52 protein-coding genes are annotated in these 55,459 nt (G+C 72.1%); 19 read left to right on the top strand and 33 right to left on the bottom strand.

The features are described 5' to 3' along the window. Positions 1 to 211: 211 nt before the first annotated feature. The 3 genes from ACIRQF_RS13285 to ACIRQF_RS13295 form a co-directional block, all read right to left on the bottom strand. Positions 212 to 664 carry a VOC family protein gene (locus ACIRQF_RS13285; RefSeq protein ID WP_404091872.1) on the bottom strand — a complete coding sequence of 151 codons (453 nt, stop codon included), beginning with the start codon at positions 662 to 664 and terminating at the stop codon, positions 212 to 214. Positions 665 to 692: 28 nt separating this feature from the next. Next, positions 693 to 1,106, bottom strand: coding sequence for a helix-turn-helix transcriptional regulator (locus ACIRQF_RS13290; RefSeq protein ID WP_404092827.1), 414 nt, complete (start codon positions 1,104 to 1,106; stop codon positions 693 to 695). Between the two features lie 198 nt (positions 1,107 to 1,304). After that, positions 1,305 to 2,885, bottom strand: coding sequence for an MDR family MFS transporter (locus ACIRQF_RS13295; RefSeq protein ID WP_382477198.1), 1,581 nt, complete (start codon positions 2,883 to 2,885; stop codon positions 1,305 to 1,307). A 106-nt stretch (positions 2,886 to 2,991) separates the two neighbouring features. Between ACIRQF_RS13295 and ACIRQF_RS13300 the strand changes: the two genes are divergently transcribed. Beyond that, a complete protein-coding gene (locus ACIRQF_RS13300) occupies positions 2,992 to 3,555 on the top strand; it encodes a TetR/AcrR family transcriptional regulator (protein ID WP_376626539.1) in 564 nt (187 codons plus the stop codon). Positions 3,556 to 3,605: 50 nt separating this feature from the next. On the opposite strand, the gene ACIRQF_RS13305 is transcribed toward ACIRQF_RS13300, so the two are convergent. Further along, positions 3,606 to 4,301: a M23 family metallopeptidase gene (locus ACIRQF_RS13305; protein WP_382477193.1), complete on the bottom strand. Its 696-nt coding sequence runs from the start codon at positions 4,299 to 4,301 to the stop codon at positions 3,606 to 3,608. 484 nt (positions 4,302 to 4,785) lie between these two features. Between ACIRQF_RS13305 and ACIRQF_RS13310 the strand changes: the two genes are divergently transcribed. Beyond that, positions 4,786 to 7,719 (top strand): NACHT domain-containing protein, encoded by a 2,934-nt coding sequence (locus ACIRQF_RS13310; protein ID WP_404091877.1) that lies wholly within the window; start codon positions 4,786 to 4,788, stop codon positions 7,717 to 7,719. Between the two features lie 95 nt (positions 7,720 to 7,814). On the opposite strand, the gene ACIRQF_RS13315 is transcribed toward ACIRQF_RS13310, so the two are convergent. Next, a complete protein-coding gene (locus tag ACIRQF_RS13315; protein ID WP_376626545.1) occupies positions 7,815 to 10,337 on the bottom strand; it encodes an ATP-dependent Clp protease ATP-binding subunit in 2,523 nt (840 codons plus the stop codon). Positions 10,338 to 10,800: 463 nt separating this feature from the next. On the opposite strand from ACIRQF_RS13315, the gene ACIRQF_RS13320 reads away from it, so the two are divergent. After that, entirely contained in the window at positions 10,801 to 11,445 is a 645-nt protein-coding gene (locus ACIRQF_RS13320; RefSeq protein ID WP_404091880.1) for an SCO3374 family protein, read from the top strand. Here ACIRQF_RS13320 and ACIRQF_RS13325 read toward each other — a convergent pair. The 10 genes from ACIRQF_RS13325 to ACIRQF_RS13370 form a co-directional block, all read right to left on the bottom strand. Continuing rightward, the gene (locus ACIRQF_RS13325; protein ID WP_365345887.1) at positions 11,424 to 11,762 is read right to left on the bottom strand and encodes an Lsr2 family protein; all 339 of its coding nucleotides are present in this window, start codon (positions 11,760 to 11,762) and stop codon (positions 11,424 to 11,426) included. The two genes, ACIRQF_RS13320 and ACIRQF_RS13325, sit on opposite strands and share 22 nt — an antisense overlap. Positions 11,763 to 11,916: 154 nt before the next feature. Beyond that, positions 11,917 to 12,438 (bottom strand): amino-acid N-acetyltransferase, encoded by a 522-nt coding sequence (locus ACIRQF_RS13330; protein WP_376626549.1) that lies wholly within the window; start codon positions 12,436 to 12,438, stop codon positions 11,917 to 11,919. A gap of 9 nt (positions 12,439 to 12,447) precedes the next feature. Continuing rightward, positions 12,448 to 12,891: a BlaI/MecI/CopY family transcriptional regulator gene (locus tag ACIRQF_RS13335; protein WP_376626551.1), complete on the bottom strand. Its 444-nt coding sequence runs from the start codon at positions 12,889 to 12,891 to the stop codon at positions 12,448 to 12,450. Positions 12,892 to 13,014: 123 nt separating this feature from the next. Next, positions 13,015 to 13,194 carry a hypothetical protein gene (locus tag ACIRQF_RS13340; protein WP_376626553.1) on the bottom strand — a complete coding sequence of 60 codons (180 nt, stop codon included), beginning with the start codon at positions 13,192 to 13,194 and terminating at the stop codon, positions 13,015 to 13,017. 14 nt (positions 13,195 to 13,208) lie between these two features. Further along, complete coding sequence (locus tag ACIRQF_RS13345) at positions 13,209 to 13,817, bottom strand: hypothetical protein (protein ID WP_382477251.1); 609 nt, start codon at positions 13,815 to 13,817, stop codon at positions 13,209 to 13,211. 121 nt (positions 13,818 to 13,938) lie between these two features. After that, complete coding sequence (locus tag ACIRQF_RS13350; RefSeq protein WP_376626555.1) at positions 13,939 to 14,745, bottom strand: type III pantothenate kinase; 807 nt, start codon at positions 14,743 to 14,745, stop codon at positions 13,939 to 13,941. Beyond that, positions 14,745 to 15,764, bottom strand: a complete 1,020-nt coding sequence (gene nadC, locus ACIRQF_RS13355; protein ID WP_376626557.1) for a carboxylating nicotinate-nucleotide diphosphorylase — start codon at positions 15,762 to 15,764, stop codon at positions 14,745 to 14,747. The genes ACIRQF_RS13350 and nadC overlap by 1 nt, the downstream gene beginning before the upstream one ends. Next, entirely contained in the window at positions 15,761 to 17,452 is a 1,692-nt protein-coding gene (locus tag ACIRQF_RS13360; protein WP_404091886.1) for an L-aspartate oxidase, read from the bottom strand. Before ACIRQF_RS13360 ends, nadC begins: the two co-directional genes overlap by 4 nt. Beyond that, positions 17,449 to 18,456: a pantoate--beta-alanine ligase gene (gene panC, locus ACIRQF_RS13365; protein ID WP_376626561.1), complete on the bottom strand. Its 1,008-nt coding sequence runs from the start codon at positions 18,454 to 18,456 to the stop codon at positions 17,449 to 17,451. The genes ACIRQF_RS13360 and panC overlap by 4 nt, the downstream gene beginning before the upstream one ends. Further along, positions 18,453 to 19,385 carry a Rossmann-like and DUF2520 domain-containing protein gene (locus ACIRQF_RS13370; RefSeq protein WP_382477187.1) on the bottom strand — a complete coding sequence of 311 codons (933 nt, stop codon included), beginning with the start codon at positions 19,383 to 19,385 and terminating at the stop codon, positions 18,453 to 18,455. Before ACIRQF_RS13370 ends, panC begins: the two co-directional genes overlap by 4 nt. A 179-nt stretch (positions 19,386 to 19,564) precedes the next feature. Between ACIRQF_RS13370 and ACIRQF_RS13375 the strand changes: the two genes are divergently transcribed. Next, positions 19,565 to 20,752, top strand: a complete 1,188-nt coding sequence (locus ACIRQF_RS13375; protein WP_404091889.1) for a threonine aldolase family protein — start codon at positions 19,565 to 19,567, stop codon at positions 20,750 to 20,752. Positions 20,753 to 21,406: 654 nt separating this feature from the next. Here the strand turns inward: ACIRQF_RS13375 and ACIRQF_RS13380 are convergent. After that, the gene (locus ACIRQF_RS13380) at positions 21,407 to 21,625 is read right to left on the bottom strand and encodes a hypothetical protein (protein WP_376626567.1); all 219 of its coding nucleotides are present in this window, start codon (positions 21,623 to 21,625) and stop codon (positions 21,407 to 21,409) included. A gap of 100 nt (positions 21,626 to 21,725) precedes the next feature. Between ACIRQF_RS13380 and ACIRQF_RS13385 the strand changes: the two genes are divergently transcribed. Then, entirely contained in the window at positions 21,726 to 22,814 is a 1,089-nt protein-coding gene (locus ACIRQF_RS13385; protein WP_382477183.1) for a DUF5937 family protein, read from the top strand. 271 nt (positions 22,815 to 23,085) lie between these two features. On the opposite strand, the gene ACIRQF_RS13390 is transcribed toward ACIRQF_RS13385, so the two are convergent. The 3 genes from ACIRQF_RS13390 to ACIRQF_RS13400 are packed head-to-tail and all read right to left on the bottom strand — an operon-like array spanning position 23,086 to position 25,607. Then, on the bottom strand, positions 23,086 to 23,694 hold the full coding sequence (locus ACIRQF_RS13390) for an AAA family ATPase (RefSeq protein WP_389750901.1): 609 nt from the start codon (positions 23,692 to 23,694) through the stop codon (positions 23,086 to 23,088). A 1-nt stretch (position 23,695) separates the two neighbouring features. Beyond that, positions 23,696 to 24,364: a response regulator gene (locus ACIRQF_RS13395; RefSeq protein WP_376626573.1), complete on the bottom strand. Its 669-nt coding sequence runs from the start codon at positions 24,362 to 24,364 to the stop codon at positions 23,696 to 23,698. A gap of 40 nt (positions 24,365 to 24,404) precedes the next feature. Further along, the gene (locus tag ACIRQF_RS13400) at positions 24,405 to 25,607 is read right to left on the bottom strand and encodes a sensor histidine kinase (protein WP_382477179.1); all 1,203 of its coding nucleotides are present in this window, start codon (positions 25,605 to 25,607) and stop codon (positions 24,405 to 24,407) included. Between the two features lie 97 nt (positions 25,608 to 25,704). Here ACIRQF_RS13400 and ACIRQF_RS13405 point away from each other — a divergent pair, with 97 nt between their 5' ends. Both ACIRQF_RS13405 and ACIRQF_RS13410 read left to right on the top strand, forming a co-directional pair. Continuing rightward, a complete protein-coding gene (locus ACIRQF_RS13405; protein ID WP_404091894.1) occupies positions 25,705 to 26,931 on the top strand; it encodes an SAM-dependent methyltransferase in 1,227 nt (408 codons plus the stop codon). Positions 26,932 to 27,010: 79 nt separating this feature from the next. After that, complete coding sequence (locus ACIRQF_RS13410) at positions 27,011 to 28,153, top strand: NADH-quinone oxidoreductase subunit D (RefSeq protein ID WP_376626579.1); 1,143 nt, start codon at positions 27,011 to 27,013, stop codon at positions 28,151 to 28,153. 203 nt (positions 28,154 to 28,356) lie between these two features. Here ACIRQF_RS13410 and ACIRQF_RS13415 read toward each other — a convergent pair whose 3' ends face one another. From ACIRQF_RS13415 to ACIRQF_RS13430, 4 genes are all read right to left on the bottom strand, one after another. Then, entirely contained in the window at positions 28,357 to 29,400 is a 1,044-nt protein-coding gene (locus tag ACIRQF_RS13415; RefSeq protein ID WP_404091897.1) for a hypothetical protein, read from the bottom strand. Positions 29,401 to 29,531: 131 nt separating this feature from the next. Further along, positions 29,532 to 30,521: an ABC transporter substrate-binding protein gene (locus tag ACIRQF_RS13420; RefSeq protein ID WP_404091900.1), complete on the bottom strand. Its 990-nt coding sequence runs from the start codon at positions 30,519 to 30,521 to the stop codon at positions 29,532 to 29,534. A gap of 15 nt (positions 30,522 to 30,536) precedes the next feature. Then, positions 30,537 to 31,202, bottom strand: a complete 666-nt coding sequence (locus ACIRQF_RS13425) for an ABC transporter permease (RefSeq protein ID WP_382477173.1) — start codon at positions 31,200 to 31,202, stop codon at positions 30,537 to 30,539. 1 nt (position 31,203) lies between these two features. Next, positions 31,204 to 31,893: an ABC transporter permease gene (locus tag ACIRQF_RS13430; protein WP_376626586.1), complete on the bottom strand. Its 690-nt coding sequence runs from the start codon at positions 31,891 to 31,893 to the stop codon at positions 31,204 to 31,206. Positions 31,894 to 32,034: 141 nt separating this feature from the next. Here ACIRQF_RS13430 and ACIRQF_RS13435 point away from each other — a divergent pair, with 141 nt between their 5' ends. Continuing rightward, complete coding sequence (locus tag ACIRQF_RS13435) at positions 32,035 to 33,102, top strand: ABC transporter ATP-binding protein (protein WP_404091905.1); 1,068 nt, start codon at positions 32,035 to 32,037, stop codon at positions 33,100 to 33,102. Here ACIRQF_RS13435 and ACIRQF_RS13440 read toward each other — a convergent pair. Beyond that, the gene (locus ACIRQF_RS13440) at positions 33,089 to 34,201 is read right to left on the bottom strand and encodes an alpha/beta hydrolase (RefSeq protein WP_376626588.1); all 1,113 of its coding nucleotides are present in this window, start codon (positions 34,199 to 34,201) and stop codon (positions 33,089 to 33,091) included. The genes ACIRQF_RS13435 and ACIRQF_RS13440 overlap by 14 nt on opposite strands. 172 nt (positions 34,202 to 34,373) lie before the next feature. Between ACIRQF_RS13440 and ACIRQF_RS13445 the strand changes: the two genes are divergently transcribed. From ACIRQF_RS13445 to ACIRQF_RS13470, 6 genes are all read left to right on the top strand, one after another. Beyond that, entirely contained in the window at positions 34,374 to 36,206 is a 1,833-nt protein-coding gene (locus tag ACIRQF_RS13445) for a phosphatidylglycerol lysyltransferase domain-containing protein (protein WP_404091908.1), read from the top strand. A 68-nt stretch (positions 36,207 to 36,274) separates the two neighbouring features. After that, complete coding sequence (gene folP, locus ACIRQF_RS13450) at positions 36,275 to 37,135, top strand: dihydropteroate synthase (protein WP_382477164.1); 861 nt, start codon at positions 36,275 to 36,277, stop codon at positions 37,133 to 37,135. 62 nt (positions 37,136 to 37,197) lie between these two features. Next, positions 37,198 to 37,596, top strand: a complete 399-nt coding sequence (locus tag ACIRQF_RS13455) for a nuclear transport factor 2 family protein (RefSeq protein ID WP_404092831.1) — start codon at positions 37,198 to 37,200, stop codon at positions 37,594 to 37,596. A gap of 121 nt (positions 37,597 to 37,717) precedes the next feature. Continuing rightward, positions 37,718 to 38,077, top strand: coding sequence for a dihydroneopterin aldolase (folB, locus tag ACIRQF_RS13460; protein WP_376626591.1), 360 nt, complete (start codon positions 37,718 to 37,720; stop codon positions 38,075 to 38,077). Next, the gene (gene folK, locus ACIRQF_RS13465; protein ID WP_376626592.1) at positions 38,074 to 38,673 is read left to right on the top strand and encodes a 2-amino-4-hydroxy-6-hydroxymethyldihydropteridine diphosphokinase; all 600 of its coding nucleotides are present in this window, start codon (positions 38,074 to 38,076) and stop codon (positions 38,671 to 38,673) included. The genes folB and folK overlap by 4 nt, the downstream gene beginning before the upstream one ends. A 52-nt stretch (positions 38,674 to 38,725) precedes the next feature. Continuing rightward, positions 38,726 to 39,214 carry a DUF3180 domain-containing protein gene (locus ACIRQF_RS13470; protein WP_382477162.1) on the top strand — a complete coding sequence of 163 codons (489 nt, stop codon included), beginning with the start codon at positions 38,726 to 38,728 and terminating at the stop codon, positions 39,212 to 39,214. A gap of 102 nt (positions 39,215 to 39,316) precedes the next feature. Here ACIRQF_RS13470 and folE read toward each other — a convergent pair whose 3' ends face one another. From folE to dacB, 6 genes are all read right to left on the bottom strand, one after another. Next, positions 39,317 to 39,922 carry a GTP cyclohydrolase I FolE gene (gene folE / locus ACIRQF_RS13475; RefSeq protein WP_376626594.1) on the bottom strand — a complete coding sequence of 202 codons (606 nt, stop codon included), beginning with the start codon at positions 39,920 to 39,922 and terminating at the stop codon, positions 39,317 to 39,319. Between the two features lie 99 nt (positions 39,923 to 40,021). Next, positions 40,022 to 42,046: an ATP-dependent zinc metalloprotease FtsH gene (gene ftsH / locus ACIRQF_RS13480; RefSeq protein ID WP_376626595.1), complete on the bottom strand. Its 2,025-nt coding sequence runs from the start codon at positions 42,044 to 42,046 to the stop codon at positions 40,022 to 40,024. Between the two features lie 189 nt (positions 42,047 to 42,235). Further along, the gene (hpt, locus tag ACIRQF_RS13485; protein ID WP_345530466.1) at positions 42,236 to 42,775 is read right to left on the bottom strand and encodes a hypoxanthine phosphoribosyltransferase; all 540 of its coding nucleotides are present in this window, start codon (positions 42,773 to 42,775) and stop codon (positions 42,236 to 42,238) included. Between the two features lie 42 nt (positions 42,776 to 42,817). Continuing rightward, positions 42,818 to 43,846 (bottom strand): tRNA lysidine(34) synthetase TilS, encoded by a 1,029-nt coding sequence (gene tilS, locus ACIRQF_RS13490; protein ID WP_404091914.1) that lies wholly within the window; start codon positions 43,844 to 43,846, stop codon positions 42,818 to 42,820. Positions 43,847 to 44,043: 197 nt separating this feature from the next. Then, on the bottom strand, positions 44,044 to 45,192 hold the full coding sequence (locus tag ACIRQF_RS13495) for a zinc-dependent metalloprotease (RefSeq protein WP_376626597.1): 1,149 nt from the start codon (positions 45,190 to 45,192) through the stop codon (positions 44,044 to 44,046). 72 nt (positions 45,193 to 45,264) lie between these two features. Next, positions 45,265 to 46,689: a D-alanyl-D-alanine carboxypeptidase/D-alanyl-D-alanine-endopeptidase gene (gene dacB / locus ACIRQF_RS13500; protein ID WP_404091917.1), complete on the bottom strand. Its 1,425-nt coding sequence runs from the start codon at positions 46,687 to 46,689 to the stop codon at positions 45,265 to 45,267. A 105-nt stretch (positions 46,690 to 46,794) separates the two neighbouring features. On the opposite strand from dacB, the gene ACIRQF_RS13505 reads away from it, so the two are divergent. After that, positions 46,795 to 47,286: an inorganic diphosphatase gene (locus tag ACIRQF_RS13505; RefSeq protein WP_376626600.1), complete on the top strand. Its 492-nt coding sequence runs from the start codon at positions 46,795 to 46,797 to the stop codon at positions 47,284 to 47,286. Between the two features lie 144 nt (positions 47,287 to 47,430). Beyond that, a complete protein-coding gene (locus tag ACIRQF_RS13510; protein ID WP_376627599.1) occupies positions 47,431 to 49,089 on the top strand; it encodes a threonine/serine exporter ThrE family protein in 1,659 nt (552 codons plus the stop codon). A 68-nt stretch (positions 49,090 to 49,157) separates the two neighbouring features. Here ACIRQF_RS13510 and ACIRQF_RS13515 read toward each other — a convergent pair whose 3' ends face one another. Beyond that, positions 49,158 to 49,856, bottom strand: coding sequence for a DedA family protein (locus ACIRQF_RS13515; protein ID WP_376626602.1), 699 nt, complete (start codon positions 49,854 to 49,856; stop codon positions 49,158 to 49,160). A gap of 160 nt (positions 49,857 to 50,016) precedes the next feature. Between ACIRQF_RS13515 and ACIRQF_RS13520 the strand changes: the two genes are divergently transcribed. Then, positions 50,017 to 50,385: a YbjQ family protein gene (locus tag ACIRQF_RS13520; protein WP_376626604.1), complete on the top strand. Its 369-nt coding sequence runs from the start codon at positions 50,017 to 50,019 to the stop codon at positions 50,383 to 50,385. Positions 50,386 to 50,569: 184 nt separating this feature from the next. Here the strand turns inward: ACIRQF_RS13520 and ACIRQF_RS13525 are convergent, their stop codons facing one another. Further along, a complete protein-coding gene (locus ACIRQF_RS13525; protein ID WP_404091920.1) occupies positions 50,570 to 51,331 on the bottom strand; it encodes a MerR family transcriptional regulator in 762 nt (253 codons plus the stop codon). A gap of 84 nt (positions 51,332 to 51,415) precedes the next feature. Here ACIRQF_RS13525 and ACIRQF_RS13530 point away from each other — a divergent pair, with 84 nt between their 5' ends. Both ACIRQF_RS13530 and ACIRQF_RS13535 read left to right on the top strand, forming a co-directional pair. After that, a complete protein-coding gene (locus ACIRQF_RS13530) occupies positions 51,416 to 52,714 on the top strand; it encodes an ion channel protein (RefSeq protein ID WP_389750896.1) in 1,299 nt (432 codons plus the stop codon). Between the two features lie 28 nt (positions 52,715 to 52,742). After that, the gene (locus tag ACIRQF_RS13535) at positions 52,743 to 54,158 is read left to right on the top strand and encodes a glutamate decarboxylase (protein WP_382477154.1); all 1,416 of its coding nucleotides are present in this window, start codon (positions 52,743 to 52,745) and stop codon (positions 54,156 to 54,158) included. 8 nt (positions 54,159 to 54,166) lie between these two features. Here the strand turns inward: ACIRQF_RS13535 and ACIRQF_RS13540 are convergent, their stop codons facing one another. Beyond that, positions 54,167 to 55,210: a WD40/YVTN/BNR-like repeat-containing protein gene (locus ACIRQF_RS13540; RefSeq protein ID WP_404091922.1), complete on the bottom strand. Its 1,044-nt coding sequence runs from the start codon at positions 55,208 to 55,210 to the stop codon at positions 54,167 to 54,169. Positions 55,211 to 55,459 lie beyond the last annotated feature (249 nt).

Raw genomic sequence — 55,459 nt, forward strand, 5'->3', positions numbered from 1 at the left:
GGCGTCGTTCGAGCCGTTCGGGCCGGTCGGGCTCCGTTCGCTCGGGCCGGTCGGGCGTCGTCCGGACGTCGGTCGAACCGTTCGGGCCGGTCGGGCGTCGTTCGAGCCGTTCGGGCCGGTCGGGCTCCGTTCGCTCGGGCCGGTCGGGCGTCGTCCGGACGTCGGTCGAACCGTTCGGGCCGGTCGGGCATCGGTCATCGACCTGCCCCGGTCACCGCTTTTCGGGCGGCGTGCCGAAGTCCTTCGAGAAGTCCAGCTCCTCGTTGCGCTGGGTCAGCGAGTACCAGTTGCCGTTGTCGTCGCGGAAGATCGCCTCGATCCCGTACGGGCGCTCCTGCGGCTCCTGGAGGAACTCCACCCCCCTCGCCCTGAACGTCTCGTAGTCCCCCCGGCAGTCGTCGGTGCGGAACGCCCCGGCGCCCAGAACGCCCTTGCTGACCAGCGTCTTGAGGGCGGTCGCGGACTCCTCGTCCATGGCCGGGCCGTCCGGGCTCATCAGCGCGAGCTCGACGTCGGGCTGCTCCTCGGCGCCGACGGTGATCCAGCGCATCGACCCCATGGAGAGGTCACTGCGCACCTCGAAGCCCAGCTTCTCGGTGAAGAACCTTTTGGTGCGCTCCTGGTCGAGCGTCCAGACGGTGGTGATGCCCAGTCCCTTGATCATGCGTCCACCGTAGGCGGGCGTCCTCGCGTCAGGCTTCTCCGGAATTGCGCTGCTCCACGGGACCGTGCGCATCCGCCGGCCCGCGCTGCTCCCGGCCCGGGAACCCGCCCGCGTACAACAGGGCGAAGCAGCCGGGTATGAGTGCGGCCCCGCGGCCGACGTGCCGGGCGCGGTACTCGCTGGGGCTCAGCCCGCTCCGGCGCTTGAAGCGGGTGGAGAAGGTGCCGAGGCTGCTGAAGCCGACCAGGGCGCAGATCTCGGTGACGGTCAGGTCGGCGGTGCGCAGCATCTCCTGGGCCCGCTCGATGCGGCGGCGCGACAGATACTGCCCTGGGGTCTCGCCGTAGGCCGCCTTGAAGGCGCGGACGAAGTGGAACCGCGAATAGCCGGCATGGGCGGCCACCGCGTCCAGGTCGAGCGGCTCGGCCCAGTCGCGGTCCATCGCGTCCTTGGCGAGGCGCAGCCGGCGGAGCAGGGCCAGCCGCGCACCCGTGGGCGTGTTGGTCTCCACGGACGAAAGCCTCGCACGGCGCACTGACAACGGCCCCGCCGTCTCCCTGGGCCACAGCCGACGTCCGTACGGCGACGGCCCCGTCGTCCACAGGGACGGCGGGGCCGCGGGGCCGATCGGCAGGCGAGGTCAGACGGTCTCGGCGACCTTCACGGCGCCGTCGGTGTCACCGGCCTCCTTCTTCGGAAGACCGGTCCCGCGCAGCGCCACCTCCTTCACGAAGAAGGCGAGGACGAAGCCGAGGACGGCGACGACCGAGCCGACCAGGAAGGCCGAGTGGGTGCCGGAGGCGACCGCGTGCTGGTAGGCCTCGCGGAGCGCGGCCGGCAGCTTGGCGAGGCTCGCGGCGTCGAGCTGCGCCGAGCGGGCGGTCGCGGCGCCGCCTCCGCTGGCGGCCATCTCGCTCTGGACCTGGTGGTTGAACAGCGCGCCCATGATCGCGACGCCGAAGGAGGAGCCGAGGGTCCGGAAGAGGGTGGTCGACGAGGAGGCGACGCCCATGTCCTTCATGTCCACGCTGTTCTGCGCGACGAGCATCGTGATCTGCATCAGGAAGCCCATGCCGGCACCGAGCAGCGCCATGTAGACGCCCGAGACGAACCGCGTGGTGTCGGTGTCCATGGTGGAGAGCAGGTACAGGCCGACGACCATGAACGCGCCGCCGATGATCGGGAAGATCTTGTACTTGCCGCTGGTGGTGGTGACGCGGCCGGCGATCATCGAGACCACCATCATCGACATCAGCATCGGCAGGAGCAGCAGGCCGGAGTTGGTCGCCGAGGCGCCCTGCACGGACTGCTGGAACAGCGGCAGGAAGAGCACCGCGCCGAACATCACGAAGCCGGTGAGGAAGCCGATCACGGACATCAGGGTGAAGTTGCGGCTGCGGAAGATGTGCAGCGGCATGATCGGGTCGCTCGCCCGCGTCTCGACGAAGAGGAAGGCCGCGAGGGCCGCGACGCCGCCGATCGCGAGGCCGACGATGGTGGCCGAGCCCCAGGCGTACTCGCTGCCGCCCCAGGTGGTGACGAGGACGATCGCGGTGATGCCGACCGTCAGCAGGGCGGCGCCCCCGAAGTCGATCCGGGTGCCGGCGGCCCGCTGCTTGCGCGGCAGGTGCAGCACGGTGGCGAGCATCGCGAGGGCGACGGCGCCGAGCGGCAGGTTGATGTAGAAGGACCAGCGCCAGCCCCAGTGGTCGGTGATGGTGCCGCCGACCAGCGGTCCGCCGATCATGGCGAGCGCCATGATGCCGGCCATCATGCCCTGGTACTTGCCGCGGTCCCGGGGCGGGATCAGGTCGCCGATGATCGCCATGACGCCGACCATCAGACCGCCGGCGCCGAGGCCCTGCACGGCACGGAAGCCGATGAGCTGACCCATGTCCTGGGCCATGCCGCTGAGCGCCGAGCCGATCAGGAAGATCACGATGGACGTCAGGAAGACGCTCTTCCGGCCGAACATGTCGCCGAGCTTGCCCCAGATCGGGGTGGAGGCGGCGGTGGCCAGGGTGTAGGCGGTGACGACCCAGGAGAGGTGCTCCAGGCCGCCGAGCTCGCCGACGATCGTCGGCATCGCGGTGCCGATGATCATGTTGTCCAGCATCGCGAGCAGCATCGCGATCATGAGGGCGAGGAGGACGACGCGGACGCTGCGCGGCTGGTCGACCGTCTCCTCTGCTGCTGTGGTGTCTTTTGCGGTCGTCGCCATGTTGTCCCCGTCACTTCCTTACTTGCCGCCCGGCTAGTTACTACACTGGGGAAAGTAGACCGGTAACTAGCCGGGCGTCAAGTAAGTTTGGTGGAAGCGAGCGACCATGGCCCAGGCCCGAGGCAACACCCGTCAGCGCATCCAGGACGTTGCCCTCGAACTCTTCGCGGAGCAGGGGTACGAGACGACCTCCCTGCGCGAGATCGCCGAACGCCTCGACGTCACCAAAGCCGCGCTCTACTACCACTTCAAGACGAAGGAAGACATCCTCGTCAGCATCTTCGAGGACCTCACCCGGCCCATGGACGAGCTGATCGAGTGGGCCGGCGAGCAGCCGGCCACCCTGGAGACCCGGCAGGAGATCCTCCGCCGCTACCAGCAGGCGCTGCTCGCCGCGTCCCCGCTCTTCCGCTTCATGCAGGAGAACCAGGCCGCCGTCGGCAAGCTGAGCATCGGCCTCACCTTCAAGCAGCGCATGATCGCGCTGACGGGCCTGCTCCAGGACCCCGGTTTCGCCATGACGGACAAGGTCCGCTCGGTCAGCGCGATCTTCACGCTGCACGCCGGCGCCTTCTTCATGCACCACGTCGAGGGCGACCCCGAGGAGAAGCAGGAAGCCGTCCTCGAGGTCGCCCTCGATCTGATCGGTCAGGCCCACCGGGGCCACTAGGTCCCGGTCGGACATCGGTCGAGCCCACCGGGGCCGCCGGACCGAGTGGGTCAGATGTGCACGCCGTGCGACGCCAGGAAGGTGACCGGGTTCAGGGCGGAGCCGTAGTTCGGGGTGGTGCGGATCTCGAAGTGAAGGTGCGGGCCGGAGGAGTTGCCGGTGTTGCCCGACAGGGCGATCTGCTGGCCGACGGAGACCTTCTGGCCGATGTTGACCTTGATCTTCGAGAGGTGGGCGTACTGGGAGTACTTGCCGTTGGCGTGCTTGATCACGATGGCGTTGCCGTACGCGGGGCCGTCACCGCCGCCGTACGGGCCGGCCTTCACGACGGTGCCGGAGGCGGCCGCCTTGACCGGGGTGCCGACCGGGACGGCGAAGTCCTGGCCGGAGTGCTTGTGGGCCCACATGGCACCACCCTGGTTGAAGCTGGCGCTCAGGGCGTAGGCGCTGACGGGCTTGACCCAGGACGCGGCCTTCTTGGCGGCGACGGGCTTGGCCTTCGCCTTGGCGGCGGCGGCCTTCACCTGCGCGGCCTTGGCCTGGGCGGCGGCCTGCGAGGCGACCTGGGCCTGGACGGTGGCCTGGTGGGCCAGGGCGGCGGCCGCGGTCTTCGTGTTCGCGACGGCGGCCGTGCCCTCGGCGGCGAACGCGGAGCCGGCACCGGCCACCAGCGACGCTCCCAGACCCGCGGCGGCGAGGGCGACGGCGGTGGTACGGATGCTGGGCTTCATGACGCGCTTCGACATACGGGGGAGAACCTCCGGACAGAACGGGACCCGGCGCCAGATCGGTGAACGCCGGGCTTGCTCATCCTTGGTAACCCGGACCCCCATCCCGGCCAAAACACCCCATCTACGACATCACGTCGTAGCGATCTCCGGGGATGTTCGACTCTTGACGACCCTCACGGGTTCCTGCGAAATCGGACAAAGCAACCCGCATCGACCTGTTTAATCCCATGTCGCGAGCCCGCCGGAGCGCCCGAAAGGCAGGCCCTCACCCCCTTCGCCCCCATCCGGGACCGAAGTCCCGAAGGTTCAGTCCCAAACGTCCCGATCCGGACCGAATCCCACCACTATTCCGGCTAGTACCCTCCGAAACCCCTGTGCGCCTTGTCACCACGGCGCCCCCGTCATTGCGACCTGGGTCACGCGTCCGGGCCGTGGGAAGGGCTTCCCGCACTACGCTGACGCCTTCGGGGACACACGCGGGGACAGCGGGGGGACACCTATGGATCCGGCACTCATCGGCGCCCGCCTCGCGGGCAGCGCGATCACACCTCTTCTGAAGAAACTCCTGGTCAGCGAGGGGCCGGGGGCGGGGCTCACCGGCTCGGCCCGCCGCGTCCGCCTCTCCGGCCTCGTCTCCTTCCGCGGCGAGAGGCGCACCCTGACGGAGAAGGACGTCCGCCGCCTCGCCGGCACGCTCGTCGAGCGGGCGGCCACGGGCCCGGGCGAGCCCCCCTTCCCCACGGACGAGACCGAGGCCGTCACGGACGCCCTGGCGGCCACCCTCCTCGCCCTCGGCGACCTCGACATGGACGACGTCCAGGCCGTGGCGCTCGGCCACCAGGCCCTGGCCCGCCGCCTGCGCGCCTGCGCCCCGCCCCCGGACGGCCTGGCCACGCCGTCCGTCCTCTTCCTGGACACGGTCACGCAAGCGGCCTGCCGCCACATCCTGGAGTTCTTCACCCAGCGCTCCACCTTCGTGGCCCGCACGCTCGTCGAGCAGGCCCGCGGCCAGGCCGACCTGCACGCGAAGGCCGACACCCTCCTCTCCCGCGTCCCCCACCCGGACGTCCGGGACGCCGACTTCGAGCGCCGCTACCTCGCCCACCTGGCCAGGAGGCACGGCCGCCTCACCATCTACGGCCTCGACCTGCGCCATTCGCCGGACGAGTGGCCGCTGGACGCGGCGTATCTGTCGCTGGAGGCGACGGGAGCGGACGGCGGCGTGGGGACGCTCGACGAGGACGGGTACCTCCTCGCCCGGCAGCGGGACACCGTACGCGCCGACCTCGCGCTCGCCCGGCACGACCGGATCCTCCTGCGGGGCCTGGCCGGCTCCGGCAAGACGACCCTGGTGCAGTGGCTGACCCTCGCGGCGGCGGCCCACGGGCGCACCGAAGGCATGGACTACCTCCACGGCCGCATCCCCTTCGTCCTCCCCCTGCGCACCCTCACCCGGCACGGTGAGCGGCTCCCGGCCGCCGCGGACTTCCTCTCCGCCGCCGGCTGCCCCCTCACCGCACCGGAGGGCTGGGCCGACCGGGTCCTGGCCGCCGGACGCGGTCTGGTGCTCGTCGACGGCATCGACGAGATCCCCGAGGCCGAGCGCGGCCGGGCCCGCAGGTGGCTGCGCGACCTGCTCGCCGCCTACGGCGACGGCAACCGCTGGCTGGTGACCTCGCGCCCCACGGCCGTGGGCGACGACTGGCTGGCCTCCGACGGCTTCACCGAGCTCACCCTCTCCGCCATGTCCGGCGCCGAGGTCGCCACCTTCGTACGGCGCTGGCACCGGGCCGCGGGACCGGACGCCGCGCCCTACGAGTCACCGCTGCTCGACGCCCTGCGCACCACCGAGGGCGTCGCCCGGCTCGCCACGAACCCCCTGATGTGCGGTCTCATCTGCGCCCTCCACCGCGACCGGCGGGGCTTTCTGCCCCGGGGCCGGATGGCGCTCTACGAAGCGGCCCTGTCGATGCTGCTCAGCCGCCGCGACCGGGAGCGGGACATGGGCACCCCGTCGGGGATCGCGCTGAGCGAGGCACCGCAGATCCAGCTGGTCCAGCGGCTCGCCTACTGGCTCACGCTCAACGGGCGCACCCAGATGGACCGCACCCACGCCGAATCGGTTGTCCGGTCGGCCGTCCCCGCCGTCCAGGAGGCCTCGGCACACGACCCCGCCGCGGTCTTCACCCACCTCCTGCAGCGCAGCGGCCTCCTCCGCGAGCCGACCGCGGACGCCGTCGACTTCGTCCACCGCACCTTCCAGGACTATCTGGCCGCCAAGGCCCTGGTCGAGCAGTGGGACATCGGCGTCCTCGCCGCGCATGCCTCCGACGACCAGTGGGAGGACGTCATCCGCATGGCGGTCGGCCACGCCCGCCCCCGGGAGTGCGCCGACATCCTGGGCGAACTGCTCACCGTCGCCGACGCCGCCGAGGACCGCGAGACGCAACTGCGCGTCCTGGTCCTCGCGGCGACCGCCCTCGAGGACGCCACGGAGGTCTCCCCCGGCGTGCGCCAGGAGATCCTGACCCGCACCGCCGCGGCGATCCCGCCCCGCTCGATCGACGAGGCGCGTCTGCTGGCGAAGGTCGGTCCGGCGGTCCTGCGGCTGCTCGGCGGGCCGGAGGAACTGGACGACGTGGACGCGTACCACTCGGTGATCACGGCCTGCCACATCCGAGGCGACGCCGCCCTCCCCTATCTGGCGCGCTTCGCCGGGCATCCGGCCCTGCGGGTCCGGTCCCAGCTGAGCTACGCCTGGTCCAATTTCGAGGCCCGCACGTACGCGGAGGAGGTCGTCTCGCGGCTCGATCCGAGCGGGCTCCGCTACTACGTCGCGAGCCCCGAGCACGTCGACGAGCTGATCCGGCTGGGGCTGGGTCGTTCCCGGCTCGAAGTCGACGCGAAGCTCCCGGCGGACGCCCTCGCCCGGCTCCTCCACACGTGCGACCCCTGGTCCCTCACCCTTCGGCGCGACGGACAGCGGCCCGACCTGTCGGCCCTGCGGCACGCGACGCGCGTGCGGGCGCTCACCCTGCGGCTGCGCTACGACGCCGTCTGGTCCACGGACGACCTGCCCGAGCGGGCCCCTCTCGGCCACCTCGACCTGCCGGACACCTTGCCGGCCGACGGACTCGCGGGACTGGCCCGGCTCACGACCCTGTCGTCGCTGAACCTGTGGGACGTGCAGCCGGCCGACTTCTCCCCCGACGCCTGGCGCGCGCTCGCCGGCCTCCCGGCCCTGCGCACCCTCGCCGTCGCGGAGGACCATCTCCCGTCGTTCCCCCGGGACGTCGTCCTGGAAGGGGTGCGGACGCTGCGGCTGGAGTGCGTCGGCGAACCGGAGCTCGGGCGGCTGGAACGGAGCTGTCCCTCTCTGGAGCGGCTCGAAGTCGTCGGCGAAACGGGCGGGACCGAGGTCGTCACCGCCTGACGGCGCCCGGCCTCGGGCAGACGGAAAAGGGGCGGCCCCGGAACCCTCGGGTTCCGGGGCCGCCCCTTTCGACAGCTCAGCCGCTCAGCGCGGCGTCACGCGTCCTTGGACAGGTTCGGGCCCGCCCCGCCCGCCGCCTCCACCGGAGGGACGTCCGGCAGAGCCGACTTCTCCTCGCCGCGGAAGGTGAACGTGCGGTTCTCGCCCTCGCCCTCGGTGTCCACGACCACGATGTGGCCGGGGCGCAGCTCGCCGAAGAGGATCTTCTCGGAGAGGGTGTCCTCGACCTCGCGCTGGATCGTCCGGCGCAGCGGCCGGGCGCCCATGACCGGGTCGTAGCCCTTCTTCGCGAGGAGCTCCTTCGCGGACTGGGAGAGCTCGATGCCCATGTCCCGGTCCTTCAGGCGCTCGTCGACGCGGCTGATCATGAGGTCGACGATCTGGAGGATGTCGTCCTGGGTCAGCTGCGGGAAGACGATGATGTCGTCCACACGGTTGAGGAACTCCGGGCGGAAGTGCTGCTTCAGCTCGTCGCTGACCTTCGCCTTCATCCGCTCGTAGTTGGACTTCGTGTCGCCCTGGGCCGCGAAGCCGAGGTTGAAGCCCTTCGAGATGTCCCTGGTCCCGAGGTTGGTCGTCATGATGATGACCGTGTTCTTGAAGTCCACGACCCGGCCCTGGGAGTCGGTCAGGCGACCGTCCTCCAGGATCTGGAGAAGGGAATTGAAGATATCGGGGTGGGCCTTCTCGACCTCGTCGAAGAGGACCACGGAGAACGGCTTGCGGCGCACCTTCTCGGTGAGCTGACCGCCCTCTTCGTAGCCGACGTATCCGGGCGGAGAACCGAACAGACGCGAGACGGTGTGCTTCTCGCTGAACTCCGACATGTCGAGGGAGATCATCGCGTCCTCGTCGCCGAAGAGGAATTCGGCGAGCGCCTTGGACAGCTCCGTCTTACCGACACCGGACGGGCCGGCGAAGATGAACGAACCGCCGGGGCGCTTCGGGTCCTTCAGGCCGGCTCGCGTACGCCGGATGGCGCGCGAGAGGCCGATGACGGCGTCCTTCTGACCGATGACGCGCTTGTGGAGCTCGTCCTCCATGCGGAGCAGACGCGAGGACTCCTCCTCGGTCAGCTTGAAGACCGGGATGCCGGTGGCGGTCGCGAGGACCTCGGCGATCAGCTCGCCGTCGACCTCGGCGACGACGTCCATGTCGCCGGCCTTCCACTCCTTCTCCCGCTTGGTCTTCGCGGCGAGGAGCTGCTTCTCCTTGTCGCGCAGGGAGGCGGCCTTCTCGAAGTCCTGCGAGTCGATCGCGGACTCCTTGTCCCGGCGGACGGCGGCGATCTTCTCGTCGAACTCGCGGAGGTCCGGCGGCGCGGTCATCCGGCGGATGCGCATCCGGGAGCCGGCCTCGTCGATCAGGTCGATCGCCTTGTCCGGGAGGAAGCGGTCCGAGATGTAGCGGTCGGCCAGGGTCGCGGCCTGGACGAGGGCCTCGTCCGTGATGGAGACCCGGTGGTGGGCCTCGTACCGGTCGCGCAGACCCTTGAGGATCTCGATCGTGTGCGGCAGCGACGGCTCGGCGACCTGGATGGGCTGGAAGCGGCGCTCCAGCGCGGCGTCCTTCTCCAGGTACTTCCGGTACTCGTCGAGCGTGGTGGCACCGATGGTCTGGAGCTCACCGCGGGCCAGCATCGGCTTGAGGATGCTCGCGGCGTCGATCGCGCCCTCGGCGGCGCCCGCACCCACCAGGGTGTGGAGCTCGTCGATGAACAGGATGATGTCGCCGCGGGTGCGGATCTCCTTGAGGACCTTCTTCAGGCGCTCCTCGAAGTCACCGCGGTAGCGGGAGCCGGCGACCAGCGCGCCGAGGTCCAGGGTGTAGAGGTGCTTGTCCTTGAGGGTTTCGGGCACCTCGCCCTTGACGATGGCCTGGGCCAGGCCCTCGACGACCGCCGTCTTGCCGACGCCGGGCTCGCCGATGAGGACCGGGTTGTTCTTCGTGCGGCGGGACAGCACCTGCATGACCCGCTCGATCTCCTTCTCGCGCCCGATGACCGGGTCGAGCTTGGACTCGCGGGCCGCCTGGGTGAGGTTGCGGCCGAACTGGTCGAGGACCAGGGACGTCGAGGGGGTGCCCTCGGCAGGACCGCCGGCGGTGGCGGCTTCCTTGCCCTGGTAGCCGGAGAGCAGCTGGATGACCTGCTGCCGCACCCGGTTGAGATCGGCGCCCAGCTTCACGAGGACCTGGGCGGCGACGCCCTCGCCCTCGCGGATCAGGCCGAGCAGGATGTGCTCGGTGCCGATGTAGTTGTGGCCGAGCTGGAGGGCCTCCCGGAGCGACAGCTCCAGGACCTTCTTGGCACGAGGGGTGAAGGGGATGTGCCCGGACGGGGCCTGCTGGCCCTGACCGATGATCTCCTCCACCTGCTGGCGGACCGCCTCGAGCGAAATCCCGAGGCTCTCCAGGGCCTTAGCGGCGACACCCTCACCCTCGTGGATAAGGCCCAGGAGGATGTGCTCGGTGCCGATGTAGTTGTGGTTGAGCATCCGGGCTTCTTCCTGAGCCAGGACGACAACCCGCCGCGCGCGGTCGGTGAACCTCTCGAACATCGTTAATCGCTCCTCAGAGCGGTCAGTCAGTTAGGGGTCGATCCCCTCCCTGTCCTTCCGCAGCTTAGTCCCGCAAGCGGGGACCGCTCATTCCAACTGCCGACATCCGTCCGGATCACCCCCTTACTTCTTGGGGAGACCTGCTGCCGAACAGCCGACAAATGCTCCAACTCGATGGTGCGAGACGATGTTCCCGCAGGCCAAGCTGTTACCCGCACCTCCAGTACGCCGATGGCGAACGTGAGACGCTTCTGCCCGCGAGACGCCCCTCCTCACATGGAATGTCTTACCCGTAAGCACCGACACTCCATGCGGCACACCCCGGTTCCCTCCGCTACGGGCGAACAACCTTGCGCGCTCGAATGCACCCGTACGCCCCCATCATGGACACGGAACGCTCCGGACCGAGGACTCTGCGTCACCGGGCGCGTAACCCGTGGGCCCCCGACGGCGTTCCCCCGGTATGGCCTTCACCGTCCCCCTCCCCCGCTCGCCGCTCGACTGCGGCGGGGCGGTGGCGCGGTGGTACGAGCACGAGCTCGGCTGGGCGACCGCGGCCGGGCCCCCGGTGCAGCTGGTGACGGGCCTGCGCTTCGACGTTCTGGAGCTGCCCGCGGCGGCCGGCCGGGGCGTGCTGCGCCGGATGGGCACCGCCGTCGGTCCGGTGGCCCTCATGGGGCGGCGGATGCGGCTGCTCGTGGCCGCGGGGAGCGCGGAGGAGCTGCCCGGACTCCTGGACTGGCTGGAGTGGGGCGGGATCTCACTGGATCTGGGGATGCTGGGCACCGACGGCCGGATGACCGCCCCCGTACCCCCTGGCTGGAGACCGACCGGTCGGAGCGGTTCCGGTGCGCCGGGCGCCGCGGTGTGGCTGAGGGCCCCGGAGCCGGGACGCGAGGTCGAGTCCTCGCTGCCGGCCCTGCGGCCCTCGCCGCGGGGGCGTGCCGCGGCCGAGGGGGCCGCCCCCTGTCTGGCGCGGCTGGTGTCCGTCGCCGCCGCCGAGTGCCATCGGGCACGGCTGCTGAGTGCTGCCCGTGGCCGCCGGCCGGAGCCGGAGGCGGGGACGGGCGCTCAGCAGCTGACCGGTCAGCGGTTCGCGTCCTCGTAAGCCTGCTTGATGTCCGCGGGAACGCGGCCACGGTCGTTCACGTTGTAGCCGTTCTCCTTGGCCCACGCGCGGATCTTCGCGGTGTCCGGGCTGCCACCGGCAGCGGCGACGCGACCCTTGCCGCGGGCACCGGCGCTGCGCCCACCGGTACGACGACCACTCTTGGTGTACGGCTCGAGCAGGTCACGGAGCTTGTCCGCATTGGCGGTGGTGAGGTCGATCTCGTAAGACTTGCCGTCGAGCGCGAATGTCACGGTCTCGTCCGCCTCGCCACCGTCGAGGTCGTCGACAAGAAGGACCTGAACCTTCTGTGCCACCGGATTTCCTTTCATCGAAAATGCAGTACGCGGAAAGGAAACCGCTTTTCCCGGAAAAACACAAACCCCTGGCAGAGGTTCAGAACCTCGGCAACGCGGGAAACGTGCGCGATTCGGACATAGGCACTCCGATCCATGCCCATCCGTGCTCCGGTCACAGGTGCAGAAGCATCCGGCTGTTGCCCAAGGTGTTCGGCTTCACTCGTTCGAGACCCAGGAACTCCGCGACACCCTCGTCATAGGAACGCAGGAGCTCGCTGTAGACATCTCCGTCGACCGGAGTCTCGCCGATCTCGACGAAGCCGTGCTTCGCGAAGAAGTCGACTTCGAAGGTGAGGCAGAAAACCTTGCGCACGCCGAGCCAGCGGGCGGTGTGCAGCAACTTGTCGAGCACCTGATGTCCCACTCCGGCGCCCTTGAACTCCGGATCGACCGCGAGAGTGCGCACTTCGGCGAGGTCTTCCCACATCACGTGCAGGGCGCCGCAGCCGACCACCGTGGCGTCGGCGTCACGCTCGGCGACCCAGAACTCCTGGATGCTCTCGTAAAGGGTGACCGTCGCCTTGTCGAGGAGGATGCCGCGGCGCACGAAGGGGTCGACGAGACGGCGCAGCGCGGCGACATCGGAGGTGCGGGCCCGGCGCACGGTGACGGCATTGGCGGAAGGGGATGACATGGGGGGACGTTATCGCCCGGGACCTGCGGGACCCTCGCCGCCCTCGGCGGATTCGGCGGGTCCCGCGGGGCTCGTGGGGCCGGCTTCCGGGGTGTCCCGCTGAACGACACGGACGGCGTCGTTCAGTGCCTCGCGCTGTTCGGGCGACATCATGCCGAAGAAGGCGACGAGGGCCGCGGCGGGGTTGTCGCTCTGCGCCCAGGCCTCGTTCATGAGCGCGGCCGAGTAGGCGGCCCGGGTGGAGACCGCCGTATATCGATAGGCGCGGCCTTCGACTTCCCGGCGGACCCAGCCCTTCTGATGGAGATTGTCCAATACGGTCATGACGGTGGTGTAGGCGATGGACCGTTCCTGCTGGAGATCCTCCAGGACTTCCCGGACGGTCACCGGACGGTTCCATTGCCAGACGCGGGTCATCACCGCGTCTTCCAGCTCTCCCAATTGACGGGGCACAGCGCCACCTTAGTGCGCGTTCACCCCACATGGGCCTTTTCCTGGAGAAAACGCCCCTGAAGGCAGCAAAAAGGACGTACGGCCTCGGTGCGTGGTCGTACGTCCTCGGGGCTTGCGGGCCCGTTACGGGGCGGTGGTGCCGTTCTGCTGGCGGGCGGACTCGGCGCGCGCCAGGGCGGCGTCTACGACCGCGTCCTCCTTGGCCTTGTTCGGTCCGCCCTGGCTCTTCACGATCACCACGACGAGGGCGATGAAGAACGCGGCCATCACGATGGGGGGCACGAGCGCGGATACGTAGTCCATGCCGTCCAGAGTAGCTATCCGGCCGCACGTTCCTCGGGCGGGGGCGGTGGAACGGGGCGCCGGCGTGGCGGGAACACCTCGGACGGCTTGGGCACCGGGCGCTCGCCGGGCGCGGGCGCCTTGGGGGCGGGCTTCGCGGGCCCCGCGGGCTTGGGCCCGTCGTCCGCGGCGCGCCCGCCGGGCAGGGCGAGCAGCCGGGTGCGCGGGGCGGGCGCCGTGCGGACCGGGGCCGTGCGGGCCTGGGCCTGGGCGACGCGGGCGAGCCGGGCGCGGACGGATCGCTCCGCCAGGACCTGGCAGCGGGCCAGGAGCGCGGCGGCCGTGGGATGGGAGCGCAGGGCGCGCAGGGCCGCGAGATCGTCGGCCCCGGGGTCGTACCCGGCGGCCAGCGCGTCCCGGAGGAGCGCCAGATAGCCGGTCAGGGAGCCGGGGAGGGCCTGGCGGTAGCGGGCCAGGTCGGCGAGGAGGAAGGCGCGCTCCCGGCCCGCCTCGCGTACCGCCTCGTCCACGGAGTCGGCCAGCTGCAGGCAGTCCTGGACGTCGTCGTCCTGAAGGGGGGCAGGGTTGAGTGCGGTGGCGAGGGCGCGTCGGAGCACACGCAGCTCGTCCGCGCTGAACGCCATGCCGCCACGGGGTCCGTAGGGCGTGGGCATGGACCGACGATACGCGCTAATCGGACAAATCTGGCGCTTATCGATCTTCCCGGCGGGTCGGGGCCGGACGGCGTCGGCCCCGGTCCCGGCCCTACATGCGGGAGACGTTCCGCTCGTAGACCATGCGCAGGCCGATCAGGGTCAGCCACGGCTCGTGCGCGTCGATCTCCTTGGAGTCGGCGAGCACCATCGGCGCCAGGCCCCCCGTCGCGATCACCGTCACGTCCGACGGGTCCCCGTTGGCACCGACCAGCTCGCGCTTCATCCGCGCGACCACGCCGTCCACCTGTCCCGCGTAGCCGAAGACGATGCCGGACTGCATCGCCTCGACCGTGTTCTTGCCGATCACGCTGCGCGGGCGGGCCAGCTCGATCTTGCGGAGCATCGCGCCCTTCACGCCGAGCGCCTCGACCGAGATCTCGATGCCCGGGGCGATCGCACCGCCCGCGTACTCGCCGCGGGCGGTGATCGCGTCGTACGTCGTCGCCGTGCCGAAGTCGACGCAGATCGCCGGACCGCCGTAGAGCTCGACCGCCGCGACCGCGTTGATGATGCGGTCGGCGCCGACCTCCTTGGGGTTGTCCGTGAGGACCGGGACGCCCGTCTTGACGCCCGGCTCCACCAGGACCGCCGGGACGTCGCCGTAGTAGCGGCGGGTCACCTCGCGCAGCTCGTGGAGAACCGAGGGGACCGTCGCGCAGATCGCGATCCCTCCGATGCCGTTGCCCAGCTCGGCGCCGAGCAGCGGATGCATGCCCATCAGGCCCTGCAGCAGGACCGCCCACTCGTCGGCGGTGCGGCTCGGGTCGGTGGAGATCCGCCAGTGCTCGACGATCTCGTCGCCGTCGAAGAGCCCGAGTACCGTCTGCGTGTTGCCGACGTCGATCGTGAGCAGCATCAGGAGCGCACCTCGCGCAGGTCGAGCCCGATGTCGAGGATCGGGGACGAGTGGGTGAGGCCGCCCACCGCCAGGTAGTCCACACCCGTCGCCGCGTACGCCGCCGCGTTCTCCAGCGTCAGCCGGCCGGAGGACTCCAGGACCGCGCGTCCGGCGACCAGGGCGACCGCCTCCTCGGTCTCGATCGGCGTGAAGTTGTCCAGCAGGATCAGGTCGGCGCCCGCGTCCAAGACCTCGCGGACCTGGTGCATCGTGTCGACCTCGACCTCGATCGGCAGCTCCGGGAACAGCTCCCGCACGGCCTTGAAGGCCTCGGCCACGCCGCCGGCGGCGACCACGTGGTTGTCCTTCACCAGGGCCGCGTCCGACAGCGACATGCGGTGGTTGACGCCGCCGCCGCAGCGCACCGCGTACTTCTCCAGCGCGCGCAGGCCCGGGGTGGTCTTGCGGGTGTCGCGGACCTTCGCGTTCGTGCCCTCCAGGGCGTCCGCCCACTTGCGGGTGGCCGTCGCGATGCCCGAGAGGCGGCACAGGATGTTCAGGGCGCTGCGCTCGCCGGTGAGCAGGTCGCGGGTGCGGGCGGTGACGCTGAGCAGCTTGTCGCCGGCCTCGACCCGCTCGCCGTCCTCGACGTGTCGCTCGACCTCGAACTCGTCGGTGCAGACGATCGACAGGACCGCCTCGGCGACCCGCAGACCGGCCACCACACCGGCCTCGCGGGCGGTGAAGTCACCGGTCGCGACGGCGTCCTCGGGGACGGTCGCCACGGTCGTCACGTCCACGCCGCCGTCGAGGTCCTCGGCGATGGCCAGGTGCGCGATGTCCTCGACCTGGACCGGGTCGAGGCCGGCGTCGGCGAGCAGCTCGGCGAGCGCCGGGTCGAGCCCGCACTCGAACTCCTCGGCCTCACCGCAGCCGCAGCCGTCGCCGCAGCCGCCGGCGGACTCGGCCGGGGCGGCGTTGATCTGGATCAGGGGGACGTCCACGGGCTGCGGACGTGCTTCCTCGGGCGTGCTCACGACAGCGGCTCCAGGGGTGCGTCAGGGGTTACGGGCGGAAAGTCTGCTCCGGTGGTGCGCCGCACCACCAGGCGTCGGTCGGACGACAGGCGGACGACCAGATGGCGGCGCCAGGTCCCGTCGTCCTGGTCGGGGCGGTCCTCGCGCCAGTGGCAGCCGCGGGTCTCCTCGCGCGCGCGGGCGGCGGCCACCAGGACGCGGGCGACGCACAGCAGGTTGGCGGTCTCCCAGGCCTCGACGCCCGGCTCGGCCGCCTTGCGGTCCTCCTCGGCGTCGAGCCGCAGGCGCTCCAGGGCCTCGGCCGCGCCGGCCAGGCTCTCGGCGGAGCGCAGCACACCCGCGCCCTCGGTCATGATCCGCTGGATCTCCCGCCGGACCTCCGGGACGAGCAGCGAAAGCTCCCTGGGCCCGGCCGGGACGTCCGGCAGGCCTTCGCGGTGCGGGCCGTGCGCCGCGATGTCGGCGACGATCCGCTCGGCGAAGACCAGGCCCTCCAGGAGCGAGTTCGAGGCCAGCCGGTTGGCGCCGTGCACGCCGGTGCAGGCGACCTCGCCACACGCGTACAGGCCCGGCACGGTCGTCCGGCCGTGCAGGTCGGTGCGCACGCCGCCGGAGGCGTAGTGGGCGGCCGGGGCCACCGGGATCGGCTCGGTGACCGGATCGATGCCGTGCGCCCGGCAGGCGGCCAGGATCGTCGGGAAGCGCTGCTCCCACATCTCGGCGCCGAAGTGACGCGCGTCGAGGTACATGTGCTCGGCGCCGTGCTCCAGCATGCGGCGCGTGATCGCCTTGGCGACGATGTCGCGGGGCGCCAGCTCGGCCAGCTCGTGCTGTCCCAGCATGAAGCGGACCCCGTCGGCGTCGACCAGGTGGGCTCCCTCGCCCCGGACCGCCTCGGAGACCAGCGGCTGCTGGCCCTCGGAGTCGGCGCCCAGGAAGAGCACGGTCGGGTGGAACTGGACGAACTCGAGGTCGGAGACCTCCGCCCCGGCGCGCAGCGCGAGCGCGACGCCGTCACCGGTGGAGACGGCCGGGTTGGTGGTGGCCGAGAAGACCTGCCCCATGCCGCCGGTGGCCAGCACCACGGCGGGGGCGTGGACGGCGCCGACGCCGTCGTGCTGCCCCTCGCCCATCACGTGCAGGGTCACGCCCGCCGTGCGGCCCTCGGCGTCCTTGAGCAGGTCGAGCACGAGCGCGTGCTCGATGGTGCGCACGCCCCGCTCGCGTATCGCCTCGACGAGGGCCCGGGAGATCTCGGCGCCGGTCGCGTCGCCGCCGGCGTGCGCGATCCGGCGGCGGTGGTGGCCGCCCTCGCGGGTCAGCGCGATCGCGCCCTCGTCGGTCAGGTCGAAGGACGCGCCCGTCTCGATGAGCCGGCGCACCGCGTCCGGCCCCTCGGTGACGAGCGCGTGCACGGCCCGCTCGTCGCACAGGCCCGCCCCGGCGACGAGGGTGTCGTCGAGGTGCTGCTCGGGGGTGTCGCCCTCGCCCAGCGCCGCGGCGATGCCGCCCTGGGCCCAGCGGGTGGAACCGGCGTCGAGGAGTGCCTTGGTGACGACGACGGTGCGCAGCCCCTCGGCGGTGCAGCGCAGCGCCGCGGTCAGGCCCGCGACACCGGAGCCGACCACGACGACGTCGGCGTCGATGGACCAGCCGGGGGCGGGCGCGTGCAGCCGTATTCCGGTCACTTCGTGGCTCCGAAGGTCAGGGGGAGGTTGTCGATGAGCCGCGTGCTCCCCACCCGCGCGGCGACGGCGAGGATCGCCTCTCCGTCGTGGTCGTCCTCGACCTCGGTGAAGTCGGCCGGGTCGACCAGGGCCAGATAGTCCAGGGTGAGCGGCGTCCGCGCCTTCGCCGCGTCGTCGAGCACGGCGCGCGCGGCGGACCGCACGGCCCCGGCGCCCCCGCCCTCGGCCACCTGGGCGACCGCGTGGGCGTCCGCGGCCGCTCGCGCCTCGCCCAGCCGGGACAGCGCCTCGGCGCGGTCCTCGGAACGCCCCTGGGCGCCGGGCAGGGCGGCGGCCCGGGCGCGCAGCGCCTCCTGGGCGGCGAGCCGGTCACGGGCGGCGAACAGCGCGCGGGACAGCGCGAGGGCGGTCGTCCGCTCCTCCGCCGACAGGTAGCGGTTACGGCTGGACAGGGCCAGACCGTCGTCCTCGCGTACGGTCGGCACGCCGACGATCTCGACCGGGAAGTTCAGGTCGCGGACCATGCGGCGGATCAGGGCCAGCTGCTGGGCGTCCTTCTGGCCGAAGAAGGCCAGGTCGGGCGCGGTGAGGTGGAGGAGCTTGGCGACGACGGTGAGCACCCCGTCGAAGTGCCCGGGCCGGGACGCGCCCTCCAGACGCTCCCCCATGGGCCCCGCGGTGATCCGGACCTGCGGCTCGCCGCCGGGGTAGACCTCGTCGACGGCCGGGGCGAAGACGGCGTCGGCACCGGCCGCCCCGGCGATCCGCAGATCGGCGTCGAGGGTGCGCGGGTAGCGGTCGAGGTCCTCGCCCGCGCCGAACTGCAGCGGGTTGACGAAGACGGTGACGACGACGGTGCCGTCGGGACCGACCCGGTCGCGGGCGGCCCGCACCAGGGTGGCGTGGCCCTCGTGGAGGGCGCCCATGGTCATGACGACGGCGCGGCGCCCGGCACCCGGCAGGGCGCGGAGCTCGGCGGCCGTGCGAACCGGCGTGAGAGTCATCGGTGGTCGTCCCCCTCGGCGAGCACGCCCAGCAGATCCTCGGCCAGCTCGGGCTTGAGCAGACCGTGCGCGAGGGCCCGGTCGGCCGTCGCGCGGGCCATCGCGAGATAGCCGGCCACGGTGCCCGGCGCGTGCTTGTGCAGCTCGGCCACGTGGGCGGCGACCGTGCCCGCGTCGCCGCGCGCGACGGGCCCGGTGAGGGCGGAGTCGCCGGACCGCAGCGCGTTGTCCAGGGCGGCGCCCAGCAGCGGGCCGAGCATCCGGTCGGGCGCGGCGACGCCCGCGGCGCGGAGCAGCTCCATGGCCTGGGCGACCAGCGTGACCAGGTGGTTCGCACCGAGCGCGAGGGCCGCGTGATAGAGCGGGCGGTTCTCCTCGGCGATCCACTCGGGCTCGCCGCCCATCTCGATGACGAGCGCCTCGGCCGCGAGCCGCAGCTCCTCGGGGGCGGTGACCCCGAAGGAGCAGCCGGCGAGCCGCTGGACGTCCACGGAGGTGCCGGTGAAGGTCATGGCGGGGTGCAGGGCCAGCGGCAGGGCGCCGGCCCGGCGGGCCGGGTCGAGGACCTGGACCCCGTACCGCCCGGAGGTGTGCACGAGGAGCTGGCCGGGCCGTACGGCACCGGTCTCGGCGAGGCCCTCGACGAGGCCGGGCAGGGCGTCGTCGGGGACGGTGAGCAGGACCAGGTCGGCGAGGGCGAGCACGCCCGCGGGCTCCACGACCGGCACGTCCGGGAGCAGGGCCGCGGCGCGCCGCCGTGAGGCCTCGGAGACCGCCGAGACGGCGACCGGGCGGTGCCCTGCGAGCTGGAGGGCGGAGGCGAGGGCGGGGCCCACGCGGCCCGCGCCCACGACTCCGACGGTGAGCCGGGCGGGGCGGTCCTCGGCGCGGTCCGCCTGGGGGTGCCGGGGTTCTGGTGGTGCGTTCACTGTTCGGGTCGGCCTTCCGTTCCAGTCCTCGGGGGGTACCGGACGATTTCTGGTCATGCTACGCCAGCGTTTCGCGCTCCCTCGCGGCTGTCCACAGGGTGTGGGCGGCGATATGACCGGCGCCCGAAGCTGTGGAAAAGCCCGTGGAGAGCGAGGACCCCATGGCCCATGATCGGGCCATGGAATCCGATCAGCTCGCGGAAGAGCAGCGAAAGGCCGAGGCCGGACAGCGCCCCGAGGAGTCGGCCCGGACGCACCGGGCCAAGGTGTGGGGCGGGGCCCCGCGCAAACTGTGGGCCGCGTCGATGGACGGCAGCGTCGGGGCGCGGCTGCGCGAGCTGGCCGACTGGACCGCCGGCACGGCCTACGACGACACCCCGGTCGACACGTACGGCGACACGGTCGTCGAGGAGCTGGAGCGCCGGGTCGCCCAGGAGCTGGGCTTTCCGGCGGCGGCGTTCTTCCCGACCGGCACCATGGCCCAGCAGGTCGCGCTGCGCTGCTGGGCCGGGCGGACCGGGAACCCCGTGGTCGCGCTGCACCCCCTCGCCCATCCGGAGGTGCACGAGAACCGCTCCTTCGAGCGGGTCAGCGGACTGCGCACCACCCACCCGACGACCGAGCCGCGGCTGCCGACGGCCGAGGAGGTGCGCGAGCACCCCGAGCCCTTCGGCGCGCTGATGCTGGAGCTGCCCCTCCGGGACGCCGGCTTCGTCCTGCCCACCTGGGACGAACTCGTCGACGTCGTGGACGCGGCCCGGGAGCGGGACGCGGTGGTCCACTTCGACGGGGCGCGGCTCTGGGACTGCCCGACGCATTTCGGCCGCCCGCTGCCGGAGATCGCGGGGCTCGCGGACAGCGTCTACGTGTCGTTCTACAAGTCGCTCGGCGGCCTGTCGGGCGCCGTGCTGGCCGGTCCCGAGGAGCTGGTGGAGGAGGCGCGGCTGTGGCGCCACCGCTACGGCGGCCAGGTCTTCCAGCAGTACCCGGCGGCCCTGTCGGCGTTGCGCGGCCTGGACACCGAGCTGCCCCGGCTGCCCTCGTACGTGGCGCACGCGCGCGTGGTGGCGGCCGCGCTGCGGGAGGCCTTCGCGGAGGCGGGGCTCGGCTGGTACCGGGTGCACCCGGAGACCCCGCACACCCACCAGTTCCAGGTGTGGCTGCCCTACGAGCCCGACGCCCTGACCGCGGCCGCGCTGTCCCTGACGGAGGACACCGGCACCGTCCTGTTCCGCCGCTGGTTCCCCGGCCCGGCGGGCGCCCCGCCGGGCGTGGCGGCGACCGAGGTGACGATCAGCGCACCCGGCCTGGAGTGGACGGCAGAGGACGTGAAGGAGGCGGCCAGGGACTTCCTGGGGCGGCTGTAGACGAGCCTCGGGTTCGCCGCGCCGGGCGGGGCGTGGGCGGTGCCTGGGGCTTCGCCGGCCCCGTGGTCGTGCGCGGTGCCTGGGGCTTTCCCGGCCCTGGGACGTGGGCGGGTGCCTGGGGTTTCGCCTGCCGGGCATCGTGGGCGGTGCCTGGGCTTTGCGGGCCCGGGGATCGTGGGCGGTCGGTGCCTGGGGCCTTCCCGGCGGGGCGGGGGGCGTGGGCGGTCCTGGGGCTTTCCCGGCCCTCGGACGTGGGCGGTGCCCGGGGCCTGCCCGGCCTGGGGAGCGCAGGCCGTGCCCGGGGCCTGCCCGGCCTAGGGAGCGCAGGCCGTGCCCGGGGCCTGCCCGGCCTAGGGGGCGCGGGCGGTGCCCGGGGCTTTCCCGGGCCCCGGGATGGTGCGCGGTGCCCGGGCTTCCCCGGCGGGCGCGTGGGCGGCGCCTGACGCTTCCCGGCAGGGGTGGACCTGCCGCCGTCACGGGCCCGGGGCGGCGGGCGGCAGTGGGTCGGCACCCGTCGGGCGAGCGCGGCCCCCAGCGGGCCGCACAGGGCGGGCGCTGGGGTGAGGTTCGCCCGAGGCCCGAGGCGCGAGGCCCGAGGCGCGAGGCATGAGGCCCGAGGCCCGAGCGCCCGCTGGACGCCCGGGACCGGCGTGGCTACGGCGCGGCCTGGCCGCGCCCCGCGTGCAGCCGGCGCAGGAGCGCTCCGCGGAGGCGGCCCCTGGCCGGGCGGCCCGCCAAGACCGCCTCGAAGCGACGGTGGTCGCGGACCGCCCGCAGCGTCGCGATGTCGAGGGCGCCGGGGACGGGCGGCGGGGGCTCGTCGTGCCGGGCGGACCGGTAGGCGTCGAACATGTACTGGTGGAGTGCGTTCACGGCCCCACCGTGCGCCCGGGCCGCTCCGTACGGCCCGCGGATTGACAGGGCTCGTCAAACGGCGGGACACCCACCCCACCGCACCCCTCACCATGGGTCCGTGAGCGTGACCATCGACATCACCGGACTGCCGCACGAGCGGATCACCTTCTGCCCCTCGCCGCTGGCCGAGCTGGGCAACGCCCTGCACGCCCTCGCCGAGCCGGGCCACCACTCCCGGCTGCACGCCTGGACGACCACGACGGCGGCCACGCTCAAGCCCGAGCTCGCCGACCGGCTCCACGAGGCCGACTTCATGTGGCGGTCCACCCGCTCCGACTTCCTGCTGCCCTCACGGCCCCGGGAGACCCTCGCCGAGGAGCTGGACGACCTCGACCGCATGGACGACGAGAAGTTCGTCGGCGCGGCCCTGGAGATCTCCTGCAGCACCCTCAGCATCGACGGCACCCCTTCGCCGCTCGTCGACGCGAGGGCGCGGCGTCGCGCCCTCGACCTGGCCGCGGCCCGCGGCCCGCGCCAGTCCGCGTTCGTGGAGCGGATGCTGGCCGAGCCGACCGCCACCCGCGCCTGGATCCGCCGCCTTCTGGAGGACTGCGAACAGGCGTTCTTCGCCGACACCTGGCGCCGGGTCCGCGTCCAGCTGGCCGCCGACGCCCGGCACAAGACCGAGCTGCTGCGCCGCAAGGGCCTGGCCCACGCACTGACGGCCGCCTCCCCTGCGCTCTCCCTGGAGGAGGACGAGCGCGGCTCCCGGATCGTCGTGGACAAGCTGGTGCACGGCCGGACGGAGGCCCACGGCGGGGCCGTGACGCTCGTGCCGACCGCGTTCGGCTGGCCACACCTCTTCGCCCTGTCCGCGCCCGGCTGGCAGCCCGTGATCCAGTATCCGGCCGACACCGGGGAGGTCGGCGGCGCCGAGCCGGTCGAGACGGTGAAGTTGCGCCTGGAGGCCATCGCCCACCCGATGCGGATGCGGCTGTGCCGCAGCCTGGCGCGCGGCCCGTTCTCGACGAGCGAGCTGGCCGACACGTACGGCATCACGGCCCCGGAGGTCTCCCGCCACCTCTCCGTCCTGAAGAAGGCGGGCCTCCTGACCACCCAGCGCCGGGGCCGGTACGTGCTCCACCAGCTGAACCCCTCCGTCGTGGCCCGCCTGGGCAGCGACTTCCTGGAGTCGGTCCTCCGCTAGGTCCTGGGAGCGGGACCCGCCGGCCGGAGCGGGGCACAGGAGCCGGAGCCCGGAGCAGGAGCCGGGGCCCGAAGCCTGGCGCGGGAGCCGGAGCCGGGCGCTGGAGCCGGAGCCCCGAGCAGGAGTCGGGCGCTGGAGCCGGAGCCAGTAACCCCGGGCGCAGAAGCCGGGGCTCCGCCATGGTCCCCTCCCCTTCGCCCTCCACTCGCACCGACCGGACACCGGACACCGGACACCGCTCTCTGACCCGGCCCGATCCGAAGGGGACGACCTAGTCGAAGCGGATGTGCGCGAGCCCCACCCGGATCCGCCGCAGCCGGTGCCGCAGGGCTCCGTCGGTGTTCGGCGTGATCCGCAGCCCCGCCAGCTCCGCAACGCGGTCGGCGACCTGCGGGACGGTGAGCTCGTCCGTACGGACGTGGTGGGCGAACCGCGGACCGGCGAGGGCCTCCAGACAGGCGTCCAGCCTCCGCACGGCGAAGCTCTCGCGTCGCAGCCCGCGTCCCAGCCCCCGCTCGGTGAGCCGCCGGAGCACCGTGTCGCGATCGGCGAGCAGCGCGAAGTGGCGGACCCGCTCCTCGCCGTGGGCGGCCCGCAACCGCCCGACGATCTCCTCGAAGTAGGCCGGCTCCACGAGCGTCATCGGCACCAGCACCGGTCCGTCGTGCTTGCGCAGCGCCAGGTCGAGCACCTCGTACACGCCCTGCCGCCAGGCGGCGAGGTCCTGGAAGTCCGCCCGGAGCCCGGGCGGGAGGGTGCGGTGCAGCCCGAAGCCCACGTGCTCCGGATCGCAGACGACGCTGCCGGGCAGCCGCCGGCGCAGCTCGTAAGCGGTCTGGGTCTTGCCGCCGCCGAACGGACCGTTGATCCAGAGCAGCACGTCAGCGGCCGCCCGCGCGGACCAGGCCCGTCTCGTACGCGAGGACGACGACCTGCACCCGGTCGCGCAGGCCCAGCTTGGTGAGGATGCGGCCCACGTGCGTCTTCACGGTCGCCTCGGACAGCACGAGGCGGGCGGCGATCTCGCCGTTCGACAGGCCCTGCGCGACCAGCATCATCACCTCGCGCTCCCGCTCGGTGAGCCGGTCCAGCTCCTTGTGCTCCGGCTCCCGCCCGGACGACGGCAGCATCGGCGAGAAGCGGTCCAGCAGACGCCGGGTGGTGGACGGGGCGACGACCGCGTCGCCGCTGTGCACGGAGCGGATCGCGCCGAGCAGCTCGGCCGGCGGCACGTCCTTCAGCATGAAGCCGCTGGCACCCGCCTTGAGCCCGGAGAACGCGTACTCGTCGAGGTCGAAGGTGGTCAGGATCAGCACCTTCGGCGCCTCCGGCTGCGAGCAGATCCGCCGGGTCGTCTCCACGCCGTCCAGCTTCGGCATGCGCACGTCCATCAGCACGACGTCCACCGACGTGCCCCTCAGCACCTCCAGGGCCTCCACCCCGTCGCCCGCCTCGGCCACGACCTCCATGTCCGGCTGGGCGGCGAGCACCATGCGGAAACCGGTACGGAGCAGCACCTGGTCGTCGACGAGCATCACACGGATGGACATGTCAGGGAGTCCCCTTCCAGGGAGCTAGGGAGCGGAGGAGCTAGTGAGCGGGTTTGAGCGGAAGCAGGGCACTGATGCGGAAGCCGCCGCCGACGCGCGGGCCGGCGTCGAGGGTGCCGCCGACCATGCCGACGCGCTCGCGCATGCCGATCAGGCCGTGGCCGCGGCCGTCGGCGCCCCCGTCCTCGTACATCTCCTGCGGCGCGCCCCGGCCGTCGTCCTCGACGAGCAGCCCGAGGCCGTCGTCGAAGTAGACCAGCCGGACGCTGGCACCGACGTCGGGGCCGCCGTGCTTGCGGCTGTTGGTGAGGGCTTCCTGGACGATCCGGTACGCGGTGAGCTCGACGCCGCTGGGCAGCGGCCGCGGGGTGCCCTCGATCTTGAAGTCGACCGCGAGTCCGGCGCCGCGCACCTGCTCCACCAGGTCCTCGATCTGCTGCACGTCGGGCTGGGGCACGTACTCCCCCGCCTCCTGGTGCTCGCCGGTGCGCAGGATGCCGAGCAGTCGGCGCATCTCGGCGAGGGCCTGGCGGCCGGTGCCGGCGATGGTCTCCAGGGCCTGCTTGGCGGTCTCCGGCGAGGAGTCCATGACGTACGCGGCGCCGTCGGCCTGCACCACCATCACGGACACGTTGTGCGCGACGACGTCGTGCAGCTCGCGGGCGATCCGGGCGCGCTCCGCCGCGACGGCCACCTTGGCCTGCGCCTCGCGCTCCTTCTCCAGGCGCGAGGCACGTTCCTCCAGCTGCGCGAAGTAGGCCCGGCGGGTGCGCAGGGAGTCGCCGAGGACCCAGGCGAGCGCGAAGGGCACGGTCATGATGACCGTGAAGAAGACGCGGGCGGCGGAGGACTCCGTCTCGGACAGCGGCCAGCGGAGCTGGGACAGCGTCGCGGCGCTCAGCCCGCCGGCCAGCGCGAGCCGGGAGGCCCAGCGCGGGCCGTCGTGCGCGGCGACCGTGTAGATGATCACGAGCATCGCGAAGTCGGCCATGAAGGGGACGAGCCCGAGGGCGAGCTGGGCCAGGCCGAGCGCGACCGCGAGCACCAGCATCTTCTCCGGCATGCGCCGGCGCAGGGCCACGACCAGGGAGAACAGCGCGGCGACGACGCCGTACGCGACGGGTGTGTCGATCGCCGGGTAGGTCGAACCCACCCACAGCAGGGAGAACCCGAACAGGACGGCCGCCCAGAAGGAGTCGACGCCTGTCGGGTGTCTGCGGATGAAGTCGTAGAGGCGCTGCACGTCACCCAGCGTAGGGAAAGCGGATAGGTGCAGGGGTCAACCGTGGGAGCGATCCTTGCCACGAGGCCCGTACTCCCCAAGGTGGAGACTGGGGCGCGTGACGGATGAGACGTGTCAGTGGGACGGATGGCTCGGGTGGCGGGCCGCCATGGAACGGGCGCTGTACGGCCCCGGCGGCTTCTTCCTGCGCCCCGAGGGTCCGGCCGGCCACTTCCGCACCTCGGTGCACGCCTCCCCGCTCTTCGCGGGCGCGGTGACCAGGCTCTTGGTGCGGGTCGCGGAGGAGCTCGGCACGGACGAGGTCGCCCTCGTGGACGTGGGCGCGGGGCGCGGCGAGCTCCTCACGGGGGTGCTCGCGACGGTCCCGGAGGGCCTCCGGGTCCGCCCCTACGGGGTGGAGCGCGCGGCCCGGCCCGCCGGCCTGGACCCGCGCATCACCTGGACCGGAGACATCCCGGACGGCGAGCGGGGCCTTCTGTTCGCCAACGAGTGGCTCGACAACGTGCCGGTGGACATCGCGCAGGTCGACGAGTCGGGGGCGGTCCGTCTCGTGGAGGTACGGGCCGACGGCACGGAACGGCTGGGCGCCGAGGTGTCCGGCCCGGACGCGGAGTGGCTCGAGCGCTGGTGGCCGTTGCGCGAGCCGGGCGCGCGCGCGGAGATCGGACGCCCCCGCGACGAGGCCTGGGCGGCGGCGGTGGGTGCGCTCGCGGCGGGCACGGCGGTGGCCGTGGACTACGCCCACCTCCACCCCGCCCGCCCGCTCTTCGGCACTCTCACCGGCTACCGCAACGGCCGCGAGGTCGCCCCCGTCCCCGACGGCTCCTGCGACCTGACGGCCCACGTGGCGCTGGACGCGTGCGCGGCGGCGGCAACGGGCGTGGGAACGGGTGCGACGGGCGCGACGGGCGCGGTGGGCGCGGTGGGCGCGGTGGAGCCGGGCACCCGGCCCGGCCCGGGTGCCGGGACGGGGGCGGGGGCGGGCTCCGGATCCGGATCCGGAGCCGGGGCCCGTGCCCGGACGGGGGCCGGGGGCCCGATCATGACGGGGGCCGGGGCCCAGGCCGGGACGGGAGCCGGAGGCCAGACCGGGACGGGAGCCGGGGGCCCGATCGGGATGGGGGCCGGGGGCCCGATCGTGACGCAGCGGGAGGCCCTGCACGGCCTCGGCGTCACGGGCACCCGGCCCCCGCTCGCCCTCGCCTCCACCGACCCCGCCGGCTACGTCCGCGCCCTCGCGGGGGCGGGCGAGGCCGCGGAGCTCACCGCGCGCGGCGGGCTCGGCGACTTCCTGTGGCTGACGCAGCGCGTGGGGATGCCGTAGGCCGGAGCGGGAGCGGATGCCCTCGGCTTCTGCCATCGCGGTCATGATGTCCGCCGGGGCGCGAGGGATACTGTCCGGCATGACGGAGACCACGGTCGGAATCGGCGGCGCGGCGGAGAGCACCGACATGGTGCTGAACATCGGGCCGCAGCATCCCTCCACGCACGGCGTGCTCCGGCTGCGGCTCGTGCTCGACGGCGAGGTGGTGCGCGAGGCCGAGCCGGTGATCGGGTACATGCACCGAGGGGCCGAGAAGCTCTTCGAGGCGCGGGACTACCGGCAGATCATCATGCTGGCCAACCGGCACGACTGGCTCTCCGCCTTCTCCAACGAGCTCGGGGTCGTCATGGGCGTCGAGCGGATGCTGGGCATGGAGGTGCCGGAGCGGGCCGTGTGGACGCGGACGCTGCTCGCCGAGCTGAACCGGGTGCTCAACCACCTGATGTTCCTCGGCTCGTACCCGCTCGAACTGGGCGGAATCACCCCGGTCTTCCATGCCTTCCGCGAGCGTGAGGAGCTCCAGGCCGTGATGGAGGAGGTCTCCGGCGGCCGGATGCACTACATGTTCAACCGGGTCGGCGGCCTCAAGGAGGACCTGCCCGCCGGCTGGCTGGGGCGCGCCCGGCAGGCCGTCGCGGACGTGCGCTCGCGCATGGACGTGTACGACCGGCTGGTGCTCGGCAACGAGATCTTCCGGGGCCGGACCCGCGGGGTCGGCGTGCTCCGCCCGGAGACCGTGCACGCCTACGGCGTCTCCGGGCCGATCGCCCGCGCCTCCGGCGTCGACTTCGACCTGCGCCGCGATGAGCCGTACCTCGCGTACGGGGAGCTCCAGGACGTCCTGCGGGTGGTGACCCGGACCGAGGGCGACTGCCTGGCCCGCTTCGAGTGCCTGCTCGACCAGACGCACAACTCCCTGGACCTCGCGGACGCCTGCCTGGACCGGCTGGACGCGCTGCCGCAGGGGCCGATCAACCAGCGGCTGCCCAAGGTCCTCAAGGCGCCGGAGGGCCACACGTACGCGTGGACCGAGAACCCGCTGGGCATCAACGGCTACTACCTGGTCTCCAAGGGGGAGAAGACGCCGTACCGGCTCAAGCTGCGCTCGGCGTCGTACAACAACATCCAGGCCCTGACCGAGCTGCTTCCGGGCACGCTCGTCGCCGACATGGTGGCGATCCTGGGCTCGCTGTTCTTCGTCGTCGGCGACATCGACAAGTAGCCGGAAGCAGCCGGCGAGTGGTCGGCCGGTGGTCGGCCGCCGAAACGCAGGAAGCCGGTGGACCGTGTCCACCGGCTTCCTGCCTTCCGTGCTGCGTGGTTCGCGCTTCTCGCGCTCGTGTTGCGCGCTTCCGTGGTGCCGCGCTTCCGTGTTGCGTGCTTCCGTGGTGCCGCGCTTCCGCGTTCTCGCCCCTCCGGGTCCCGCTACGAGTTGACCGCGCCCCGCAGCTCCGCCACGTCGAGCTGCTCCGTCTCGTCGTGCGCCGTCAGGTCGATGACCTGGCCGACCGCCCGCTGCTCGGCGGGCTTCCGGGCGACGTCCGCGAGGACCTCCTCGCCCACCACGTCGGCGAGGTCCGCGTTCTGCACGGCCTCGATCGCGGCCGCGGCCTTCGTGGCGCTCTGCGCGCCGTGGGTGCCGAAGTAGTCGAAGCCGCCAGAGGGGCGCTGGACCGGCCGGCGCGCGGCATACGGGACGATCGCGGCCGCGGCGGGCACGTGTCGCATGGCGGCGGCCTTGGTGTGCTGGGGGTCGGCCTGCGGGTCGGCGGACCCGGCGGCCACGGACTCCGCACCGGCCTGGGGCTCCACCTCGGCCTTGGCCTTGGGCTCCACCTCGGCCTTGGGCTTGAGCTCGACCTCGGCCGTCGGCCCGGACGTCGCGCCGGCCTCCGGCTCCGTCTTCTCCTCGGCCCTCGCCGCCAGGTTCCGCAGCGCCTCCGCCGCCCGGCGGTAGGCCTCCGGGGTCGGCGTGGAGGCGGCGGCCGGCAGCGCCTTGGCCTCGGGCGTCGCACTCGACTCCAGGGCGAGCATCCGGCGCCCCTCCAGGGCGCTGGCGCGCTCGGTCTCCGCCGTGGCGTACCGGCGCAGGAGGTCGGCGTGCTCGCTGCGGAGGCCGGCCAGCTCGACGCGCTTGGCGCGCAGCTTGGCGTCGAGGCGGGCGCGCAGCTCGCGCGACTCCTCGAGGTCGGACTCCAGCTCGGCGATCCGCTCGTCGGTCTTCCACTGGTCCGCGGTGCGGGCCCGGGTCAGCTCGGCGACCTGGCGGCCGGCGCTCCGGTCCCAACTGCGCATGAGGACGGCGCCGGTCACGGCGGAGGCCGCGGCGGCCGCGACGAGGAGCCGCAGCGCCAGGGGATCACCGAGCAGCCAGGCGGCCGCGGCGCACACGACCGACGCCCCGGCGACCGCCGAGGGCGGCAGGAGCTTGTGCAGAGGCGGGGAATGGCGGTGACGTCCACGTGGCATGGCCTGAAATTTACCGTGCGTAGGCACCGTATGGGGGGTCGGCCCGGCAATCTCTTGGCGAGTTCTCGCCGTAGGCGACCGGGCCGCCCCCATTCCCCGGGCGGGCCCGGCCGACAGCCGTTACCCGGTGCCTACTTCTTGAGCAGCCCCTTCGACTGCAGATAGGCCTTCGCCACGTCCTCCGGCTTCGCCCGCTCGGCGTCCACCTTCCGGTTGAGTTCGGCGAGATCCGCCGTCGTCAGGACCTTGGTGATCTTGTCGAGGGCGGCCGCTATCTCGGGCGATCCGGCGTCGGCGGCATTGACGACGGGCAGCACGTTGTCCGCGTTCTGCAGCTTCTTGTCGTCCTCCAGGAAGACCAGGCCGTACGACTCGACGGTGGCGTCCGTCGTGGTGGTGAGGACCAGCTGGTCCACCCCGTCCTTGACGGCCTGCTTGGCCTGCGGGGTGCCGACGCCCTTGGGGTCGACGCCCGTCACGTCGATCCCGTAGGCCTTCTTGAGACCCGGCGCGCAGAAGGGCCGGATCTCGCATTCGTCACCGGCGGCGATCTTCACCTTGATCTTGGCCCGGCCGAGATCGGAAAGGGTCGTCAGCTTGTTCTTCTCCGCGAATTCCCGGCTCACCGCGAACGCGTTCTGGTCCACCGCCGAACCGACCGCGAGGACCTTCAGTCCGCGCGGCTCGGCGAGCTTCTTGAGCGCCTCCGTGGTGGCGGCCGGGTCTCCGGAGGCGACCGGCTTCTCCTCGGGCGCCTTCGGCCCGTTCACCTTCGCGTTGAGGAATTCCGCGAGCGTCGCCGCGTATTCCGGTACGACGTCGATCTCGCCCTTCTCCAGGGACGGTTCGTACAGCTCGCGATTCTTCACGGTGGTGACGCTCGCCGCGTATCCGGCGTCGTCGAGCGCCTGGGCGTAGAGCTCGGCGAGGATCTTCGACTCGGTGAACGCGGCCGCTCCGACGACGACCGAGCCCTTCTTCCCGGCCGCGCCGGCCTCGGCGCCGCCGTCCTTCGACTTCTCCAGGCTGTCGCCGCCGCACGCGGCCAGCGAGACCGTCAGGGCCGTCACGCCCACTACGGCACTCGCGATGCGCGAGGTCCTGCTCACAAGATCACCCATCTCAGTCGTCGTCCGTCACCGCGGGAGCCCGCGGCCGAGGAGCCGGTCCGCGGCCACGAGGAGCGCCTCCACGAGGAGGGCCAGCAGGGCCACGAGCACGGCGCCCGCGACCACCTGCGGTGTGTTGTACGTGTTGAACCCGGCGGTGATGATCCGGCCGAGACCGCCCTGGCCGACCATGGCGGCGATCGTCGCGGTGGCGACCACCTGCACCGCCGCCGAGCGCAGCCCCGTCATCAGCATCGGCCGGGCCAGGGGCAGTTCGACCCCGCGGAAGAGCTGCCCGCCCGACATCCCCATGCCCCGCGCCGCCTCGACCACCGCGCGGTCCACCTCCCGCACGCCCACGTAGGCGTGGGTGAGCAGCGGCGGAATCGCGAAGAGGACGAGCGCGACCACCGTCGGCACGTACCCGGCGTTGCGCAGCGGGGAGACCATGAACAGGGCGAGGACAGCGAAGACGGGGATCGCCCGGCCCGCGTTGGAGATGTTGACGGCGAGCGCGCCGCCCCTGCCCACGTGTCCGAGCCACAGGCCGAGCGGCAGGGCGAGGGCGCAGGCGAGGAGCAGGGCGGCCCCGCTCACGTACAGGTGCTCGGCCAGCCGGTGCCAGACGCCGCTCTCGCCCGACCAGTTGGCCCCGGTGGCCAGCCAGGACCAGGCGTCCGCCAGGACGTTCACGTCAGGCTCCTCCCGTCCGTCCGGCGCGTATCCGGGTCCAGGGCGTCAGGAGCCGCTGGAGACCGAGGAGCAGCAGGTCGGCGACGACCGCCAGGAGCACGCACAGCACGGCGGCGGCGAGCACCTGGGCCTTGAAGAAGGTGGGCAGCGCGTCCTCGATCAGGTTGCCGAGGCCGCCGCGGCCGACGATGGAGCCGACCGTGGTGAGCGCGATCGTGGAGACCGTCGCCATCCGCAGACCGGCCATCAACGCCGGCAGCGCGAGTGGGAGTTCGACCTCCCAGAGCATCCGGCCCGAGCCGTAGCCCATGCCGCGCGCGGCCTCCTTGGTGTCCTCGGGCACGGCGGCGAGTCCGGCCAGGACGCCGCGGACGAGGATGGTCAGCGAGTACAGCACGAGTCCGGTCACGACGAGCGCCGAGGAGAGCCCGAGGAAGGGCAGCAGCAGCGAGAACATCGCGAGCGAGGGGACCGTGTAGAGCAGTGTGGTGAGTCCGAGGACCGGGCCGGCGAAGCGCGGCCTGGCCCGCGCGAGCAGGGCGAGCGGAAAGGCGACGACCAGGCCCAGGAGCACCGACACCACGGTGATTCCCACATGCTGGAGGGTGGCGTCGGTCAACTCCTGGCTGCGGGTGCGCAGATACTCCCCGCAGATCCAGTCATTCGTCACCAGGCAGTTCGCCGCGGCCATGCGCAACCCCCCTTCGCCACGCGCCTCCGAACATCTGTCTGGCGACCCTAACCCCCGCCACGGACAATCGCGGGGGACCGCCACGCTCTGGCAATACTTCCTTCACACAAGTCGGGGCGCCAAGGGCCAGAATGGGGAACCATGATCCGGTTCGAGCACGTGACCAAGCGCTACGCGGACGGCACGACCGCCGTCGACGACCTGTCGTTCGAGGTCGCCGAGGGGGAGCTGGTCACGCTCGTCGGCCCGTCCGGCTGCGGCAAGACGACCACGATGAAGATGGTCAACCGGCTCGTCGAACCCACCGGCGGCCGGATCCTGCTCGGCGGCGAGGACGTCGCCGAGGTCGACCCGGTCCGGCTGCGCCGCACCATCGGCTACGTGATCCAGCAGGTCGGCCTCTTCCCCCACCGCACCGTCCTCGACAACACCGCCACCGTGCCCGCCCTGCTCGGCTGGAAGAAGGCCAAGGCCCGGGAGCGCGCCGCGGAACTCCTCGACCTGGTGGGTCTCGACCCCGGCCGGTACGGCCACCGCTATCCCGAGCAGCTCTCCGGCGGTCAGCGCCAGCGCGTCGGCGTGGCCCGCGCGCTCGCCGCCGACCCGCCGGTGCTGCTCATGGACGAACCCTTCGGCGCGGTCGACCCCGTGGTGCGCGAACGCCTCCAGACGGAGTTCCTGAACCTCCAGGCCACCGTGCGGAAGACGGTGCTGCTCGTCACACACGACCTGGAGGAGGCGGTACGGCTCGGCGACCGGATCGCCGTCTACGGACAGGGCCGCATCGAACAGTTCGACACCCCCGCCACCGTGCTCGGCGCGCCCGCCACCCCGTACGTCGCCGGCTTCGTCGGCGCGGACCGCGGCCTCAAGCGACTCGCCGTCACCCCCGTCACCGAGGCCGACCTGGAGGAGCCCGCCGGGGACTCGGGCCTCGCGGTCCCCCTCGGCGCCTCCCTCAAGGACGCCCTCGCCGCACTGCTCCAGCACGACGCCGGCCGGGTCGCCGTGCACGCGCCCCACGACCCGGACCGCGTGCTCGGCTCGCTCACCACGGCGGGCGTCCACCGAGCCCTGCGCCGTACGAGCCCGGCGGACGGGGCGGGCCCGGTGCAGGGAAAGGCGCCGACGGCCGGGGCAGGGCCGGCGGCGGGAGAGGGGACAGCCGACGGGAGGAGCTCCGAGGGCGAGGCCGTCAGCTCGCGCTGAGCTTCCCGCTCATCCACACGAGGCCCGGCGGGATCTCCCGGTTCCAGGTGTTGAAGTTGTGGCCGCCGCTCTCCAGCGTGATCGAGGAGACCGTGGCCGGGGCCTTCACCTTCCTGATGAAGGCCTGCGTCCCCTTGAGGTTCCCCTCGCCGTGCTTCGACGTGGTGACCAGGAAGGACGAGTTCCCCTGCGGCAGGTGGTCCAGGCTCCACAGCAGGTCAGCCCGCTTCTTCGCCGCCTTGTCGCCCTGGAACAGGTCGCCGGTCGTCACGTCGTCGGCCGCCTTGTAGTACGCCGAGAAGCCCGCGGCCGCGGCGAAGCGGTCGGGGTGGTGCAGCGCGATCTTCAGGGCGCAGTAGCCACCGGTCGAGTTCCCCATGAAGCCCCAGTTCCGCGCCTTCGTCCCCACTCGGTAGGTCTGCGCGATGGCGTTCGGCAGGTCCTCGGCGAAGAAGGTCTCGGTCTGCGGCCCGCCCGGGATGTCGACGCACTCGGTGTCCCGGGGCGGCGCCACGGTCGGACGCAGCATCACGAGGATCATCGGCTGCATCTTCCTGTCCTTGGCCTGCTGGTAGGCCGTCTTCGGGTACTTCAGGCCCTTCAGCAGGTTCTCCGCCGTGCCCGGGTAGCCGGTCAGCACCACCGAGACGGGAAACGTGGACTTCGCGTACCGGCTCTGGAAGTACTCCGGCGGCAGGTACACGTACGCGGACGAGTCGATCTTGGACTTGCCGCCCTCTATGACGACCTTCTGTATCTGCCCGCCGATCGAGGGACGCCCGCCGCCCGGCACGTCGAGCGCCTGCGTGCCGACGACCTTGACGTCCTTGGAGCCGGCCGAGTGGTCCACCACCACCCCCATCTCCTGCTCCTGGCCGAACAGGTCGGCCCAGGAGCCGTAGAAGAGGAACGAGTTGTTCGCGGCGAGACCGACCGAGGCGAACAGCGCCAACTGGGTGGCGAGCAGCAGCCCGACCCGCCCCAGGACGGCCTTCCAGCCGCCGCGCGCGAGCCTGGGCCAGAGCCAGATCGTCGCGACGAACAGCACCACGGCCAGCGTGACCGCCAGCGCGAGGACCTTGTTGCTGGTGAGACCCATGAGACGTCCGAGCTTTCTTCCTGATATTTCCCTGAGATTTCCCTGACGGCGAGTGAACCCGCCACATCGCTGCTCCGTCCTAGAAGGCGCAAACCTCCGGGGTGGCCCGCCCGACCAGCGCGGCCCACCGGATCAATCGATCTTGCGGAGCCACGGGAAGCACGGGAAGCAGATGTCTGTCACGGTAGATGGGGATAAATCCGGATCGGTTCCGGATCATGTACGCCGGATTCTGCGCGGACCCCGACCCGAAAGGGTCCCCGCACTCGTCGGCACGGCCTGCACGCTGATCGGCCTGATCGACATCGCCGCGGGAGTCTTCCCACGGTTCCGCGCCAGCCGCATGCACGCCGTCGCGGAGGTGCTGCCCGGCACGCTCGGGCCGCTCTCCGCGGCCCTCTCGCTCAGCGCCGGCGTCCTGCTGCTGCTCCTCGCCCACGGCCTCAAGCGCCACAAGCGCCGCGCCTGGCGAGCCGCGGTCGTGCTGCTGCCGCTCGGCGCCGTCGCCCAGTTCGTCTGGCGCCACTCGCTCACCGGCGCGGTGCTCTCCCTCGCGCTGATGGCCCTCCTGGTCCGCAACCGCGACCAGTTCGCCGCGCTGCCCGACCCCCGCAGCCGCTGGCGCGCCCTCGCCAACTTCGTCCTCATGGGCGCCGGGTCCATCGCCCTCGGCCTGGTCATCGTCAGCGCCCACCCGCGCCGCGTCGTCGGCAGCCCCAGCCTCACCGACCGCCTCGAGCACGTCCTCTACGGCCTGTTCGGCGTCGAAGGCCCCGTCGCCTACACCGGGAACGTCGACTGGACCGTCGGCTACTCCCTCGGCGCCCTCGGCATGCTCACCGCACTCACCACCATCTACTTCGCCTTCCGGCCCGAACACCCCGCCGCCCTCCTCACCGAGGACGACGAGACCAAGCTGCGCGCCCTCCTCCACAAGCACGGCGCCCGCGACTCCCTCGGCCACTTCGCCCTCCGCCGCGACAAGGGCGTGGTCTTCTCCCCCAGCGGCAAGGCCGCCGTCTGCTACCGCGTCGTCTCCGGCGTCATGCTCGCCAGCGGCGACCCCATCGGCGACGTCGAGGCCTGGCCCGGCGCCATCGAACGCTTCATGGACGAGGCCAAGGCCCACTCCTGGACCCCCGCCGTCATGGGCTGCTCCGAGACCGGCGGCCAGGTCTGGACCCGCGAGACCGGACTCGACGCCCTCGAACTCGGCGACGAGGCGATCGTCGACGTCCCCGACTTCTCCCTCTCCGGCCGCGCCATGCGCAACGTCCGCCAGATGGTGAAGCGCATCGAACGCAACGGCTACACCACCAAAGTGCGCCGCGTCTCCGAACTCAGCGACGGCGAACTCGCCCGCATCCACCGCGCCGCCGAGGACTGGCGCGGCACCGACACCGAGCGCGGCTTCTCCATGGCCCTCGGCCGCATCGGCGACCCGGGCGACGGCGACGCCGTCATAGCGACCGCCCACAAGGACGACCCCGACTCCCCCTACGGCGACCTGAAGGCGATCATCCACTTCGTCCCCTGGGGCACCGACGGCATCTCCCTGGAACTCATGCGCCGCGACCGCAGCGCCGACCCCGGCATGAACGAGCTGCTGATCGTCGCCGCCCTCCAGAACGCTCCCCGCCTCGGCATCCAGCGGGTCTCCCTCAACTTCGCCATGTTCCGCTCGGCACTCGCCCGCGGCGAGAAGATCGGCGCCGGCCCCGTCCTGCGCATCTGGCGCGGACTGCTCGTCTTCCTCTCCCGCTGGTTCCAGATCGAATCCCTCTACAAGTTCAACGCCAAGTTCCAGCCCCGCTGGGAGCCCCGCTTCGTGGTCTACCGCAAAAGCCGCGACCTCCCCCGCATCGGCTTCGCCGCCATGCAGGCCGAAGGCTTCGTGACCCTCTCCCTCCCCCGCCCCCTGGCCCGCCGCTCCCGCGCCACGGCCCCCCGCCCCTGCGCCCACATCGTGCCCTCACAGGCCGAACACGAGGTCCGCGCCGCCTGACCCCGGGGCGCCCGCCGGGCCACGCCCCGGGGGCGCCCGAACCGCACACCGGGCCCTACGCTGGACGCATGAGTACGACGATCGGCCGGGGCACGGCACTCGGCCTGCCGGAGTGGGACCGCTGCGCGGTCATGGGCGTGGTCAACGTGACCCCCGACTCCTTCTCCGACGGCGGCCGCTGGTTCGACACCACGGCCGCCGTCAAACACGGCCTCGACCTCGTCGCCCAGGGCGCCGACCTCGTCGACGTCGGCGGCGAGTCCACCCGGCCCGGCGCCACCCGCGTCGACGAGCAGGAAGAACTCCGCCGCGTCGTCCCCGTCGTCCGCGGCCTCGCCGCCGAAGGCGTCACCGTCTCCGTCGACACCATGCGCGCCAACGTCGCCGCCGCCGCCGTCGAAGCCGGCGCCGTCCTCGTCAACGACGTCAGCGGCGGCCTCGCCGACCCCCGGATGGTCCCCGTCGTCGCCGCCGCCCAGGTCCCCTTCGTCGTCATGCACTGGCGCGGCTTCAGCGAGAACATGAACAGCCTCGCCACCTACGACGACGTCGTCGGCGAAGTCGTCCAGGAACTCCGCACCCGCATGGAAGCCGTCATCGACGGCGGCGTCGCCCCCGAGCGCATCGTCCTCGACCCCGGCCTCGGCTTCGCCAAGCTCGCCCCGCACGACCTGGCCCTCGTCGCCCACCTCCCCGAGCTCCGCGCCCTCGGCCGCCCCCTGCTCGTCGCCGCCTCCCGCAAGCGCTTCCTCGGCCACGTCCTCGCCCACGAAGGCGCCTCCCCGCCCCCCGCCCGCGAACGCGACGCCGCCACCGCCGCCGTCTCCGCCCTCGCCGCCCACGAAGGCGCCTGGGCCGTCCGCGTCCACGAGGTCCGGGCCACCGCCGACGCCGTACGGGTCGCCAGGGCCGTCGAAGGAGCCAGGTGACCCGCGCCCGCGAGGCCGACCGCGCGGCCGTCGAAGCCGCCAACACCGCCTTCTACGAGGCGATGGAGCAAGCGGACTTCGACGGCATCACCGACCTCTGGCTCGACGACGGCGCCACCGCGATCTCCTGCGTCCACCCCGGCTGGCCCGTCCTCACCGGCCGCGGCGAAGTACTCCGCTCCTACGCCCTGATCATGGCGAACACCGACTACATCCAGTTCTTCCTCACCGACGTCGAGATCTCGATGGCCGGGGACGTGGCGGTCGTCACGTGCACGGAGAACATCCTCAGCGGCGGACCGGCCGAGGACGGAGCCTCCCTCGGCCCCCTCGTCGGACAGCTCGTCGTCGCCACGAACGTGTTCCGCCGCACGTCGGAGGGCTGGCGCATCTGGTCCCACCACGGCTCCCCGGTGATCCCCGAGGACGCCTCCGGCGACGAGACCGACGCCACCGACTGAACCGCCCCGACCGAGCCCCCGCCCCGGCTGTCGGCGCCCGCAGGTAGATTCGATGCTGGACACCCGGCCGTCCGCACCCGGCTGCGTGGCCACCCGAACTACGACAGCAGGAGTGATTCGCGTGGATCGTGTCGCGCTGCGCGGCCTCAAGGCCCGAGGGCACCACGGCGTCTTCCCCAAGGAACGCGAGGAGGGGCAGACCTTCATCGTCGACCTCACCCTCGGCCTGGACACCCGCGCCGCCGCCGCCGATGACGACCTGACGAAGACCGTGCACTACGGCGTGGTCGCCGAAGAGGTCGTGGACGTCGTCCAGGGCGAACCGGTGGACCTCATCGAAACCCTCGCGGAGCGGATCGCCCAGCAGTGCCTCAAGCACGCCGGCGTCCAGGAGGTCGAAGTCGTCGTCCACAAGCCGGACGCACCGATCACCGTCCCCTTCGACGACGTGACCATCACCATCACCCGGAGCCGCGCATGAAGCCCCAGCACAGCGATCCGACCGTGCAGCCCGTACCGGCGGCCGTGACCGCCGCCGTGGACGCGGCCGACGTCACCCTCTCCAACCCCAAATGGGCCGTCCTGGCCCTCGGTGCCAACCTCGGCAACCGCCTGGAGACCCTCCAGGGCGCCGTCGACGCCCTCGAGGACACCCCCGGCCTCCGGGTCAAGGCCGTCTCCCCCGTGTACGAGACCGAGCCCTGGGGGGTCGACCCCGACTCCCAGCCCTCGTACCTCAACGCCGTCGTCCTCGTGAAGACCACCCTCCCCCCGGCCTCCCTCCTGGAGCGAGCCCACGCCGTCGAGGAGGCCTTCCACCGGGTCCGCGAAGAGCGCTGGGGCGCCCGCACCATCGACGTCGACATCATCGCCTACGCCGAGGTCGTCTCCGACGACCCCGTCCTCACCCTGCCCCACCCGCGCGCCCACCAGCGCGCCTTCGTCCTCGCCCCCTGGCACGACGTCGACCCCGAGGCCCAGCTGCCCGGACACGGCGCCGTCACCGAACTCCTCGCCGCCGTCGGCAGCGCCGGAGTCGTGCCACGCACCGACCTGGAACTCCGGCTGCCCGAGTAGTCGTTAGGCTCGTCACGGACAACCGCTCGGACCAGACGAAGGACGACACCCGGTGAAACAACTGCGGCTCAAGGTGCTCGCCGGACTGTTCATCGCGGCCGGCGTGCTCTCCTGGGGCGCCGCACGCCTGTGGGACTCGGTCGGCACGCTGCCCAGCGTGCCGCTCGCGGCCCCCATCGTCCTGGCCGCCATCGCCGTCGTCCTCACCGCCACGGCCCTCTCGCTGCGCGCCCGCCTCAAGGCCCAGCGCGAGCGCCGGCCCGGCGCCAAGGGCGTCGAACCCCTGATGGCCGCCCGCGCGGTCGTCTTCGGCCAGGCCAGCGCCCTGGTCGCCGCCCTCGTCGCCGGCATGTACGGCGGCACGGGCGTCTTCCTCCTCGGTTCCCTGGACATCCCGGCCCGCCGCGACCAGGCCATCTACGCCGCCTTCTCGGTCCTCGCCGGCATCGGCGTCATCGCCGCCGCCCTCTTCCTGGAGCACGTCTGCAAGCTCCCCGAGGACGAGGACGACAACGGCCCGGGCCACGCCCCGGTCGCTTAGCCCTACGACCGCGCGGAAAGCCCGTACCCCCTACCGGCCCCCTGATCAGCGATCAACCCCACTGATCGGGGACGGTAGGGAGGAGGACAGGGGAGCGCGCTGCTAGCGGGCCAATATCAGGGACATGGCCTCGGCCCGGGTAGTAGCGTCACGCAGCTGTCCACGCACCGCCGAGGTCGTCGTCTTCGCGCCCGGCTTGCGCACGCCCCGCAGGGCCATGCACATGTGCTCGGCTTCGATCACGACGATCGCGCCGCGAGCATCGAGGATCCTCATCAGCGAGTCGGCGATCTGCGTCGTCAGACGCTCCTGAACCTGCGGGCGGCGGGCGAACACGTCCACCAGGCGAGCCAGCTTCGACAGGCCGGTGATCTTGCCCGTTTCGGCAGGAATGTAACCAATGTGGGCTACACCGTGGAAGGGCAGCAAATGATGTTCACACTGGGACGTCAGTTCGATGTCCTTCACGAGGACCATCTCGTCGTGCCCGAGGTCGAACGTCGTCGTCAGCACATCCTCCGGCTTCTGCCAGAGCCCCGCGAAGAGCTCCTTGTAAGCCCGCGCGACGCGCGCCGGCGTCTCCCTGAGGCCTTCGCGGTCCGGGTTCTCGCCGACCGCGATGAGGAGCTCGCGTACGGCGTTCTCTGCGCGCTTCTCGTCGAACTCGCCGATCGTGCCCTCGCCGTCGAGCGTCACCGGGTCGGTCATGTGTGCCTCGTTCCGTCTGTCTGACTTGGCGCGAAAAAAGCCGCGCCCCCACAGGCTAGAACCTGCGGGGGCGCGGCTTCCATTCCGGGCCTGTGGAGCCTACGGCTCCGGGGTGTCCTCCGGGGCCACCTCGATGGCCTTGGTGGTGTCCACCGGGGTGGTCGCCGAGGAGGAGCCGTTGGCGCTGTTGGTCAGGGCCAGCTCCTTCGGGGAGAGCACCGGCGGGCGCGTGGAGGGCGTGCGGCGGGCCGAGCCGGTCCAGGCCGGTCGGGCCGGGCGCTTGACGATCGGCGCGAAGATCTCGGCGATCTCCTCCTTGCCCAGGGTCTCCTTCTCCAGGAGGGCCAGGACGAGGTTGTCGAGGACGTCGCGGTTCTCGACCAGGATCTCCCACGCCTCGTTGTGCGCGGTCTCGATGAGCTTCTTGACCTCTTCGTCGACCAGCGCGGCGACCTCTTCCGAGTAGTCGCGCTGGTGCGCCATCTCGCGGCCGAGGAAGGGCTCGGTGTTGTCGCCGCCGAACTTGATGGCGCCGAGCCGCTCGGTCATGCCGTACTGGGTGACCATCGCGCGGGCCGTGGCGGTGGCCTTCTCGATGTCGTTCGCGGCGCCGGTGGTCGGGTCGTGGAAGACCAGTTCCTCGGCGGCGCGGCCACCCAGCATGTACGCCAGCTGGTCGAGCATCTCGTTGCGGGTGGTCGAGTACTTGTCCTCGTCGGGGAGGACCATGGTGTAGCCCAGGGCCCGGCCGCGGGACAGGATGGTGATCTTGTGGACCGGGTCGGAGTTCGGCGAGGCCGCCGCGACCAGGGCGTGACCGCCCTCGTGGTACGCGGTGATCTTCTTCTCCTTGTCCGACATGATCCGGGTCCGCTTCTGCGGGCCCGCGACCACGCGGTCGATCGCCTCGTCCAGCGCCTGGTTGTCGATCAGCTTCTTGTCCGAGCGGGCGGTGAGCAGCGCCGCCTCGTTGAGGACGTTGGAGAGATCGGCACCGGTGAAGCCGGGGGTGCGGCGGGCGACGGCGCCCAGGTCGACGTCAGGGGCGACCGGCTTGCCCTTCTGGTGGACCTTGAGGATCTCCAGGCGGCCCTGCATGTCCGGGCGGTCGACGGCGATCTGCCGGTCGAAGCGGCCGGGGCGCAGGAGGGCGGGGTCGAGGATGTCGGGCCGGTTGGTGGCGGCGATCAGGATGACGCCGCCCTTCACGTCGAAGCCGTCCATCTCGACGAGCAGCTGGTTGAGCGTCTGCTCGCGCTCGTCGTGGCCGCCGCCGAGTCCGGCGCCGCGGTGGCGACCGACGGCGTCGATCTCGTCGACGAAGACGATGGCGGGGGCGTTGGCCTTGGCCTGCTCGAAGAGGTCGCGGACGCGGCTGGCGCCGACGCCGACGAACATCTCGACGAAGTCGGAACCGGAGATCGAGTAGAACGGCACTCCGGCCTCGCCGGCGACGGCGCGGGCCAGGAGGGTCTTGCCGGTTCCGGGCGGGCCGTAGAGCAGCACGCCCTTGGGGATCTTGGCGCCGACGGCCTGGAACTTGGCCGGCTCCTGCAGGAACTCCTTGATCTCGTGGAGTTCCTCGACCGCCTCGTCCGAGCCCGCCACGTCGGCGAAGGTCGTCTTGGGGGTGTCCTTGGTGATGAGCTTGGCCTTGGACTTCCCGAAGTTCATGACGCGGGAGCCGCCGCCCTGCATCTGGTTCATCAGGAAGAGGAAGACGACCACGATGAGGACGAAGGGGAGCAGGGAGAGCAGGACCGAGAGGAACGGGGACTGCTTCGTCGGGGAGACGGTGTAGCCGCCCTCGATCTGCCCGGCCTCGAACTTCTCCTGCAGCTTGTCGGCCAGGTCGGCGCCCTGGGTGCCGATGTAGCTGGCCTGGACCTTGCTGCTCTTGTCGATCTTCTGGCCGTCGATGAGCTCGATCTTGACGATCTGCTCGTCACCGGTGGTGAGCTTTGCGGATTTGACCTGGTTCTTGTCGATCGCCTGGACGACCTTGCCGGTGTCCACCGTCTTGTAGCCCTCGGACGAGCCGACGACCTGCATCAGCACGACCACGGCGAGGACGGCCAGCACGATCCACATGACCGGCCCGCGGAAGTATCGCTTCACGTCCATCCATACGGGGCGTAGATGACGCCCCGTCCCTCCTGCCCGTAGGTGAATGCTGCTCAGTAGCTGCGGTTGCTTGGAGCTGCGGTATGAAAAAGCTGTTCTTCGGACGGTACCCCAGCATTGGTGCCCGCGGCCGTCTTCCCATCGTTCAACGGAGGGAAGACGGTCCGGGTTCCCTTGGGGTCGCTTCCCTCAGCCGCCGTAGACGTGGGGGGCGAGGGTGCCGACGAACGGGAGATTGCGGTACTTCTCGGCGTAGTCCAGGCCGTATCCGACGACGAACTCGTTCGGGATGTCGAAGCCGATCCACTTGACGTCGATGGCGACCTTGGCGGCGTCCGGCTTGCGCAGGAGGGTGCAGACCTCCAGGGAGGCCGGTTCGCGCGAGCCGAGGTTGGACAGCAGCCACGACAGGGTGAGGCCCGAGTCGATGATGTCCTCGACGATCAGGACGTGCTTGCCCTTGATGTCGGTGTCGAGGTCCTTGAGGATGCGGACCACGCCGGAGGACTGGGTGCCGGCGCCGTAGGAGGAGACGGCCATCCAGTCCATGGTGACGGGGGTGGACAGCGCGCGCGCCAGGTCCGCCATCACCATCACGGCGCCCTTGAGGACACCGACGATGAGCAGGTCCTTGCCCGCGTACTCCGTGTCGATCTTCGCGGCCAGCTCGGCCAGCTTCGCGTCGATCTCTTCCTTGGTGATGAGCACCGACTTGAGGTCGGTGCCCATGTCCTTCTCGTTCACCCGGGTCACTTTCGTTGCAGCCTTGCGTCAGCCTTGCCGAATGACCAGTCTGCCACCCTGGCGGCGTGCCTCGACGCGGCCGGGCAGGTTGATGGCTCCTTGGCCGCGCCAGCCGGTGATCAGTCGGTCGACCTCTTCGATGTGGCGGGCGAAGAGGGAGCCGGCCGGGGCGCCCTCGGCGATGACGGCGCGGCGCAGGACGCGGCGGCGGACGGCGGGGGGAAGTCCGAAGAGTTTGGCGCACTCGAGGCGGCCGGCTTCGTCGCGTACGGCGGGTTCGACGTCGGCGGCCCAGGAGTCGAGGGCGTCGGCGTCGTCGCGGGAGAGTTGGGCCGTTCGGGCGAGGGCTTCGACGACGCCCTTGCCGAGGGCCTTCTCGAGGGCGGGGAGGCCTTCGTGGCGGAGCCGCGAGCGCGTGTAGGCGGGGTCGCTGTTGTGCGGGTCGTCCCATACGGCGAGTTCCTGGGCGATGCAGGCCTTGCGGACGGTCTGCCGGTCGAGTTCCAGGAAGGGGCGTCGGTAGCGGCCTGCGGTGCCGGAGACGGCGGCCATGCCGGAGAGGGAGCGGATGCCGGAGCCGCGGGCGAGGCCGAGGAGGACGGTTTCGGCTTGGTCGTCGCGGGTGTGGCCGAGCAGGATCGCGGTGGCGCCGTGGCGCTCGGCGGCGGCGTCGAGGGCGGCGTAGCGGGCGTCGCGGGCGGCGGCTTCGGGTCCGCCGTCGCGGCCGACGGTGACGGCGACGGCATCGACGGGGTCGAGGCCGAGGTCGGTCATGCGTTCGGCGACCTCGTGGGCGCGTTGGGCGGAGCCTGCCTGGAGGCCGTGGTCGACGGTGATGCCGCCGGCGCGGAGGTCGAGTTTGCGGGACTCGAAGGCGAGCGCGGAGGCGAGCGCCATGGAGTCGGCGCCGCCGGAGCAGGCGACGAGTACCAGGGGGTGTGGTGCGGTGTGGCCGCCGGGGGTGGCGGCGGTGTCGGTCTGGTGCTCGGTGAGAACGTCGTGGAGTACGCGGCGGACCGCCAGGCGTATCGCCGCGACCGCAGGATGGGGACCCATGTCCGGTGCCCTTCGTGGAGAGTGTGCAGTGCCTCGGTCGGAGTCTTAACGGTCGGAAGTGGGGGTTCGGTCACTCAGAGTGCGTCGATGGTGACAGAACCTGGCCGTTACCCGAGCATTGCACGCCTTACCCACCGCCTACGGTCCCTCGGATGGGTGATTGGTGGGGGGTTCTCCGGTCATCCGCCGCACCTGCCTCATGAGTCTGCCTTACGGTGCACCCTCGCTACCCAGTCGGCCGGTTTCGCGATCTCGGACTTGGTGGGGAGGGTGTTGGGCGAGGTCCAGACGCGGTTGAAGCCGTCCATGCCGACCTGGTCGACGACGGCCCGGACGAAGCGCTCGCCGTCGCGGTACTGGCGCAGTTTGGCGTCGAGGCCGAGGAGTTTGCGCAGGGCGAGGTCGAGGCGGGAGGCGCCGCGGGCGCGGCGTTGCTGGAATTTCTCGCGGATCTCGGCGACGGAGGGCACGACGTCGGGTCCGACGCCGTCCATGACGAAGTCGGCGTGGCCTTCGAGGAGGGACATGACGGCGGTGAGGCGGCCGAGGATCTCGCGTTGTTCGGGGGTCTGGACGAGTTCGACGAGGGAGGGCGCGGGTTCGTCGCGTTCGCCTTCGGGGCGGCCGCCGACGAGGGCCTGCGCGGCTTCGCGGAGGCGTTCGACGACAGTGGAGGGGTCGACGTCCGTGGCGGCGAGGAACGACTGGATCTCGCCCTGGAGGTGGTCGCGCAGCCAGGGGACGGCGGTGAACTGGGTGCGGTGGGTCTCCTCGTGGAGGCAGACCCAGAGGCGGAAGTCGTGGGGGGAGACCTCCAGCTCGCGTTCGACGTGGACGATGTTGGGCGCGACGAGGAGGAGGCGGCCGCTGCCGTCGGTGCCGGCGGGCAGGTCGCGGGTGGCGGGGGCGAAGGTCTCGTACTGGCCGAGGATGCGGGAGGCCAGGAAGGACAGGAGGACGCCGAGTTCGACGCCGGTGACCTTGCCTCCGACGGCGCTGAGCATGGTGCCGCCGGCGGTGGTGGAGCGGCGTTCCTTCATCTTGTCGAGGAGGGGGGAGAGCAGTTCGCGGAAGCCGGCGACGTTGGCCTTGATCCAGCCGGCGCGGTCGACGACGAGGACGGGGGTGTCGGTGATGTCGGCGGGGTCGCGTCCTTCGGGGATCATCCGGGTGTAGGCCCGGACGTGTTCCTCGGCGGCCTTGGCGTGTCTGCGGAGTTCGGCGACGACCTCGCGGGCCTCGTCCCGGGTGACCTCGGGGCCCGGGCGTACCAGGCGGGTCGCCGTCGCGACGGCGAGATTCCAGTCGACCATCCCCGATGTGCCTGCACCACCGATGCTCGTCATGCGTCAACCGTACGTTCTCGGGGCCTGTTCGGTGAGGGTTCGGCGCAGTATTCGCCCGGGTCGGGGCGGGTGTCAGCGGGGTGGGGCGAGGGCGGCGGTGAGGCGGTCGAGGGCGGACTGGGCGCTGTCGGGGGAGCTGGTGCGGCCGGCGAGGAAGGCGAAGGCGAGGAGGCGGCCGTCGGCGGTGACGACGGTGCCGGCGAGGGTGTTCACGCCGGTGAGGGTGCCGGTCTTGGCGCGGACGAGGCCGGCGCCGGAGGCGGCGGGGCCGGAGCCGAAGCGGCCCGCGAGGGTGCCGCTGAAGCCGCCGACGGGCAGTCCGGTGAGGACGGGCCGCAGGGCCGGGCGTGCCGGGTCGGCCGCGCGGGTGAGGAGGCCGGTGAGAAGGGCCGCGGAGACGCGGTCGCGGCGGTCGAGGCCGCTGCCGTCGGCGAAGCGGGCTCCGGCGAGGGGGAGGCCGAGGCGGGCGAGTTCGTCGTGGACGGCCTTCTCGGCCCCGGTGAAGCTGGCGGGCCGGTGGCGGGCGAGCGCGGTCTGCCGGGCGAGGGCTTCGGCGAGGTCGTTGTCGCTGTGGGTGAGGGTGTGCTCGACGAGGTCGGCGAGCGGGGCGGACTCGGTGCGGGCGAGGGGGGCGCCCTTGGGGGCCTTGGCGGGCCGGGGTGCGCCCTGGACGGTGATACCGGCGTCCTCGAGGAGCGCGGCGAAGGCGGTGGCGGTGTCGCCCGCGGGGTCGCCGGTACGCGGGGCGGGTCCGCTGCGGCTGCCGTCGAGGCGGCCCTCGTCGGTCATGAGGGCGCTGACCGGGGCGAGGTTCTCGTTGGGTCCGATCGGGTGGAGCAGGGGGCCTGTGAAGAGGCCGGCGTCGTAGCCGAGGCGCACGGGGGCGGGGGGTGGGGTGCCGTGGGCGCGGAGGGCGCGGGCGGTGGCGTCGGCGAGGGCCTTGAGGCGGCTGTGGTCGAGGGTGGGGTCGCCGCCGCCGACCAGGGTGAGGGTGCGGCGGTCCGGGGAGGCCACGGTGGTGGTGGGGATGCGGTGGTCGGGGCCGAGGGCGGAGAGCGCTGCGGTGGCGGTGGCGATCTTGACGGTGGAGGCGGGGGTCATCGGGGTGGTCGCGCCCTCGCCGTAGATCTGGCGGCCGGTGGCGGTGTCGACGACGGAGGCGGTGCGCAGCGGGCCGAGGCCGGGATCGGCGAGCAGGGGGACGAGGACGGCCGCGAGGTCGCCCGACCGGGTGATCCCCGCGGGGTGGGGGCCGGCGCCCAGGGCGCGCAGTACTCCGGCGGCGCTGGGGGCGGGGGCGGGACGGCGGGGGGCCGCGTGGGCGGGGGCGCCGGCGTGATGTGCGCCACCTCGGCCGTCGGCGGAGACCGCGCGGGCCTGCTCGGCCTTACGCTGACCGGAGTCCCACGGGCCGGCCGCGACCACCGCACCGGCGGCCAGGGCCAGACCGAGCGCGGCGGACCCCGCCGCGAGCTGCCAGGTTCTCGGCTCCGGCATGTGATGACCAGCCCCTTTCGCGATCAAGACCGTGCGTGAGAGACACTTAACCACCGCGCGTCGTCGCGAGCATTGACATGTGTTGATTCAGGAGGAGATCCACCCGTGGAGTTCGACGTCACCATCGAGATCCCCAAGGGATCGCGGAACAAGTACGAGGTCGACCACGAGACCGGTCGGATCCGCCTGGACCGCCGTCTCTTCACCTCGACCGCCTACCCGACGGACTACGGCTTCGTCGAGAACACCCTCGGCGAGGACGGCGACCCGCTGGACGCGCTCGTCATCCTGGACGAGCCGACCTTCCCGGGCTGCCTGATCAAGTGCCGCGCCATCGGCATGTTCCGCATGACGGACGAGGCCGGCGGCGACGACAAGCTGCTGTGCGTCCCGGCGACGGACCCGCGCATGGAGCACCTGCGCGACATCCACCACGTCGCGGAGTTCGACCGCCTGGAGATCCAGCACTTCTTCGAGGTCTACAAGGACCTGGAGCCGGGCAAGTCCGTCGAGGGCGCCGACTGGGTCGGCCGCGCCGAGGCCGAGGCCGAGATCGAGAAGTCGTACAAGCGCTTCAAGGAGCAGGGCGGCCACTGAGCCCGCGCTGCCGCGAGCCGCTGACCTGTGAAGGGCGGCGCACCTGCTGAGGTGCGCCGCCCTTCGCGCGTACATACTGGGCTGGTGACGGGCTCGTATGGGGCCTGGCCACGTGGGTACCAGGCCGGAATGAGGGCGAACAGAGTGGTGGCGATGCCGGAGGGGCCGGAGGAGGCCCCGGAGGACCGGAAGCCGCCTTCGGACGAGGCACGCAGCGCTTTCATCCCGCCGGCCGGGGTGGAGCCGCCGGAACCGCCGGAGGAGGAGCACCCGACCTCCGAGTTCGCGCTGCCGCAGGGGCTGGCGGCGGAGCCGCAGGTGGAGCAGGAGGGTTCCGCGTTCGCTCCGCCCTCGACGTACTCGGCGCAGGGTTCCCCGCCGGCGTTCACGCCCGCCTACGGCATACCGATGGTGCGGCTGTCGCAGGACGCGCCGTGGCAGGACCGGATGCGGACCATGCTGCGGCTGCCGGTGGGTGACCGGCCGGTGCCGGAGGCGCCGCGCAAGGACGACGAGACCGGTCCCGCGGTGCCGCGTGTGCTCGACCTGACGCTGCGTATCGGCGAGCTGCTGCTCGCGGGCGGCGAGGGCGCGGAGGACGTCGAGGCGGCGATGTTCGCGATCTGCCGCTCGTACGGTCTGGACCGTTGCGAGCCGACGGTGACGTTCACGCTGCTGTCGATCACGTACCAGCCGTCGCTCGTGGACGACCCGGTGACGGCGAACCGTACGGTGCGGCGCCGGGGCACGGACTACACCCGGCTCGCGGCGGTCTACCAGCTGCTCGCCGACATCAACGACCCGGAGCACGAGGTGGCGCCGGAGGAGGCGTACCGGCGGCTGGCGGAGATCCGGCGCAATCGGCACCCGTACCCCGGCTGGGCGCTGACGGCCGCGGCCGGTGTCCTGGCGGGTGCGGCGTCGGTGCTGCTGGGCGGCGGGCCGACGGTGTTCTTCGTGGCGGCGCTCGGCGCGATGCTGGGCGACCGGCTCGCGTGGCTGTGCGCGGGGCGCGGGCTGCCGGAGTTCTACCAGTTCCTGGTGGCGGCGATGCCGCCGGCGGCGATGGGTGTGGCGCTGACGATGCTGCACGCCGATCTGCGGCCCTCGGCGGTGATCACCGGTGGTCTGTTCGCGCTGATCCCGGGGCGGGCTCTGGTGGCGGCGGTGCAGGACGGTCTGACCGGCTTCTACATCACGGCCTCGGCCCGGCTGCTGGAGGTCGCCTACTTCTTCGTGGCCATCGTGGTGGGTGTGCTGTCGGTGCTGTACCTGGCGGTGCAGTTCGGGGCCGAGCTCAATCCGGAGGGGACGCTGAAGGCGGTCGAGCGGCCCTGGGTGCAGATCGCGGCGTCGATGGTGCTGTGCGCGACGTTCGCGATCCTGCTGCAGCAGTCGCGGGCGACGGTGCTGTTCGCGACGCTGAACGGCGGGGTGGCCTGGGTCGTCTACGCGTCGATCGCGGTGACGGCGAACGGCTCCACGGTGATGGCGACGGCGGTCGCGGCCGGTCTGGTGGGCCTGTTCGGGCAGCTGACCGCCCGTTATCACCACACCTCGTCGCTGCCGTACGTGACGGCGGCGATCGGTCCGCTGCTGCCCGGTTCGGCGACGTACTTCGGGGTGCTCGCGATCGCGCAGAACAATCTGGACCAGGGCTTCGCCTCGCTGGCGAAGGCGGCGGCCCTGGCGCTGGCGATCGCGATCGGGGTGAACCTGGGTGGCGAGCTGGCCCGGCTGTTCATGCAGGCCCCGCGGGCTGCGGCGGCCCGCCGCGCGGCGAAGCGCACCCGCGGTTTCTAGGGCGGGTCGTCCCGGGGCGGGTCCCTTCGGGTCACGCGGCGGGCGCGGCGTGACCCGAGGGGCGCCGGTCAGCGCTTGGCGTGGCGGCCGCGCTCGGACGGCGGGTTGGGGGTGCCCGGGGCGTCGTGGTCGCTGCCCGGGTTCTTCTTGGACTGAGAACGGGCGCGCAGCACCTCGATGACGACCGGGATCACGGAGATGAGCACGATCGCGATGAGGATCAGCTCGATGTGCTTGTGCACGAACTCGATCTTGCCGAGGGCGGAGCCGAGCAGGGTCACTCCGGCGCCCCACAGCAGGCCGCCGATCACGTTGAACGTGATGAAGGAGCGGTAGTTCATCCGGCTGACGCCGGCGATGATCGGCGTGAACGTCCGGATGATCGGCACGAAGCGGGCCAGGATCAGGGACTTCGGGCCGTGCTTCTCGAAGAACTCGTGCGCCTTCTCGATGTTCTCCTGCTTGAAGAGCTTGGAGTCCGGGCGCTTGAAGAGGGCCGGGCCGACCTTGCGGCCGAAGAGATAGCCCACCTGGTCGCCGATGATCGCCGCGGCGACCACCAGGGCGCAGACCATCCACAGGGGGTAGTCGAGCTTGCCCGTGGTGACCAGCAGGCCGGTGGTGAAGAGCAGCGAGTCGCCCGGCAGGAAGAAGCCGATGAGCAGTCCGGACTCGGCGAAGACGATGACGAGGACACCGATCAGACCGAAGGTCTGGATCAGGTAGTCCGGGTCCAGCCAGCTCGGTCCGAGGGCAAGCGTGTTCACGGGTTCCGGGCTCCTGCGGTCGGGGGGAAGAGGGGGGCGATCGTACGGAGTGCCGCCCCAAGCTATCAACGCGGGGTGAACCTCCCGGGTTCCACCCGGCCCTCTCCGGATGCGGGGGCCGGGCTCGGGCCCCAGGCTGAGGCCCAGGAGGTGGATGCGCATGGGCATCGACGAGTACGGCGGCGGCCAGACGTCCCAGTCGGATGTGCTGGTCGTCACGACCAATGACGTGCCCGGGTACGAGGTGCGGCAGGTGATCGGTGAGGTCTTCGGACTGACCGTCCGGTCGCGGCACGTCGGCAGCCAGATCGGCGCGGGCCTGAAGTCGCTGGTCGGCGGGGAGCTGAAGGGGCTGACGAAGACCCTGGTGGAGACCCGTAACCAGGCGATGGAGCGGTTGGTGGAGCAGGCGCGGGCGCGCGGCGCGAACGCGGTCCTGATGTTCCGCTTCGACGTCACGGAGGCCGCCGACGTGGGCACGGAGGTATGTGCCTACGGGACCGCCGTGGTGATCGCGCCGCGCGCCTGAGCCGTTCGCCTAGGTCCTGTCGTCAAACTCCCGTCGTTGCCCGGAGGGCGGCCCCGCGGCGTCAGGTGCGTGCTCTCGGTGTGCCGGGCGCGAGGCCTCGTACTGGACGTACTCGGGCTTGTGCCCGGTGCGGCGAGAGCGCGTGCATGGCGTCGCGGGGCAGGCGGGAGTTTGACGACAGGGCCTAGGCCGCCAGGCGACGCGCGTTCGCGTCGATCGCGGCGCGCAGGTGCTCGGCGAGTCCTTCGTGGATCGAGTCGTAGAAGGCGCGGAAGTTCTCGTCGGAGACGTACATCTCGGCGAGGCCCTGGTGGATCTTCGGGTGGCAGTCGAAGAACCACCGGGTGAGGTGGGCGCGGTGGGCCTCGGCGAGGTCCATGGCGGCCGCGGAGTCCGGGGCCTCGCCGGCGTCCATGAGGGCGCCGTACGCGGTGCCCCAGGTGTCGATCTCCTTCTTCATGCGCTGCCAGTCGTCCTTGGTGTACGTGGCGGCGCGGGCCTGCGCCTGCTCGTGGGTGTGGGTGCCGCCCCAGCGGCGGGCGGACTCCTCCGCGTACACCTCGGGGTCCTTGCCGCCGAAGACCTCGAACTTCTCCTCGGGCGTGAGGTTGATGCCCATCCTTCTCGCCTCCATGGCGCGTTCCACGGCCGCCGCCATCCGTTCGAGCTCCCCGATGCGCGTGATCAGCAGCGTGTGCTGCCGTCGCAGGTGTTCCTGCGGGTCGGCGCCGGGGTCGTCGAGGAGGACGGCGACCTCGTCGAGGGGGAAGCCGAGCTCCCGGTAGAACCGGATCTGCTGCAGCCGGTCGAGGTCCGCGTCGTCGTAGCGGCGGTGGCCCGCGGCGCTGCGACCGCTCGGTGAGAGCAGCCCGATCGCGTCGTAGTGGTGCAGCGTGCGCACCGTGACCCCGGCGAAGCCCGCGACCTGTCCCACGGAGTGACTCATGGGCTCCCCTTCTCCTTCCGTCGGTTCGCGTTTCACCCTCGGCCCTGACGCGACGTGAGGTGCAAGCCCGAATCTCGGGATGTTATGCGGCATTTGCTCACTTATGGTGGGGCGGTGGCCACCGAGACACCCTCCCCAGAGGGCCCCCTGAGGATGCTGCTGCCCCAGATCCTGCCCGCCCTCGTGGTCGGCGTGGGCTCCGGTCTGCTGTTCCTGGGGGTCAGCGAGCTGGCCGACCAGCTCCAGGACGTGATGTGGAACAACGTGCCGGACGCCCTCGGCATCGGCCGGTACTCCGCGCTCTGGATCATCGTCATGCTCACCGCGACCGGCATCGCCGTCGGGCTGATCGTCTGGAAGGCGCCCGGGCACGCGGGCCCCGACCCGGCCATGGAGGGGCTCGGCGGGCCGCCGATGCCGGTGATCGTGGTGCCCGGTCTGCTCCTCGCCAGCGCCCTGGCCCTCGCCGGCGGCGTCAGCCTGGGCCCCGAAGGCCCGACGATCGGCGCCGCCATCGCCCTCACGTACTGGGTGGGCCACCGCTTCCGGCCGGCCGTGCCGGGCGCCTTCTGGGTGGTCCTGGGCGTCTCCGGAACGCTCGGCGCCCTGTTCGGCACCCCGGTCGCCGCCGCGCTCGTCATCTCCGAGGCGCTGACCTCCCAACCGGGCCGGGGATCGCTGTGGGACCGGCTCTTCGCCCCGCTGCTGGCGGCCGGGGCCGGAGCCATGACCACCCAGCTGGGCGCCAGCCCCAGCTTCGACATGGGACTGCCGCCGCTGGACAACCCCGGCTTCGAGGACCTCCTCGCGGCCCTCGTCCTCGCCCCCCTGGCCGCCCTCTTGGGCCTCCTCGCCTCCTACGCCTTCCCCTACCTGCACCGTGCCTTCACCCGTCTGGGCCATCCCATGGTGATCCTTCCGCTCGGCGGCCTCCTCCTCGGTCTCCTCGGCGCCCTCGGCGGACATCTGACGCTGTTCAAGGGCCTCACCGAGACCCGGGACATCGTCGAGGAAATCGGCACCCTCGGCTCGGGCGAGCTGGCCAAACTCGCCGTGGTGAAGCTCGCCGCCCTGCTCGTCGCCGCCGCCTGCGGCTTCCGCGGCGGCCGGGTCTTCCCCGCCGTCTTCGTCGGCGCCGCGTTCGGGCTCTGCGCCCAGGCGCTGGTCACGGAGATCAACCCCACCGTCGCCGTCTCCGCCGGCGTCCTCGGCATCCTGCTCGCCACCACCCGGCAGGGGTGGGTGAGCCTCTTCGTCGCCGCCGTGGTCGCCGCCTCACCAGCGATGTTCTCGCTTCTCTGCGTCGCCTCGCTGCCCGCCTGGCTGGTCGTCACCGGCCGCCCCTTCCTGCAACTCGACGAACACGGCAAGGCCCTGCGCTGAGCCGACCCCCACGAGAAGGAGAGCCCCCGTGGCACTGCACAAGGGTCCCGACGAGCGGGAGACCGAACCCTCCCGCCGTCTCGCCTTCAACCCCTTCTACGGCGATGCCAACCCGGTCAGCGGCATGACCGAGGCACCCCCGCGCCACCGCCTGCCGGACGGGCCGCTCCCGCCGATGAGCGCCTACCAGCTCGTCCACGACGAGCTGATGCTCGACGGCAACTCCCGCCTCAACCTGGCCACGTTCGTCACCACCTGGATGGAGCCGCAGGCCGGGGTGCTCATGGCCGAGTGCCGCGACAAGAACATGATCGACAAGGACGAGTACCCGCGCACCGCCGAGCTCGAGCGCCGCTGCGTCGCCATGCTCGCCGACCTCTGGCACGCCCCCGACCCCTCGACCGCCGTCGGCTGTTCGACCACCGGCTCCAGCGAGGCCTGCATGCTCGCCGGCATGGCCCTCAAGCGCCGCTGGGCGAAGCGCAACGCCGACCGCTACCCCGGCGCCAAGCCCAACCTGATCATGGGGATCAACGTCCAGGTCTGCTGGGAGAAGTTCTGCAACTTCTGGGAGGTCGAGCCCCGGCTGGTACCCATGGACGGCGACCGCTTCCACATGGACGCGGCCTCCGCCGCCGCACTGTGCGACGAGAACACCATCGGTGTCGTCGCCGTCCTCGGCTCCACCTTCGACGGCTCCTACGAACCCGTCGCCGAGATCTGCGCCGCCCTCGACGAGCTCCAGGAACGCACCGGCCTCGACATCCCCGTCCACGTCGACGGAGCCTCCGGCGCCATGGTCGCCCCCTTCCTCGACGAGGAGGTCGTGTGGGACTTCCGGCTCCCCCGCGTCTCCTCGATCAACACCTCCGGCCACAAGTACGGACTCGTCTACCCGGGCGTCGGCTGGGCGCTGTGGCGCTCGCCCGTCGAACTCCCCGAGGAGCTGGTCTTCCGGGTCAACTACCTCGGCGGCGACATGCCGACCTTCGCCCTCAACTTCTCCCGCCCCGGCGCCCAGGTCGTCGCGCAGTACTACACGTTCCTCCGGCTGGGCCGGGAGGGCTATCGGACGGTCCAGCAGACCAGCCGGGACGTCGCCCGGGGCATGGCCGAACGGATCGAGGCCCTGGGCGACTTCCGTCTCCTCACCCGCGGGGACCAACTCCCCGTCTTCGCCTTCACCACCGCACCGGAGATCACCAACTACGACGTCTTCGACGTCTCACGCCGGCTGCGCGAGAACGGCTGGCTCGTCCCGGCCTACACCTTCCCCGCGAACCGCGAGGACCTGTCGGTGCTCCGCGTCGTGTGCCGCAACGGCTTCTCCGCCGACCTGGCCAGCCTCCTCCTCGAGGACCTGAAACAACTGCTGCCCGAACTGCGGCGCCAGTCCGCCCCGTTCACCCACGACAAGGCCGCGGCCACCTCCTTCCACCACTGAGCGCGGCCCTACCCCACCCCCGGGACCGGGTCCTCGCACGCCAGGGCGAACTCCGACCAGCGCACCCCGTCCCGGCTCGTCGCGTACTGGCAGCGGTCGCCCTCCCGCAGCAGCCCGACACCGGTCCGGCGTATCCAGGACGTGCCCGCGGCGGCCGGCCGGAAGGTCCGGCCGCCGTCCACGCTCTCGTACGGCGCCCGCTCCCCGTAGACCGTCACGCGGGCGCCGGGGCCCGGCACGGGCAGGCCCGTCACCGTGCGCGGCTCGCCCTCCGGTCCGGTGGTCCACATCCGGGTCCAGGTGCGCCCGCCGTCGAGCGAGCGGTGCAGGGCCCGCATCGGGTTCTTCACCGGCTCACCGCCCTCCAGCTCGCCCGACTCCGCCGCGTACACCGCGTCCGGACCGACCGCCACCTCCACCCCGCGGAGCGGCGGCAGGCCCGCGATCGCGGGCGGGCTCGGCAACCGCCCGGTCGTCCAACTGCGGCCCCCGTCGCGGGAGAAGGCGAGCACGTCCCGCCCGGAGACCGGGTCACGGCCCGAGACCCACCAGGAGCCGTCCGGCTCCGCCACGGCGGCCGGGCGCGGCCGGTCCCCGAGCCGCGGCGGCCGGGCCAGGGCCCGCCGACGCCCGTCCTCGGGCGAGATGACGATGATCCGCTCCCGCGCGCACTCGCTCCCCGGCGCCGGGGAGGGAGGGACGCAGGCGGTGGTGAGGACCGCGCCCGCCGGTATCGCCGGGGTCGTGCCGACTGTGCGCCGGTCGACCGCGCGCCAGCCGCGTCCGCCGTCCGCGGTGAACCAGGTCCGCTCCGGCTCCTCCCCTCCGCCGTCCTCGATCAGCGCCCGTCCCGGCCCGAGCACGGTCAGCCCCGCCGTCACCCCCCTCGACGGCGGTATCTCGGGCAGCGGACTGCTCCGCAGCACCCAGGACCGCGCACCCCGGTCGAGAGCGGCGACCTGCTGCCGGCAGAAGCCGTTCCCCGGCCGGGCCCGGTCGGTCACGCACTGCACGAGCAGCACCATCCCGCTGCCGTCGGGCGCGAGGCCCACTCCGTGCGCGTACCCCGGGAGCCCCGGCGCGGACGGTATCCGCGCGGGTGCCCCGTACACCCCGACCGTCCTCGAAGGCCCGCCGCTCCCGCCTCCGTTCCCGCCCCCGCCGGCGCCCCCCGCCGCACCTGCTCGCGGCCCGCCGGCCGGCCCACCGGAGGGACCGGCCGGCGGCGACCCCGTACAGGCCGTGGCGAGCGTCATCAGCAGCACGGCGGTACACGCCGCCCTCCAGGAACCGCGCATCGA

This window comes from Streptomyces sp. NPDC101191 (assembly GCF_044767915.1).
Classification (GTDB): Bacteria; Actinomycetota; Actinomycetes; order Streptomycetales; family Streptomycetaceae; genus Streptomyces.

Excerpts from the sequence above, each read along its gene's own strand:
- ACIRQF_RS13285 (WP_404091872.1), bottom strand. The coding sequence starts at position 664 with ATGATCAAGGGACTGGGCATCACCACCGTCTGGACGCTCGACCAGGAG.
- ACIRQF_RS13290 (WP_404092827.1), bottom strand. The coding sequence starts at position 1,106 with ATGGACCGCGACTGGGCCGAGCCGCTCGACCTGGACGCGGTGGCCGCC.
- ACIRQF_RS13295 (WP_382477198.1), bottom strand. The coding sequence starts at position 2,885 with ATGGCGACGACCGCAAAAGACACCACAGCAGCAGAGGAGACGGTCGAC.
- ACIRQF_RS13300 (WP_376626539.1), top strand. The coding sequence starts at position 2,992 with ATGGCCCAGGCCCGAGGCAACACCCGTCAGCGCATCCAGGACGTTGCC.
- ACIRQF_RS13305 (WP_382477193.1), bottom strand. The coding sequence starts at position 4,301 with ATGTCGAAGCGCGTCATGAAGCCCAGCATCCGTACCACCGCCGTCGCC.
- ACIRQF_RS13310 (WP_404091877.1), top strand. The coding sequence starts at position 4,786 with ATGGATCCGGCACTCATCGGCGCCCGCCTCGCGGGCAGCGCGATCACA.
- ACIRQF_RS13315 (WP_376626545.1), bottom strand. The coding sequence starts at position 10,337 with ATGTTCGAGAGGTTCACCGACCGCGCGCGGCGGGTTGTCGTCCTGGCT.
- ACIRQF_RS13320 (WP_404091880.1), top strand. The coding sequence starts at position 10,801 with ATGGCCTTCACCGTCCCCCTCCCCCGCTCGCCGCTCGACTGCGGCGGG.
- ACIRQF_RS13330 (WP_376626549.1), bottom strand. The coding sequence starts at position 12,438 with ATGTCATCCCCTTCCGCCAATGCCGTCACCGTGCGCCGGGCCCGCACC.
- ACIRQF_RS13340 (WP_376626553.1), bottom strand. The coding sequence starts at position 13,194 with ATGGACTACGTATCCGCGCTCGTGCCCCCCATCGTGATGGCCGCGTTC.
- ACIRQF_RS13345 (WP_382477251.1), bottom strand. The coding sequence starts at position 13,817 with ATGGCGTTCAGCGCGGACGAGCTGCGTGTGCTCCGACGCGCCCTCGCC.
- ACIRQF_RS13350 (WP_376626555.1), bottom strand. The coding sequence starts at position 14,745 with ATGCTGCTCACGATCGACGTCGGCAACACGCAGACGGTACTCGGGCTC.
- panC (WP_376626561.1), bottom strand. The coding sequence starts at position 18,456 with ATGACTCTCACGCCGGTTCGCACGGCCGCCGAGCTCCGCGCCCTGCCG.
- ACIRQF_RS13375 (WP_404091889.1), top strand. The coding sequence starts at position 19,565 with ATGGAATCCGATCAGCTCGCGGAAGAGCAGCGAAAGGCCGAGGCCGGA.
- ACIRQF_RS13395 (WP_376626573.1), bottom strand. The coding sequence starts at position 24,364 with ATGTCCATCCGTGTGATGCTCGTCGACGACCAGGTGCTGCTCCGTACC.
- ACIRQF_RS13410 (WP_376626579.1), top strand. The coding sequence starts at position 27,011 with ATGACGGAGACCACGGTCGGAATCGGCGGCGCGGCGGAGAGCACCGAC.
- ACIRQF_RS13415 (WP_404091897.1), bottom strand. The coding sequence starts at position 29,400 with ATGCCACGTGGACGTCACCGCCATTCCCCGCCTCTGCACAAGCTCCTG.
- ACIRQF_RS13420 (WP_404091900.1), bottom strand. The coding sequence starts at position 30,521 with ATGGGTGATCTTGTGAGCAGGACCTCGCGCATCGCGAGTGCCGTAGTG.
- ACIRQF_RS13430 (WP_376626586.1), bottom strand. The coding sequence starts at position 31,893 with ATGGCCGCGGCGAACTGCCTGGTGACGAATGACTGGATCTGCGGGGAG.
- ACIRQF_RS13435 (WP_404091905.1), top strand. The coding sequence starts at position 32,035 with ATGATCCGGTTCGAGCACGTGACCAAGCGCTACGCGGACGGCACGACC.
- ACIRQF_RS13440 (WP_376626588.1), bottom strand. The coding sequence starts at position 34,201 with ATGGGTCTCACCAGCAACAAGGTCCTCGCGCTGGCGGTCACGCTGGCC.
- ACIRQF_RS13445 (WP_404091908.1), top strand. The coding sequence starts at position 34,374 with ATGTCTGTCACGGTAGATGGGGATAAATCCGGATCGGTTCCGGATCAT.
- folP (WP_382477164.1), top strand. The coding sequence starts at position 36,275 with ATGAGTACGACGATCGGCCGGGGCACGGCACTCGGCCTGCCGGAGTGG.
- ACIRQF_RS13455 (WP_404092831.1), top strand. The coding sequence starts at position 37,198 with ATGGAGCAAGCGGACTTCGACGGCATCACCGACCTCTGGCTCGACGAC.
- folK (WP_376626592.1), top strand. The coding sequence starts at position 38,074 with ATGAAGCCCCAGCACAGCGATCCGACCGTGCAGCCCGTACCGGCGGCC.
- folE (WP_376626594.1), bottom strand. The coding sequence starts at position 39,922 with ATGACCGACCCGGTGACGCTCGACGGCGAGGGCACGATCGGCGAGTTC.
- ftsH (WP_376626595.1), bottom strand. The coding sequence starts at position 42,046 with ATGGACGTGAAGCGATACTTCCGCGGGCCGGTCATGTGGATCGTGCTG.
- hpt (WP_345530466.1), bottom strand. The coding sequence starts at position 42,775 with ATGGGCACCGACCTCAAGTCGGTGCTCATCACCAAGGAAGAGATCGAC.
- tilS (WP_404091914.1), bottom strand. The coding sequence starts at position 43,846 with ATGGGTCCCCATCCTGCGGTCGCGGCGATACGCCTGGCGGTCCGCCGC.
- ACIRQF_RS13495 (WP_376626597.1), bottom strand. The coding sequence starts at position 45,192 with ATGACGAGCATCGGTGGTGCAGGCACATCGGGGATGGTCGACTGGAAT.
- dacB (WP_404091917.1), bottom strand. The coding sequence starts at position 46,689 with ATGCCGGAGCCGAGAACCTGGCAGCTCGCGGCGGGGTCCGCCGCGCTC.
- ACIRQF_RS13520 (WP_376626604.1), top strand. The coding sequence starts at position 50,017 with ATGGGCATCGACGAGTACGGCGGCGGCCAGACGTCCCAGTCGGATGTG.
- ACIRQF_RS13525 (WP_404091920.1), bottom strand. The coding sequence starts at position 51,331 with ATGAGTCACTCCGTGGGACAGGTCGCGGGCTTCGCCGGGGTCACGGTG.
- ACIRQF_RS13530 (WP_389750896.1), top strand. The coding sequence starts at position 51,416 with ATGCGGCATTTGCTCACTTATGGTGGGGCGGTGGCCACCGAGACACCC.